This window comes from Marinobacter sp. EVN1 (genome assembly GCF_000475375.1).
GTDB classification, from domain to species: Bacteria; Pseudomonadota; Gammaproteobacteria; order Pseudomonadales; family Oleiphilaceae; genus Marinobacter; species Marinobacter nauticus.
Window position 1 is genome coordinate 1 of sequence record NZ_AXCB01000002.1, and the last position, 57,671, is coordinate 57,671.

A 57,671-nucleotide genomic window follows, 5' to 3' on the forward strand; every position below is an offset into this window, starting at 1 on the left:
CCTATGAGAAATCCGGGCTAGCAAAAAGCGGATATCATCCCGCCCGATACTTTATCGTCGGTTGGGTCCCCTATCTTGTTGCGGTCATCCTGACAGGCGTCGAATACGCGTCTATTATCGAACCGACCAATTGGGTGTCCTACTTCGTACCCGTTGCATTAGCATGGGAAATGGCACTCTTCTCCCTAGCCCTCGCATCCCGCATAAAGATCCTCCGCGACGAACGGGACACCCTTCAGGCCCAGCAGATCGAAGTCAGCGAAAAGGCTCGTAAGGCTCTTGAGCGCAGCAACCGCATCAAGGATGACTTCCTGAATGCGGTCAGCCATGAACTGCGCACGCCCCTGCATACCATCCAGGGCCAGCTGGATCTTCTCAGGGAGGCACCACTGAATCGGGAGCAGAACGATGCGTTCCATCTCATCGAGCACGCCAATCTGCGAATGACGCGGCAGGTGGGCGGCATTCTGGACTTCGTTGATGCCCAGGAAGAGAACCTGCTCAGCTCACCTCAGGTATTCGAGCCCCAATCCCTGTTTGACCTCCTCGAATACGAGTTCCGGGAAGCCACGAGAGCGAAACCGATTTCCCTCGCCTTCGGGATGGATGACTCCGTGCCCGGCAAGATCTTCATGGATGGGCTAATGCTCGAGAAGGTGCTCTACCAGCTCATCGATAATGCAGTTAAGTTCACACCTGCCGGAGGCGAGGTACTGGTCCGGGCCAGCCGACTCGCAGACGATTCCGTTCTGCGTATTCTGGTATCAGACACGGGGCCGGGCATTCCGGATTCCCAGAGAGAAAAAGTGTTCCAGGCGTTCAAACAGGGTGAGGCAGGTCTTACCCGACGTTATGGCGGTGTGGGGCTGGGGTTACCGCTTGCCAGTTCGCTGGCAAATGCCCTTGGCGGCCAGATGATAGTTCTTGAGACATCGGATCACGGCACAACGCTGGAAGTCACAGTGCCCTACGGCGATGTTCACCAGTCAGAGCACTACGACCCAGACCATCTCAATCTTGGGGACGTGGTCCAGGTACCCAGGGTTCTTGTGGTGGAAGACGACGCCGGTAACCGGATGATTCTTCGCAAACAGCTCGAAAAAATAGGGGTGATTTCAGAGGGGGTCCAGAACGGTCTGGAAGCCATCCAAGCGGCCATCAATGAACCCTGGGACATGATCATCATGGATTGCCAGATGCCGTTGATGGACGGTATTGCAGCAACACGTGAGATTCGATTGAAAGCCGCAAGTAACCTGGATACGCCCATCATCGCGGTTACTGCCAACGCTAGTGAAAGCTTCCGTATCAAGTGCCTTGAAGCCGGCATGGATGATTACTGTACCAAGCCCCTTCGGATGGACGCGTTGAAACAGCTTGTCTCCCTTTACGCGGAAAAACGCAATACAGAGCGTTTGCAGGAGCAGCGAGGCGTGCGGGATGCCGTGGCGGATTCCTGATGGCCAAAGTTCACTTTTCGTCCCCTGAATTTCGGTCTCTTCCACAAGTCTGCTAATGTTCGGCAGTAAGACTGTCGCGGAGGGATACATTGAACAAGGCAACGGAATTCAAGTCCGGCAACTTTTCGTTTTTGTCAGAGCACGATTCCTTGTTCGTGGAACTGGCCGAATCCGCCGAACGTGCCTTCGCCAGTGACCCCAACACCACCCTGATCAAACTCCGCCAGCTCGGCGAAGCCCTGGCCCAGCATCTGGCCGCGCTCTCCGGTATCGAGTTTGACGAACAAACCAGCCAATCCGAGCTTCTGTACCGCCTGAATCGGGAATTGCGCCTGGAACCGCAGATCAATGAGCTGTTCCATATCCTGCGCATTGAAGGCAACAAAGCCACCCACCAGTTCCGTACCCAGCACAAAGAAGCCATGGATGGCCTGAAAGTAGCGCGCGCGCTGGCCATCTGGTTTCACCGCTCCTTCGGCAAGGCCGGTGCCAGCTTCAAACCCGGCCCCTTTATACCGCCTGCCGACCCCAGCGCCCAGTTACGCCAGCTCCAGAGTGACATCGAAAAGCTCCGGCACGACCTGCAACACGCCAACATGGCACTGGACAGCAGCCAGCAGCTCAGCCAGCTGATCGAGCAAGAAAAAGCCGAATACGAAGCGCTGGCCGTGGCCATGGATGAAGAATCCCGCGCCCTGGCCGAGCAGGCCCGCCAGCACGAACAGGCCCTGAGCCAGCAGCAACAGGCCTACGAGCAGAAGATCAGAGCCCTGCAGCAACAGCTCACAGAGCAGGGCGAGCAAACCGTTAACCAGCAACGCCAACAGGTGGCCAAGAAAACCAAAGCCGCCACCGATACCCTGGTACTTAACGAAGAACTCACCCGCATTCTCATCGACCAGCAATTGCAAGACGCCGGCTGGGAAGCAGACAGCCAGGACATCACCTTCCAAAAAGGCGCCCGCCCGGAGAAAGGCCACTACCGCGCCATTGCCGAGTGGCCCACCAACCACAACGGCGAGAAGGGTCGGGCCGATTACGTGCTGTTTGTCGGGCTTACGCCTATCGCCGTGGTGGAAGCCAAGAAAGAAAACACCAACGTGGCCGGTAAAATTCGCCAGGCCGAGCGCTACAGCAAGGGCTTCAAAGTGGAATCTCCGTTAGTCGGCGCCTGGGAGTTGATGGGCCGCACCATCACATGGCCCGCAGACGAAAGCGGCCATTACCACGTGCCCTTCGTGTATTCCTGCAACGGTCGGCCCTATGTACCGCAACTGGCGGAGCAGTCCGGCACCTGGTTCCGGGATGTGCGCGAGCCCAGCAACCTGCGCCGGGCACTGCCGCAGTTCCACACGCCGGGCGGCCTGCTGGATTTGCTGGAACGGGACAAAGAAAACGCCGAGGAACTGTTAAAAGACGAGCCCTTCGGCTACCTGAAACTACGGGATTATCAACAGAACGCCATTGTCGCCACTGAACACGCTCTGGCCCGAGGTGTGCGTACCGCACTGCTGGCCATGGCCACCGGCACCGGTAAAACCCGCACCATCATCGGGCTGATGTACCGGTTCCTGAAAGCCGAACGCTTTCACCGCATCCTGTTTCTGGTAGACCGCACCGCACTGGGCCAGCAAGCCATCGACGCCTTCAACGAAGCGCCACTGGAACAGAACCACACCCTCAGCAAGATCTACAACGTGGCCGAACTGGGCGATATGGCCGCCGAAGCGGAAACCCGTATTCAGGTGGCCACAGTCCAAGCCATGGTCAAACGCATCTTTATGAGCGACAACCCGCCGCCCATCGACCAATTTGACTGCATCATCATCGACGAAGCCCACAGGGGCTACACCCTGGACCAGGAAATGACCGAGGGCGAACTGGCCCTGCGGGACACCGGCCAGTACCTATCCAGCTACCGCCGGGTTCTGGACTACTTCGACGCCGTAAAAATCGGCCTCACCGCCACCCCCGCCAAGCACACCAGCGAAATCTTCGGCAAACCGGTGTACACCTACTCCTACCGGGAAGCCGTGGCCGACGACTGGCTGATCGACCACGAACCGCCTATCCGTTACGAAACCCTGCTCAGCCAGAACGGCATTACCTTCGAGAAGGGTAAGCCCGTCGAAGTCATCAACACCCAGACCGGCGAAGTAGACACCACCGAGCTGGAAGACGAACTGACCTTCGAAGTGGACACCTTCAACCGCCGGGTGATCAACGAGAACTTCAACCGGGTCATCTGCGAACAACTGGTGCAGGAACTGGACCCGTTCGGCGACGAGAAAACCATGATCTTCTGCGCCACCGACCTGCACGCAGATATGGTGAAAAGCCAGCTCGATAAGGCCTTCAAGGACTTGTACAACGGCCAGTACAACGAAGCCGCAGTGGCCAAAATCACCGGCCAGAGCGACAAGGTGGACCAGCTCATTCGCCGCTACAAGAACGAGCGCTACCCCAACATCGCCATCACCGTAGACCTGCTCACCACTGGCATCGACGTGCCGCGCATCTGCAACCTGGTGTTCATGCGCCGGGTGCGCTCACGCATCCTGTACGAACAGATGATCGGCCGCGCCACCCGCCGCTGCGACGAGATCGGTAAGACCGTATTCCGCATCTACGACCCGGTAGACATCTATGCCGCGCTGCAAGATGTGAACACCATGAAACCCCTGGTGAAAGACCCCAACATCACCCTGGAACAACTGGTAAGCGAACTCACCGACGACGAGCAGCTGGAAAAGGCCCTCAACAGCCCCGGCGACGCTCCCGACGAAAACCAAGCCGACGTGGTGCTCAGCCAGCTCAGCCAGAAACTTATGCGAGTGCTGCGCAAGGCCGACAAAAAAGCCGAAAGCCGCCCGGAACTGAAACAGAAATTGGACGAACTGCACCAGAGCTGGGGTGTGGAACCCAAATCTCTGCATACCCACCTGCATAAACTCGGCCCACGGCAGGCCTCGGAGTTCATCAAACAACACAGCGGCCTGCTGAACCAGCTGGCCGAAGTGAAATCCCTGGTGGGCAGCGAATACATGCCGCTGATTTCCGACCACGAAGACGAAATCCGTGAACGTATCCAGAGCTACGGTGCACACGACAAGCCGGAAGACTACCTGGGCAGCTTCAACGAATTCATCAAACAACAGCTCAACCAGTCCGCCGCGCTGGCCGTCGTCGTCAACAAACCCCGTGACCTCAGCCGGGAACAGCTACGGGAAGTAAAACTGCTGCTGGACAACCACGGCTACTCCGAAGCCCGCCTGCAAAGCGCCGTGCGCAACCAGACCAACAAAGACATCGCCGCCAGCATCATCGGCTACATCCGCCGCGCCGCCCTGGGCGAGCCGCTGATTCCGTTCGAACAGCGGGTAGCGGAAGCCATGGACCGAATCTACACCCAGCACAGCTGGACCCCAAACCAGCGCAAATGGCTGGAGCGCCTGGCCAAGCAGCTGGTGCACGAAGTCATCATCGACCGGGAGTTTGTGAACCACCGCTTTGCCGATGATGGCGGAGCCAAGCAGATGGACAAGGTCCTGGGGGCGCAGCTGGATACGGTGCTGGAGGAGTTGAATGAGGCGATGTGGCCGGAGCGGAGTGCATGATTCAAGCATGTTTACGGCATCGACATTGACCTGTTTTGTATCCGATATTTTTTAACACAACGTACACAAGAGTTTTTGTGTACGGTCGCTGATACAGTAACAAGCTTGCGTATGGCATTTTCCTGCTCTTAATACACAAAGGGTTTCTTGTATGGTAGATTCGACACAAATAGATTTGTGTATTGGATGACGATCAATTTCATACAAAAGGATATTTTTCACGTGCAACCCTACGTCCCTGACACCCTGCCACTCAAAGACCTGGACTACGTCCAGCTCATCACATTGGTCGGGGAAGCCAATTCGAAGTTGGCTGAGTACAGTGGGCTCCTGCAAGGCATTGTAAATCCAGGAGTCATGCTCTCCCCCCTGACCCAACAGGAGGCGGTGCTTTCCTCCAAAATAGAGGGTACTCAGGCAACCGTTGAAGAAGTTCTGGAACGAGAAGCCGGCCAGAAGTTTGATGACCAGAAGAACGAAGACATCAACGAAATACTCAATTATCGCAAAGCGTTACGTCTGTCTCAGGATCACCTGAAAGACGGCCGGCCGATAACACTAAGCCTGTTGCTGCAACTGCATGGCATCCTGCTGGACAGTGTTCGTGGGCAACATAAATCCCCTGGCCAGTTCCGAAAAGAACAAAACTGGATTGGACGTGCCGGCTGCACCATTGAGCAGGCGACCTTTGTGCCGCCCAACCCGTTGCAGCTACCAAATTATCTGGAGCATTGGGAACACTACCTGCAAGTGGATGATTTTGACGTGCTGGCACAGACGGCTATCGTCCATGCCCAGTTCGAATTACTGCATCCATTCAAGGACGGCAATGGTCGTATTGGCAGACTCCTGATTCCGCTTTTCCTGTATTCGAAAAAACGGCTCTCAAGCCCGATGTTCTACCTCTCTGACTACCTGGAATCTCACAGAGAAGAATACTACCAGCGACTGTCGGCTATTTCTCAACACGGAGACTGGACCGGGTGGATCAAGTTCTTCCTGGGTGCGATCGTCCAGCAGGCAGAGGTTAACCTCCGTCGGGTTCGGCAAATCATGGCCCTCTATGAAGACACAAAGACCTGGATCCGAGAAACAACACATTCCCAGCATACACCGCTACTTCTGGACGGGATTTTTGACCGCCCCATTTTCAGTACCAGTGATTTTGCTAAATGGACAGGTATCCACCGGCAAACACTGCACGGTTTGCTACGCCAACTGGTAAAAGAGGATGGCCCGTTGATTATCCTGCAAGAGGGGCAAGGCCGCAGACCCTCCATTTACGCATTCCCGCAACTTCTTAATATCTGTGAGGGGAGAGACATCTTCCCCACCACCAACAACGGCTGAACGCACCCATGACCAACAACGACATCGTCCAGAAACTCTGGAACCTCTGCGACGTTCTGCGGGACGACGGCATCAACTACTCGGACTACGTCACCGAACTGGTGTTGCTGCTGTTCATCAAAATGGTGCACGAGAACACCGAAGCCGGCACCCTGAAAAAGCACCCGCTGCCAGAAGGCTGCCGCTGGAGCGACCTGAACGGTAAATCCGGCATCAACCTGCTGAACGACTACAAACGCATCCTGCTCAGCCTGTCTACCGGCCGCGACGCCGACGGCACTCTGGTACACGATGACCCGCTGATTAGCGCCATCTACGCCGATGCCCAGACCCGCCTGCGGGAGCCGCGCCACCTGGAACAGATGATCAAAACCCTGGACCAGATCGACTGGTTCAGCGCCCAGAAAGACGGCCTGGGCGACCTGTACGAAGGCCTGCTGGAGAAGAACGCCAACGAAACCAAATCCGGTGCTGGCCAGTATTTCACCCCCCGCGCCCTGATCAACACCATGGTGCGCTGCCTGAAACCTCAGCCCGGCGAACGCATCCAGGACCCGGCGGCGGGTACAGCGGGCTTTCTGATTGCCGCCCACGAATACATCAAAAGCCAGACCGACGACCTGTACGAACTGAGCGACAGGGACAAAACCTTCCAGACCACCCAGGCCTATGTGGGCATCGAACTGGTGCCCGGCACCCGCCGGCTGGCGCTGATGAACTGCCTGCTGCACGGCATGGAAGGGGACGCCGAGGGCGTGGTGCACCTGGGGAACGCCCTGGGCCAGACCGGCGCCGGGCTGGAAAAGGCCGACGTGATCCTGGCCAACCCGCCCTTCGGCACCAGCAAGGGCGGCGACGCCAGCATCACCCGGGACGACCTGACCTACAAAACCAGCAACAAACAGCTGGCCTTCCTGCAGCACATCCACCGCAACCTCAAACCCGGTGGCCGCGCCGCCGTGGTACTGCCGGACAACGTGCTGTTCGAAGCCGGCGTGGGCACCGACGTGCGCCGGGATTTGATGAACAAGTGCAACCTGCACACCCTCCTGCGCCTGCCCACCGGCATCTTCTACGCCCAGGGCGTGAAAACCAACGTGCTGTTCTTTACCAAGGGCAGCGCGGCGGACAAATACCAGGAAGAGAACTGCACCGAGAATGTCTGGGTCTACGACCTGCGAACCAACATGCCCAGCTTCGGCAAACGCACACCGTTTGGCGATCAACACTTGAAGCCCTTTGAGACTGTTTATGGCGAAAACCCCAACGGCGACAGCGAGCGCCAAGAGGGCGAATACAGCTTCCATTCCGACGCCATCGAACTGCCCGAACACAGCGACGAGAACAAAGGCATCGACCCACGCCTGGCCCACAGCCGCTGGCGCCGCTTCAGCCGCCAGTGGATTGCCGAACACAAGGGCGACTCGCTGGATATTGCCTGGCTGAAGGACAGTGACAGCGTGGATGCGGCCAACCTGCCGGAACCGAGTGTGTTGGCGGGTGAGGCGATGGGGGAAATGGTGCAGGCATTGGGAGAGCTGGATGCGTTGATGCGGGAGTTGGGGGCTGAGGAGGAGGCTAATGGGGCGAAAGTGCTTTTGGGGGATGTATTCAGTGGGGACAAGTCATGAGCACTTCTGCCGTTCCCAGCGATTGGCAAATTGCGAACCTTGAAGTCTGCGTTGATATTCTGGACTCCCAACGCGTTCCAGTGAACAACAAAGAACGCCAAGCCCGTATTCAGAACAAGGCTCCAGATGAACTCTATCCGTATTTCGGAGCGACTGGCGAAGTTGGGAAAATAGACGGGTACTTGTTTGATGAAGAGCTAGTTGCTCTTGGCGAGGACGGAGTCCCTTTTTTAGACCCAAGAAAGCCGAAAGCCTACAAATTGTCCGGCAAGACCTGGGTCAACAATCATGCCCATGTACTGAAAGCCGTTGAGGGACTGACGACCAACCAGTTCCTGCTACATTACCTCAATCAATTCGACTATCAGGAATATGTGAATGGTGGGACCCGCCTGAAACTGACCCAGGCAAACATGAGGCGTATGCCGTTTCCAGTGCCACCCCTCGCCGAACAAAAAGTCATCGCCGACAAACTCGACACCCTGCTGGCCCAGGTGGAAAACACCAAAGCCCGCCTCGAACGCATCCCACAAATCCTCAAACGCTTCCGTCAGTCCGTGCTGGCTGCGGCGGTGAGTGGGCGGTTGACGGAGGAGTGGCGGGAGCACAACAGCTCCCAGTTCCCATACGAAAACCACGAACTTTCAGAAATCATTCACGAGATGCGCAACGGGCTGTCGCCAAAACCAAATGAAGATGGGCGGGGCCATCCTATTCTGCGAATCAGTTCTGTCAGGCCGTTTTCACTGGATCAAATTGATATCCGGCATTTGGAGGTGTCGGAAAAAGATAAGGAACGTTATTCGCTCCAACCTGATGATTTACTGTTCACTCGGTATAACGGCAGTATCGAGTTTGTCGGCGTCTGCGCACGAGTTTCGCAACTCAACCACGACACTCTTCTCTATCCAGACAAGCTGATTCGTGTACGGGTGGACAAAGCGCAAGTAATTCCAGAATTTCTCGAAATATTCGCCGCAAGCTTTGAGGCTCGCCAGTATATTTACTCTCTCGTGAAATCAACGTCCGGACAAAAGGGCATCTCTGGCAAAGATTTGAAATTAATGAAGGTGGCGCTTCCAACAATTTCCGAACAAACCGAGATCGTCCGGCAGGTAGCCCAACTCTTCGCCCACGCCGACCGCATCGAACAACAGGTCAACAACGCCCTGGCCCGCGTCAACAACCTCACCCAGTCCATCCTGGCCAAGGCCTTCCGGGGCGAACTCACCGAGCAATGGCGCAAGGACAACCCGGAACTGATCAGCGGGGAGAACAGCGCGAAGGCGTTGCTGGAGCGGATCAAGGCGAAGCGGGCGGCTGCCGCAAAACCCAAACGCCGTAAAACCAAAGCGTAAATGACCTGGTCATCTACAAGGCCATCGCGGCCTGTGAGGGGACAGATGTAGCCGTTGACGACCATTTTCGTGACGTCACGAAAATGGTCTCGCTAGCAGCAATTACAAGCGCCCGGGGAAGGTCAGAGACACAGAATATAGGTGAGCAAGCCGGCAATCAGCTGTCATCATCAGGTGGAAACATCTGGCTCTGAACTGCTGGCGGCTCAATATCCGCCAGCGATTTGACCGTTAAGCCTCTTGAGCTGGCAATCTTGCGAAGTGAATCATCGTGCGACCAGACCTCATCCGCCATGGCAGCGAGTGCAATGGCGACAATCTGGCGGTCGTATTTAAGCTTGCTGGCAACCTGCCCGGGTGAGATCTGGGCCAACTCATTCCGGTTTGGAAGCTGAGCGCATTCGATCGCCGCGGCGGTATCGAAATCCACAACTTCAAAGCAGGCACTGCCGTTGAGAACATCCAGGTACTCCTGATATTTAGATTCTTCCACGCCAATCAGGAATTCCGATAAAACGGGGGTCGGTATGAGAATCAGGGCGTTCCTTCTCTCTACATCAGCGACAAATGCCTGTGCGCGTTCATCGACGCGCTCCAGTGCAGCCTTCGTTTCTGGATGTGTCAGGCCCGTTTTATTCGGAGCAAGAATCTGGATCAGGATGTTGTTGTCGACTAATAATCTCAAATCAGCCTCTCAGGTCCCTGGCTACTCCATGCGGGTCTTCCATGTCCGCCCATCTCAAACCACCAATCGTCTGAAGCCTGGAAACCACATCACCTACTTTGGCCGTATCCAGCTCCTGGTACGATTCAATTTTTAGCTTTTTGAGCTTCCACGTTCCTTCAGGCGAACGCTCCCAGATACCGGGACCGCTCACTCTCACCTGTTTGAACAACAGAGCGGAGAGCTGCTGAGCCATCTCGGTGCTGGCTTCGCAATAGAGAGTCTCACCACTGGCTCCCTCAAGTCGAACCGGGACCGTTTCGTCTTTACCACCAACCAGATACAGGCGGCCCTGGACGGAGCCAGACTTGTTAACCACCAGTGGCTTTTCATCATCTGGCCGCTTTCGAAACGACAATACCGGCGCTTCCATGTTGTCCAAAATCGCTCCCCCTGTGCCATCTTCATCCATGAGTTGTTGAAGTGCTCGGTAGGCAGATAGGTGTTTTTTCGCACCCATGCCATTTGGCACTTCCCGCACGTGGGTGAGAACCTTTTGATAGTGGAGGTCCTCGATATTCACATTCAGCATGGCGCTGCCCTTGCTAACCGCAGAAAAATGCACGTGCTCTACCGCCCCAAGCATGTCGGAGAGATGAGCCAGATACTGCCCTAGCCGTTTCATAGGAAGCGTCTCCGGGCTGCAGTCATTTAACTTCAGGATTAGCTTTTTCATACTGGTGATTATAGAAGGCTGGCAGCCCACTTGCTACCGAACGTATTATGGAACGAGTAAGTAGGTATTCGCTGACCTTAAGGACAACTACCGCTTTGCCAACAGCCTATGCACAGGAACTGGAAATGACTAGGTTTGCCTGTAACTTCGCCATTGTGCGATTCATGCCATACGTCGAAACCGGCGAGTTCGCCAATGTCGGCGTTTTGCTGTGGATACCCAAGCAGAAAACCCTGTTGTTCAAACTTCTACGACGTAAGTACGGACGAATTACTCAATTCTTCGAAGAGCTGGATAAACAGGTCTACCTGAAGGCCATGGCTGATCTGGATGCCGAGCTTCATCGAATCCAGGTGTTGCTTCAGGAAGATACTGTAGTCATGGCTAATTCAAACCTCGAATACGGCTTCCACAAAGGCATCTTTGAGGAAGTTATCCGTCCCCGAGAAACCATCGTTCGGTTCAGCGAACAAAGGGCCATTCTAAGCGAAAACCCGAAAGCAACCGTTGCTGCATTGTTCAACTACTATGTTGATCGCCTCACTGCTCCACCACAATCAACTCCCCAAGCTCAAACCCCTCCGCCTCGGCCCGGGCCTTGAACGCCTCCAGCACCTCCTCACTCACCTCCGGAGTGCGCGACATCAGCCACAGGTAATCCCGGTTGTAGCTGGTCAGGTAAGCCGTGGTGTAGTCGTCATCCAGCCCGAACACCACATAGGAGCCATAGAAGGGCCCGAAGAAGGACACCTTCAGGTGGCCCACATCACTGTCACCGACAAACTTTGCCCGGCCTTCGGCCTCTTCCCATTCGCCTTTTTCTTCGTTATAGCCCCTGTTGATAACTTTGACGCTACCGTCCTCGTTCAAGGTGTATTCGGCGGTCACCTGGCTCAGGCCGCGCTCGAAGAAATGGTCCAGGCGGGCAATTTCATACCAGGTGCCCAGGTAGCGCTGCTGGTCAAAGCCGGTCACGGGTTCAATGCCCTTGGGCACACCAGTACAGCCGGCGATCAGAAACAGTAACGCGATTACAGCCAATCCAGTCTTCATGACAAACTCCCAAAGAACAGTCGTGAACCAACCATAGCAAAGCCGCAGGCAAAGATCGTCAAACAGGTGTTAAGCTCTAAAACACCCTGGCGCTCGTATACCCAGCGCTAACCAACCAAGGAGTCGAATATGATCGGATACGTCACACTCGGAGTCAGCGATATGGGCCGGGCCAAGCAGTTCTACACGGAGTTGCTGGCAGATCTGGGCGCCAAGGTGCTGATGGACATGGAGCGAATTGCGTTTATTGGCAAAAGCATGGGAGCCCCCATGCTGGCCGTCTGCACCCCGTTCAACGGTGAACCCAACCATCCCGGCAATGGCAACATGGTGGCCATTCCGGCGGGCTCCAAAGAAGCCGTGGATAAGTTTTACCACAAGGCCATTGAACTGGGCGCCACCTGCGATGGCGAACCGGGGCAGCGCATTCCGGACATGTTCTACGGCGCCTATGTGCGCGACCCGGATGGCAACAAGCTGGCGTTCTTCGAATTCGGCTAAGCGTCGACCGCCACCACCCCGGTTGGGTGGTGGCTTACTGACTTACACCGAGAGATGGCGACGGAAGAGCAACAACGCCGCCGTGAAGAACACCCCGCCAATGGCCATCAGAGCCAGCATCTGTGGCCACACCACCTCCAGCCCCGCACCCCTGTACAGAATCGCCTGGGCCATGCTGACAAAGTAGGTGGTGGGCGCCGCCAGCATCAGATCCTGCACCAGCTGGGGCATGCTTTCCCGGGGCGTGATACCGCCCGACAGCAGCTGCAAAGGCAGGATGGTGAGAATCAGCAGCAGGCCAAACTGGGGCATGGTTCGGGCCACGGTGCCGATCAGAATGCCGATCGCGGTGGTGGAAAACAGGTGAATCAGGGCGCCGAGCAGAAACAGCAACACCGACCCTGCCACCGGTACCTGTAGCCAGCCCTGGATCACCAGCGTTACCGACAGCGCCGCTGCCAGTAACACTACCAGACCATTGGCCCACACCTTGGACGCCATGATTTCGAAAGGCCGCAATGGCATCACCATCAGATGCTCCACGGTGCCGTGCTCCCGCTCCCGGATCAGTGCTGCCCCGGTAAGAATGATGCTGATCAGGGTCACCTGGGTGATGAGCTCCATGACACCGCCAAACCAGGTTCCGTCCAGGTTGGGGTTGTAACTCACCCGGGTGACCAGCTCGATCGGTAGACCGGTGCTGGCAGAGCTACCCGGTTGCAGGAACTCCGCCACTTCCGCCATCGCAAAGCGCTGAATGTAATTGGTGCCAATAAAGGCCTGACTCATGCGGGTGGCGTCGATGTTCAGCTGCAACGCCACCGGGTTGCCCTGCCGGACATCCCGCTCAAAGCCTTCGGGGATCACCAGGGCAAAGGTATGGCTGCCCTTGTCCAGCAGGTCGTCGATGTCGCCGTAGGCCACCAGATCCGGCGTCAGGAACCATGGCTGCTGGAGCGAATTGATGATGCGGCCAGACAACACCGTCTGATCTTCGTCCACCACGGCGATCGGAGCGTTGTGAAGCTCCATGGAGCCCGCGGAACCTGCGGTGTAGATCATCACCGTAAATGCCACCAGCACAAACACCATCAATGCCTTGTCCTGCCACAGACTGCGCAGTTCCTTGATGCCGAGGTGCCAGATGTTGCGTAAGGAATTCATGTCAGCGCCCCTGTTTTCTGAGCAACGCCACCGCCATTACGGTCAGTACCGGAACGAACGCCGCCAGGGCCAGGAACGCGCCCTGCATATCCGCCAGCGACAGGCCTTTGGTAAAGACGCCACGGCTGATCTGCAGGAACCAGGTCGCTGGCCAGACCGGACCGATCAATGCGCCGGCGCCGCTCAGGGACGACACCGGTTCGGTCAGGCCGGAAAACTGTACAGTGGGCAGTATGGTGAGAATTGCAGTGGCCGCCAGGGCGGCAATCTGGGTCGAGGCAAAGGTCGACATCACCTGACCCAGGGCCGTGGTGGCGGTCACAAAGAGCAGGGCGCCGAAGGTGAGCGTCAGAAGGCTGCCTTTGATCTCGACATCAAACACGTACACCGCCAGCAAGACCAGGCTCACGTAGCTGATCATGCTGAACGCGATGTAGGGCAGCTGTTTGCCCAGCAAGAACTCCACCCGGGTGACCGGAGTGACGTACAGGTTGGTGATGGAGCCCAGTTCCTTTTCCCGAACGATGCCCAGGGCCATCAGAATGGCCGGAATAAAGATCAGCAGAATGGGGATAACCGCTGGCACCATCGCATCCAGGCTCCGGAAGTCCTGGTTGTAGCGATACCGGTCCTCCAGCGTGACCAGTGTCAGCGTGGGTACCACGCCCAGAGTGCGCTGGGCCAGCTCCGTCAGGTAACTGATGTGCATGCCTTCAACGTAACCCAGGATGGTCTCGCCCCGGAAAGGCATGGCACCATCCACCCAAACCGCCATTTCGGTCGGTCGCCCCCGTTTCAGGTCTTTGCCGAAGCCCGGCGGAATCTCAATAGCCAGACTCAGCTCGCCGGAGCGCATGCGTTGTTCCAGCTCCTGGATATTCTGCAATTCCGGTTGTTGCAGGAAATACCGGGAGCCGGACACCGCCGCAATGTAATCCCGGCTCTGGGGTGTCTGGTCCCGATCCAGCACGGCGAACGACAGGTCTTCTACATCCAGGGTAATGCCGTAACCCAGGATCAGCATCAACAACGCGGAACCGATAAAGGCGAAGGCCATTCGAATGGGGTCCCGCAACAGTTCCCTCGCTTCCCGGGTGGCGTACGCCAGCAAGCGCCGGGGACTGAACACGGCCGGCCGGTCACCATGACTGGCGGGCTCCAGAGCCAGTTGGTCGGCGCCGGTCTCCGGCTCTTTATCCACCGCTTCCAGGGTTTTCATGAACGCGCCTTCCAGGCTGTCGGTGCCGGAGGCTTCAACCAGTCGATCGGGCGTATCGCAAGCCAATACTTCGCCCGCGTGCATGAGCGAAATCCGGTCGCAGCGCTCACCCTCGTTCATGAAATGGGTGGAGATAAAAATGGTCACGCCATCTTCCCGCGACAGGCGCATCAACAATTGCCAGAACCGGTTGCGGGCCCCCGGGTCGACGCCTGAGGTAGGTTCATCCAGGATCAGCAATTCGGGCTCGTGCACCACGGCCACGGCCAGTGACAGCCGCTGGCGAACCCCAAGTGGCAGGGCGCCTGCTCGCTGGTCCAGTACATCTTCAAGACCGAACTCCCGAACCAGCACCGAAATACGCTCCGGGATTCTGGTGTCCGGCAGGTGAAACAGCCGGGCATGCAGATCCAGATTCTGGCGCACGGTGAGCTCGCCATAGAGCGAGAAGGCCTGGGACATGTAGCCCACCTTCTGCCGGGTGGCCAGGTCTTTGGCATCCAGTGGTTCACCGAACAGCCGGACTTCGCCTTCTGTTGGGGTCAGCAATCCGGTGAGCATTTTCATGGTGGTGGTCTTGCCACAACCGTTGGATCCCAGAAAACCGAAGATCTCGCCTTTCGGGATGGAAAAGCTGACGTTACGAACCGCCGTAAAGCTGCCAAACCGCAGGGTCAGATGCTCAGCCTCAATGGCCGGCGTCTGGTTTTCCCCGGTTGGCTCTCGCTGCGCAGCATTAGCCGTATCGCCGCTTTCCTGCACCTGCCGGTTTTCGGGTAACAGCGCGATGAAGGCATCGTCCAGCGTCTCGGTATTGGTCTGCTCACGGAGTTCGGCCGGTGAGCCTGTAGCCAGTACCTTGCCCTCGTCCATGGCCACCAGCCAGTCGTAACGTTCGGCTTCTTCCATGTAGGCCGTGGCCACCAACACGCTCATACCGCTGCGTTGCCGGCGAATGGTATCGATCAGATCCCAGAAACGCTTGCGGGACAGCGGGTCCACGCCGGTGGTGGGTTCATCCAGAATCAGCAGATCGGGGCTGTGGATAAGGGCACAGCACAGCCCCAGCTTCTGTTTCATACCGCCGGACAGCTTGCCGGCGGGACGGTCCCGGAAAGACAACAACCCAGTAGCTTCAAGCAACCGGTCAATCTGATCCTTCCTGGAGGGGCCTCGCAAACCAAACAGATCGGCGAAGAAGGCGATGTTCTCGTCCACCGTCAGCGTATGGTAGAGATTACCGCCCAGTCCCTGGGGCATATAGGCAATGCGGGGGGCGGACCGGTTACGAAACCGCTGGCTGCGCATATCGCCGCCAAGCACCTGCAACTCGCCGGTCTGCAACTCACGGGCACCGGCAAGCAGGCCCAACAGTGTGGATTTGCCCACCCCGTCCGGGCCGATCAGCCCAACCATGCAGCCAGACGGAAACGTCAGGGAAATATCAGACAGCGCATCGGTTTCCCCGTAGCGATGGCTGACTCCTTCCAGCCGGGCCACGGTCTCAGTCATTGGGCAAAGCCACTTTCAGGCTCTCGGGCCAGGGCTGGCCCTCATCCAGTCTTACGTAGGCTTCGCCGGGTACACCGGTTTTCACCCGGTCCCGATAGGCTTTGAGCAACTCCGGATCAATCCGGATACGAACCCGGAACATCAGCTTCTCCCGCTCGCTGCGGGTTTCCACAGACTTCGGCGTGAACTGGGCTTCGGCGGCGACGAAGCTGACTTCCGCTGGCACCACATAGTCCGGCAGGGCATCAAGAACGATCCGGGCTTCGGAGCCAACCCGGACTTTGCCTGCCTGGGCTGTGGGCAGGAAGATGGTCATGTACACATCGGTGACATCCAGTACCGTGGCTACTTTGCCACCGGCGGCCAGCACCTCGCCCGGCTCCGCCAGCCGATACAGAACCCGGCCACCCACCGGCGTGGTCAACTGGCTGTCATCAATATTGGTCTGGATACGGCGGGCACTGGCTTTGGCAGCTTCGATACTGGCATCGGCAGACGCCACTTGTACTCTGGCGGCCTGCAATGCCGCCTCGGCGGTTTCCGCCGCGGTACGGGCGCGGTCCAACTGCTCCTGAGAGGCATGGCCCCGATCGGCCAGCGATTCAATACGGGCCAGTTCGGCTTGGGCATACCGACGCTCACTTTCCCGTTGGGCCACCACGGCCTCGGCCAGTCGCCGGCTCTGCTCGGCCTGGTGCAAACTGGCTTGCGCCGCTGCCAGGCTGGCCTCAAGTTCGTCGGTATCCATCACAGCCAGCAACATGCCGGCTTCAACCATGTCGCCCTCGCGGACTTCGAAAGATTCCAGGCGCCCGGGTATTCGGGTGGCAATATCGACTTCGGTGGCTTCAATACGACCGTTACCAGAGCCAATATGCTCCGGCACCTGATCGCCTTTCGGCATCAGGTACCAGGCTGCAACGGCAATCAGGGCCACGATCAGCACAACGAGAAAAAGTTTGGGAGCGGTGTTGGTGCTTTTCTGGGCCATGTGTCGTCCTTGAGGGGAAGAATAGGTATGACAGGGTAAGTATAGAGCAGAAGTGTGACGTTCAGGCTGACGGGAATCAAGATAGCTTCCAATCTATCCCGCCCGTCAGCTTGCCACGAACTCAGTACGCGCCGCGGATCAGGTCGATACCGGGCTTGAGCACGCTACGCCACGCCTCTCGGAGTTCGGGCGTGTATTCCGGATCGTGAGCGCGAACTGTTTTCAGCAATGCCTCCTGCCAGAGGTCGTACCACTCAGGCTGAATATTGTAATTGTGGCGATTATGGCTTTCTCCCAGATCCCGCAATTTGCGGTCGGACATACCCCGGGCAACCAGAATGATCTGCATCACACCGTTACGCAGCAGATGGCGCTGAGCAGACATATCCGTGTTCAGAAACCGATTGCGGATGGCATCGGAGCTGGACATAAAGAAGTCGTAGAAATCCACAAAGAATTCATCCTTGCGGCAGCAGCGACCATAGCTCTGGAAAACAAGATCGGTCGGGTTCATTTGCAATCAGTGTCCTTGATCATCGGAGGGGTTGTCATTAAGGGCCACGAATTCTAAGCAAGCGAACAGGTTTTTCCATAGTGATATGTAACAACTGACGTCGATCGCGACAATTTGACGCTCTCTGAATCAGGTGTTGGTGAACCACCAGGTCGGCAACAGGCCCCGCACCGGTCGTTTCAGAAAACGGTCATCAATCAGCCAGATTACCCCCCGGTCTTCCGGAGTGCGGATCACCCGGCCAGCGGCCTGGGCCACTTTCTGCAGGCCGGGGATCAGGTAGGTGTAGTTATAGCCTTCGCCAAATCGTTGTTGCAGACGGTCTTTGATGATTTCATGCCAGGCATCAAACGGTGGCAGGCCAAGGGTGGCCACAAAGGCGCCAATCAGCTGGTCACCAGGCAGGTCGATGCCTTCGCTGAACACGCCGCCGAGCACCGCGAAGGCGATGCTGCCTTCAGCCTTCCGAAAGTCCGCCAGGAATTGCCGACGCTGCTCCGCGCTCATCCCCGGTTGTTGTGAACGCTGGGGAATATCAGGTGCCTGTTTTGCCAACGCATCACTCACCTCTTTGGCGTATTTAAAGCTGCTGAAGAACGCCAGGTAGTGGCCCGGCCGTGCCCGGTACTGTTTGGCGATCAGTTCGGCGATGGGCTGCAGGCTGGCTTCACGATGCACCTGCCGGGTGCTGATGCCGGGCGTGAACTCAACCTTCAGTTGTCCGGCGCTGAACGGGCTGGGCAGGGACGTGAAGCGGGCGTCTTCCGGCAAACCAAGCAAGTCCCGGTAATACACGCCGGGGCTGAGGGTTGCGGAGAACAGCAGCACCGAGTGAGCGGCTTTGAAGCGCTCAATGAGGAAATCCGCCGGGATCAGGTTCTGGATGGTCAGGCTGGCCTGGCCACGGCCGCTGCGCTGGAATTCGCACAGGGAATGATCACCAAAGCTGTCCGCCAGTTTCATGAAGGCCACACTTTCGAACATCACTTCCTGCAGGGCCAGGTCCGGGGGGTTGTCAGCCAGGTAATCGGTGATCACCGAGACCATCGCCTGCAGGGCACTCAGCAATTGCGACGGCAAGATCGCCAGGAACAGCGGTTGCGCTGGCTCGCCGTGATCGCGAATCAGCGCCTGCCAGGCCCGGGCAGTTCGATCCAGCGCCGCTTTGACCGGTTTGGGAGCGGTCTTTTTCAGCTTCAGCAAGCGCTGTTGTTCCAACTGCACCGAATACATGCCCCGGGCCCGATCCACCAGATTGTGGGCTTCGTCCACCAGCACGCTGGCCTGCCAGTGGTTCTGGCGAATCAGGCCGTGCAGCAGGGCCGACTGATCGAACAGCCGGTTCACATCGCCAATCACCAGGTCGCTCCAGCGGGCCATTTCCTGGGCCAGGAAGTAGGGGCAAATATCATGACCGGCGGCGATGTTCGCCAATGTCTCTTGAGTTAACGGCTCCTTGCTCTGTACCGCCTCGGCCCGGGCATCGGGCAGGCGGTCAAAAAAGCCCTTGGCCAGCGGGCAGGAATCGCCATGGCAGGCTTTTTCCGGGTGTTCGCAGGCGTCGTCCTTCGATACCAGTTCCAGGATTCGCAGAGGCCAGGACTGCAACTCATCCCGGGCATGCTGCAACTTATCCACAGCATCCAGCGACAGCTGCCGGGCGGTGTTGCGGCAGGTGAGGTAGAACAGCCGGTCCTGCTTGGCGGCAGGCATTGCCATCAGGGCCGGAAACAGGGTACCCAGAGTCTTGCCCAGGCCGGTAGGCGCTTCCAGCAGCAGGGTGCCGGCTCTGACCGAGTTCTTGTACACGGTTTCCGCCAGCTGCCGTTGCCGGGGGCGAAAGTCCGGGAAGGGAAAACGCAGGTTGGCCAGCAGGGCGTCTCGTTGTTCCCGATGGTGTTCTTCCTGCTCGGCCCAGGCTTTGTACAGACCACACAGGGTTTCCAGTTCCTGCCAGAGCTCGTCGGCTTTGGCGGTTTCGGTGAGCAACGTTTCCTTGTCCCGGCCGATGTCGTAGTAGACCAGCGCCAGTTCCACGCTCTTGCGGTTTTCCTGCCGGCACAGCAAAGCGCCATAGGCCCGTAACTGGGCCCGGTGCAAAGCCCGCTGGTGAGGGCGGATGCGGGACACATCGCCCCGGTGAGTCTTGATTTCTTCCAGCCGGTTCTTGTGCGGATGGTAACCATCAGCCCGGCCGGACAGCTCCATTCCGAGAACGAGACCGGTCACTGAAAACTCGCTTTTGTAGCCGTAACCGCGTTTTGACTGGATGGCCTGATGTCCGGCTATGCCCTCTTCGCTGGTGGGTGCAGGGTTGTAGCGAAAATCCAGGTCGCCGTGGCGGGCGGCGAACTCACACAGGGTGCGGACAGCAACTTTCACACAATGGCCTCATCATCCTGCCAGCGCACATAGCACACGCTGGCCGGGATGCCTTGCCGGGCGAAGAACTGCAACCAGCGCACCTGATGATCCTGCAGGCGGTCGCCAGGGCCTTTCACCTCAATCATTTCATAGCGTTGTTCCGGGTGGTCTGCTTCTGGCACCAGACGGATCAGGTCCGGGAAGCCGCTACGGTGTTCCTTGATGTTGTTGAGCAGGCGTCGGAACAGGGCCTCCAGGTGACCAGAGGGAATGCAGTGCAGGGCCAGCTCCAAAAGAGCTTCATCCAAAACCGGCCAGAACACGAAGGGATTGGCGATGCCCTGTTTGTTCTTATAGGTGTCGAGGATTTCCCGGCGATAGGCGCCGGTGCCCAGCAAACGGAACCTTTGCTCGAACGCCTGCTGGCGACGGGCAACGAAGTCTTCCCGGGTCAGGTCTGCCGGACCAATGTGAAAAGGATGGAAAAAGGCGCCGGGCAGCGGCAGGAAGACCACCGGCCAGCACAGCAGCCCGAACAGGGCGTTGATCAGGGTGTTTTCCACATAGAACACCGGGGCGTCATCCGTGGCCAGATGCTGCAGCGCTGCCCACTCCACCGTACCCGTGTCCGGCTTCGGCAATGTGAGGGTGAATTCCTGCAGTGGGGGGTTATCCACAGGCTTGGGCTGGTCGGCCCCGACCCTGGGCGCCAGCCGCTTCAGCAACCGGGCCAGGCCCTGGGCTTCGGCGTCGCTCAGCGCACTGGTTCGCCACTGACAGGCTATGACCCAGGCCTCCTCAAAACGCTTCATCCGTTCCAGTAACCGAAGCTGTTTCAGCCGCGCTTCCCGGTGTCCGCTGTTTTCCAGGACCTCAAGTGCCAGTTCCCGTTCACCCTGGCGCTCAGCCTGCCGGCCCAGTTCCAGCAATAAACGGTCCCGTCGGCTGGTAAGCCAGGGATTATCCACAGGGCCCGGGACATCGAGCCAGACGTCGACCGCCGGTTCGCCGTTGTCGAGCCGTTCCCGGCATCGGTGCATCTGCAGGTAGCAATCCACCTCTGCCCGCTGCTGGAAGGCCCGGGATGCCGGGGTAAATGGCACAGACTCGAACTGCTGTACGCCCAGTTCCACCAGTACAAAGTCGGTCCAGCTCTGGCGCAGGTTGCCGAAGAACATCAGGCGGATGCGGTCGAACAGGGCCATGTCCTGCAACCGGACCACAGTCGAAGCCTCACCGCCACCAGGCAGCCAAGCCCCCAGGGCTCTTGGTGCATTGAACGGTTCCGCCAGCAGCGCCCGCATCCGGGCCTTGCCCAGAGTTTTCGGGTGACCCTGCTGTTGCAACCAATCGGCGAACACCGGCCGTAATTCGGCCAGGGTAAACAACCGGAACAGGTCGTCCAGGCTTAGCTCCGGCGCAGGATCCAGCCAGCCCGCCTGCACCAGTGTCCTGAGTGCTTCCGATTCCGGCACCGGCAGTTCGGGATAACGCAGCTTGTCGGCCCGGAACAGCTCTCCGGTACGCATTACCATTCGGGTCAGCAGCGCACGGGGCCCGGTGGCCAGGCCGCTGAAGGCCGCCAGCCGGTTTCGCTCCTGTTCCGTTAACAGGTCCGCGTGGTGGTTCGCGACCCAGGCCACCAGAATATCCATGTTCTCCAGATAATAGAGCGGATCATCCAGGCTGGCGGGAACCGGTCGGTGCTTGATCATAGGAATGCAGACGTTGGATTGGCAGAGAGGCACAAACTTTACGCCGGAAGGCGGGCAGGCTCAAACCTGTTCCATGCACAAAAATTAATCATCACGAGCCTTGCCAATTCATTTAATGATAACTATTATCATTTGCATCAAGACAAGGAGGACGCCATGAAATTTCTCTGCCCACGCCACCGCCGGATGTTTGCCAGTCTTTCCCTGAACGAGAAAAATGATCTATGGCTGCTCTGGATGGAATATGCCTTTACCTTCAGCGAAAACCACGATTCCGACAAGCTGGTGGCCGCCACCGGCAGTGCTTTCGATCTGGCGTGCCTGGCCCGCAAACATCACCCGGACTGCATGCAGGTAGAGCTGACCCTGGCGGCGATACTGGTATGCCGGGCGCTGCGCGACCGTGGCGACATCAGCGCCGCCGAGCATGTGCTTTTCCGGGCTCTCGACAGCCTGCAATCCAGCGAGCCCTGCCCGGGTATAACCGGTCGATGCAGCACCGATGAGTGTCTGGAGGTATTGCTGGATCATCGTCGTCATTCGGAATTCTTTGCCGAGTACCTGAACTGGCCCTCGTTCCCGTTCACAACGCCGACAACACGCCCGGCGATGGCCATGCACTGACAGGTTTACGGAGGAGCTATGGGTATGCCCTTCACACGCCCGAACCCGGTTCAGGCGCACAAGATTGAAGATCTGAGCTGGCTGGAGAGCCGGCATCATGATCGGGTTTGCATCAGCATTGATACCAAAAGTCTGGCCAGGCTAATGCAAAACAGGCAGTTGCACGCCGAGGATTTCTCTTGTCTGGATGCGTCCTCCCAGAGCCTGGTTCGTCATCTGTTTCTGGCTTGTCTGCGGCATTCCTGAGCCCGCCGACATCCGGATTCGCAACGTCTGTCTGTCTTTTGAACAATTACGACTGCCCGCGTCGCTCCGTCAGGTTACGATGGAGTGCGCCTGACGGTCCGTATTCTCGGCCAACTGCGGTAAGCTGTGGCCCGAGGATTGAATTGTTCATCAGACAAGGAAAACCATGGCCGACTCCACAGCCATTGAACCCGGCTTTCACGCCATCCATGCCAACCATCTGGAAGACCTGCGCCGCGCCGTGGTCTATATCTGCCGGCAGAACCCCATGCCGCCGCTACAGAGCGAGACCTTTCTGGTGCAGAGTAACGGCATTGCCCAGTGGCTGAAGCTGGCGCTGGCGGAGAAGCGCACCGAGGATGGCGTGGAAGGCGGCCTGGGCATTGCCGCCGGCATGGATTTCCTGTTTCCGGCACGGTTCATCTGGCAGGCCTACCGGGCGGTGTTGCCCGACGGCGAAGTACCGGAGCAGTCCCCCTTCGACAAGCGCCGTCTGGTCTGGCGGCTGTACCGATTGTTGCCGGAGCTGGTGGGGCAGGATGAGGCGTTCACACCACTGGCGCGATTCCTGGACGGCCGCGATACCGATCTGCGCAATTTCCAGCTGGCGGAGAAAGTGGCGGATCTGTTCGACCAGTACCAGGTGTTCCGGGCCGACTGGCTCGCGGCCTGGGAACAGGGCAAGGACGTGGTGATCACGGCCCGGGGCGAGGAGAAAGCTCTGGATACGGAAGCCTGCTGGCAGCCCCTGCTCTGGCGCAAGCTGGTCGAGGACGTGGGCAGCGAGGCCCACACCAGCCGTTCGCAAATCCACACCCGCTTTATGGCCCAGGGCCAGCGCATCAGCGAACCGGCCAATGCCAGTCGCTTGCCCAAGCGCATCGTGGTGTTCGGAGTATCGTCGCTGCCCCGGCAGGCGCTGGAAGCCCTGTATGTACTGAGCCGGTTCAGCCAGGTGGTTCTGTGCGTCCACAACCCCTGCCAGTTCTACTGGGCCGACATCATCAGCGACCGGGAACTGTTAAAAGCCGAACGCAAGCGGGGCCCAGCACACCCGGTGTTGTCGCAAATTGACGACCCGGACCAGTTGCACCAGCACGCCAACCCGTTGCTGGCGGCCTGGGGAAAACAGGGCCGGGACTACATCCGCCTGCTGGATGAGTTCGACAACCCGGACGACTACCGCGCCAGTTTCCAGACGCCGGGCCAGAAGATCGACATCTTCACCGACCATGGCGATGTGGATAACCCCTGCCTGCTGCACCAGTTGCAGAACGATATCCACAACCTGACGCCGCTGCAGGAAATCCGCCAGCAGCAGCGCACGGTGGATCTGACCCGCGACCATTCCGTGGTGTTCCACGACGCCCACGGCCCCCAGCGGGAAGTGGAAATTCTGCACGACCAGCTGCTGGCTGCGTTCAATGCCGATCCGACACTGCGGCCCCGGGATGTGATCGTGATGGTGCCTGACATCAACGTGTACGCGCCTCATATTCAGGCGGTGTTCGGTCGCTACTCGCCGGGCCGCAAGCGCCACATTCCGTTCACCATTTCCGACCAGGGACAGCGCCACCACGAACCAGTGCTGATTGCCCTGGAAACCCTGATGTCATTGCCCCGCAGCCGCTTCGGTGTGAGCGAAATCATCAGCTTGCTGGAAGTAGCCGGCATCCGCGACCGCTTTGACATCAGCGAAGACGACATCCCTCTGGCCCGGCGCTGGGTGGAAGGCGCCAACATTCGCTGGGGCCTGCATGGCAAGCACCGGGAAAGCCTGGACCTGCCGGCAGAGCTGGAACGCAACACCTGGCAAGCCGGGCTCCGCGCCATGTTGCTGGGTTATGGCATGGGCGATGACCAGCCCTGGGGCGGGGTAGAGCCCTATGGTGAAATCGGCGGCCTGCAAGCCAGCCTGGCCGGTCGCCTGGGCGAATTCGTGCACCAGCTGGAAGCCCTGTGGCAGGCACTGCAGGCCACCCGCACGCCCGGGGAATGGGAAGCCCTGTTCTCCGCCATGCTGGAGCAATTTTTCCACAAGGTGGAAGGCCAGGACCTGCTGTTGCTGAACCGCTTCCGCCGTCAGTTGGAGCAGTGGCTGGACGATGCCCTGGCCGCCGGACTGGAACAGCAACCGCTGCCCCTGACTATCGTCAAGGATGTGCTGCTGCAGGGCCTGGATGAGGGCGGCCTGAACCAGCGTTTCCTCGCCGGCAAGGTCAACTTCGCCACCCTGATGCCGATGCGGGCCATTCCGTTCCGCAAGGTATGCCTGCTGGGCATGAACGACGGCGACTATCCTCGCTCCCGGCCGCCGGTGGATTTCGACCTGATGGCCCAGGATTACCGGCCGGGGGACCGCTCCCGCCGGGAAGACGACCGCTACCTGTTTCTGGAAGCCTTGTTGTCCGCCCGGGAACAGCTGTACATCAGTTGGGTGGGGCGCAGTATCAGGGACGACTCTGAACGGCCACCCTCGGTGCTCATCGGCCAGTTACAGGACCATCTGAACAGTCTGTGGACAGTAGCGGGGCAACCGGATGGTTCTGTTACCAAGGCTCTGACCACCCAGCATCCGCTGCAGCCTTTCAGCCGGGACTATTTCCCCAGAACCAACGGCGTGGGCGACGGTGAAGAGACCCAACCCAAACCCCTGGCCGATGTGCTGCGGGCCCGGGGACTGTTCACCTATGAACGGGAATGGCGCAGCGCTCATGCAGTGGATAACCCGGAGCAGAGCCGGGAAGCGCTGCCGTACATGGCGCCCGAAGAGCCCATCAGCCTGACCGAGCTGGCGAATTTCCTGAAAAAGCCCATCGACACCTTCTACCAGCGCCGGCTGCAGGTGCGCTTTGAAACGGTGGAAGAAGACGACACCGATAACGAAAACTTCGACCTGAACGGCCTGGACCGCTGGCGCCTGGACAACGAGCTGATCCAGGAGGGTGTCGTCAAAGCGGCCAGTGAAGAGGAGTTGCACGAACGCCTGGAAGCCACTCTGGACCGTATGGCCCGGCGGGGCGATTTGGGTATGGGGGTGACCGAACATCGCCTGCGCACCGAGCTGGCCGGCCGCCTGCCAGACCTGTTTCAACGCTACCGCGGCGCGCTGGCCGAGTGGCCGGAAGCAGTGGCCGAGCCCTTACCGTTCGAGTTTCGGTACTCGGATAGCACAGGCGCAGTGGAGGTGGTCGATTTAATCGACAATCTGCGCTGCAACCCTTCAGGACAACTGTGCCGACTGGTGATCGCCAACTCCGGTCTGCTGACCGGCTCCGGTTACTCGAAAAAAGTCCGCTACGCCAATCTGCTGCGGGACTGGTTGGTTCACCTGGCCGGGCAACTCAGTGGCCAGCCCTTTGAAACCGTGATCCTGGGCAAGGAAGAAGGCCGTAAATTCCACTTCCCGGTCATGGCCCCGGAGCAGGCACAAAAGCACTTCGAAGCCATTCTGGGCCGCTGGATGGAAGCCACCACCCGGACCCTGCCCATTCACTGCGAAGCCGGCTTTGCCTGGATCACCAGTTTCTATGGCGGCAAGAAATCTGTCGGCGACCACGAACGGGCCATTAGCGAAGCAGAACAGGCCTATTCCACCGCCCTGGACCGGGACACCGGCTACCTGCTGGGTGCCTTCGAAAGTCCCGAGGCACTGATGGCGAGCGGCGAGTTTGAAGCCCTGCTGCACCAGCTTTATGTGCCTCTGTGGGAGGCCGAACAGGGCAAGTCGGCGGCGGAGCAAATCGGGAGCATGGAATGACGGAACAGAGAACCAACCGAAACCCGAACCTGGACCCGCTGGCCCTGCCCCTGAATGGCAGCGCGCTGATCGAGGCCAGCGCCGGCACCGGCAAAACCTTCACCATCGCCATCCTGTATGTGCGCCTGGTGCTGGGCCATGGCCAGGCAGAAGACAGCCCGCTGCAGAACCTGTTGCCACCAAACCTGCTGGTGGTCACCTTTACCGACGCCGCCACCAAGGAGCTGCGGGACCGCATCCGCACCCGGCTGACCCAGGCCGCCGAGGTGTTTTCCGACGCCGCTGACCACCTCGAACCCACCCCGGAAACCGCGCTTATCCACAAGCTGCGGGATGACAGTTATCCGGACCCGGCCGGGTGGCCTGACTGCCGCAAGAAACTGCTGCTGGCCGCTGAATGGATGGACGAAGCGGCGGTATCCACCATTCACGGTTTCTGCAACCGCATGCTCAGCGAACACGCCTTCGACAGCGGCAGCCTGTTCAAGCTCACCCTGGAAACGGATCAGAGCGAACTGCTGGACGAGGTGGCAAGGGATTACTGGCGTACCTTCGTTTACCCGTTACCACCGGCCCTTATGGACGAAGCCCTGAGCCACTGGAAAACCCCCACCGATCTGCGCAAGGCGGTACGTAATCTGATCGACGACCCGGATGCTCTGGGTACACCGCCCCAGAGCGTGCACGAAGCCATTGACCAGGTGGTCAGCGAACGGCTCGCGCGGGCCGGAGAACTGAAAGCCCACCCCTGGGCCCAGTGGCAACAGGAAGTCACTGACCTGCTGAACGATCTGAACAAAGGCAAGCGGCTGCACGGGGGCAGCAAGAACGCCATGCTCAAGGTGTGGGAGTTTCTGGTCGCCTGGGCCGAATCCGACGAGCTATTGCCGGAGAAGCTGGACAGCGCTGCCGGTTACAAGAACCAGACCCCCGAGGGTCTGGACAACATCCTGAAAGGCGACGACCCGGCACCCCATCACCCGGCGTTTGACGCCATCGACGCCTTGCTGGCCTTCGGCCAGAACCCGCCCAGTGCCAAGTCCGACATCCTGCGCCACGCCAGCCACTGGATTGCCGGGCGACTGGAAGCGGAAAAGCAGCAGCGCTCGGAAATGGGTTTTGATGACCTGCTCACCCGCCTGGATGACGCGCTGCACGGCCCCCGGGGGGACCAACTGGCCGCCACCATCCGCCGCCAGTTTCCGGTGGCGCTGATTGACGAGTTTCAGGATACCGACCCGGTGCAGTACCGCATCTTCAACCGGATCTATAACGTCGAAGCCAACCAACCGGACACCTGCCTGCTGATGATCGGCGATCCGAAACAGGCCATCTACGGTTTCCGGGGCGCCGATATCCACACTTACCTGCAGGCCCGCCTGGGCGTGCAGGCACGCACTTACACCCTGGGCAAGAACTTCCGCTCCGCCGAAACCATGGTGAGCGCCGTCAACCGGGTGTTTGAGCACAGCGACCAATTCAGCGCCAGGGGCGCCTTCCTGTTCGGCAAGGGCGACAGCACGCCGCTGCCGTTCCAGGGCGTCGATGCCAACGGCACCAGGCGGCTGTGGTCGGTGCAGGGTGAAGTCCAGCCCAGCCTGGTGTTCTGGACCCACGAATCCGGTGAAACCGACAAAGAGGGTAACCCCAAGGGCCTCGCCAAGGGCACCGCCACGGCTGAAATGGCCGAAACCTGCGCCAGTGAAATCGCCCGATTGTTGACCCTGGGGCAGGGAAGGCAGGCCGGCTTTGCCTTGCCAGACAGCCCGGACGACCTCGAACCCGTTGAAGCCAGAGACATTGCCGTACTGGTGAATAACCGCAACGAGGCCGCTGCGGTGCGGGACGCCCTCGGCCGGCGGCGCATCAAGAGTGTGTACCTGTCGGACCGGGATTCAGTATTGACCTCCCGGGAGGCGAACGAGGTACTGTGCTGGCTGCGCGCCTTTGCCGAACCCCGGCAGTTGGCGTTCATCCGCGCCGCGCTGGCCACACCGACCCTGGGCCAGAGCTGGCACGCACTGGATCGGCTGCTCACCGATGAGCTGATACTGGAACGGGAAATCGAGCGCTTCCAGCGCTACCAGCAACAGTGGCAGAGCCAGGGCGTATTGCCCATGCTGCGTAGTTTTCTGATGGACTTCGAGGTTCCCGGCCGCCTGCTGCAACGCCCTGACGGTGAGCGAAGACTGACTGACATCCTGCACATTGCCGAACTGCTGCAGCAGGACAGCCTGCAACTGGACGGCGAACATGCCCTGGTGCACCACTTCACCCAGATCCTGCGGGCGGCAGACGAAGAAGACGAACACCGCACCCTGCGCCTGGAAAGCGACGCCGGTCTGGTAAAGGTAATCACCGTGCACAAATCCAAGGGCCTGGAATACCCACTGGTATTCCTGCCCTTCGGCACCGCCTTCCGGGCAGAGAACCCGAAGCAGGCGTATGTTCGCTACCATGACGACACCGGCAAGCTGGTGACCGTGTTCGATCCGACTCCGGAAGACATTGAAAGGGCCGACCAGGAACGCCTGGGCGAGGACATCCGTAAACTCTATGTGGCCCTGACCCGGGCCCGGTTTGCCACCTGGGTGGGCGCGGCGGCTGTGGATAACTGGTATCAGAGCGGCCTGGGCTATGCGATTGCCGGAACACCGGAGCGGTCCATTAGCCAGGCTCTGGCCTCACTGGCCCAGGACCGCCCGGAAATCCGGATTTCCCCGCTGCCGGAAGCCGGAAACACAATATTCACCGAAACCGCCCCGGAAGCCCTGGGCCCGGCGCTGATCTCCAACCGCGAAGCGAAGGAAGACTGGTGGATAGCCAGTTACTCCACCATCGAATACACCGGCATAGCCGGCACCGGCATTACCTTCACCGGCGAGGTGGAAGACGCCCAGACCCAGAACCTGCTGGAAGAGAGTGCCCAGGACGACACTGATGAAGCGCCCCCCGTGCCCGCGGTGCGCAACCATCACCATTTCCCCAAGGGCGCCGGCCCCGGCACCTTCCTGCACGAATTACTGGAATGGTGCACGGCGCAGGGCTTCCAGCGGGTTGTGGATAACCCCGAGCTGCTGCACGAACAGCTGAGCCGCCGCTGCGGCACCCGGGGCTGGAGCGACTGGGTGGACCCCCTGCAACACTGGCTGCTGGAACTGATCCGCAAACCACTGCGACTGGATCGCAATGGCCAGGATACCGCCAGCCTGGCGCAGTTGGGCAGTCTGCGCCCGGAGCTGGAGTTCTGGTTTGAAAGCCGTAACGTCAGCATCCATACACTGGACAAACTGGTCACCCGTTACACCCTGAACGGCGCGGACCGGCCCCGGGCCGAGGCCAACCGCTTCAATGGCATGCTCAAGGGCTTTATCGACCTGGTGTTTGAACACAAGGGGCAGTATTACGTGCTGGACTACAAATCCAATGCTCTGGGCGAGGACGACGACGCCTACACCGACCAGGCCATGGGCCAGGCGATTCTGGACAAACGCTACGACCTGCAATACATCCTCTACCTGCTGGCCCTGCACCGGTTGCTGAAGGCCCGTTTACCGGGATACGACTACGACCAGCACATTGGCGGCGCGGTGTACCTGTTCCTGCGAGGGGTGAACTCCGCCAGCGGCGGCGCCTTTACCGACAAGCCCCCCAGGGTGCTGATCGAACAACTGGATGCCCTGTTCGATGGCGAGCCGGTGTCCGGGGAGGTGGCTGCATGAGCCGTACCCGCCATACCGAAAACCAGTTTGCCCTGGACCTGGGTGACGACACGCCAGTGAACCGGGCGGCCACAGAATCACCGGAGACTGTGGATAACTCCCAGCTGCTGGCCCATCCTGACGACACCGAGGCGCTGTTAGGGCAATGGCAACAGGCCGGCTGGATTCGCCCGCTGGATACCGGCTTTGCCCGGCTGATCAGGGAACTCAGCGAAGAGCAGGGCGAAGGCCCGCAACCACTGGTGCTGCTGTTGGCGGCACTGACCTCGCACCAGGTGGGCCGGGGGCATGTGTGCATTGACCTGGCCACGCTACTCGACGATGCCGGCCAGACCCTGGCGCTGCCGCCGGAAGAACCGGCCAATACCGGCCTGTCTGAGAGCGAGGTGGCCAACCTGCAAGGGCGTTATCCACAGGAACTGCTGTCACGGGTACAGCTAACCGATTGCCTCGCAGCCCTGCAGGGTTCTCTGGCCGTGAGCGATGGCTCCGTGCCGGCACCGCTGGTACTGAACGGCACCCGACTGTACCTGCGCCGGTTCTGGCGTTACGAACAACGCATTGCTGAGGGCATACAGCAACGACTGGCCCTGCCATCGCCGCTGGCCGACCCGCAATCGGCGGCCTCGCAAACCTTATCCACAGCGCTCAGCAAACTGTTCCGGTCCACAGCGCCGGTGGATTACCAGAAACTGGCCTGCGCCCTGGCCGCCCGTAACCGCTTTGCCGTGATCACCGGTGGTCCGGGTACCGGCAAGACCACCACCGTGGTGAATCTTCTTGCAGCCCTGCAGGCCGTGGCCGGGGAAAGCCCGGAGCGGGCAGGGCGCAAGTACCGTATCCGCCTGGCCGCACCCACCGGCAAGGCCGCCGCCCGGCTGAACGAATCCATTGGCGGTGCGGTCAGCAAGCTGCCACTGGCCGACCTACCCGGCTCCGTGAAACTGGAGGACATTCCCACCAAGGTCACCACCCTGCACCGGCTACTCGGGAGCCGGCCAGACACCCGCCAGTTCCGACATCACCGAGACAATCCGTTGCTGGTGGATATCCTGGTCATCGATGAGGCATCCATGGTGGATGTCGACCTGATGGCCTCGGTATTCGATGCCCTGCCCGCCAGCGCTCAGCTGATCCTGCTTGGTGACAAGGACCAGTTGGCCTCAGTGGACGCCGGTGCGGTGCTGGGGGAACTTTGCCAACGGGCCCTGGACGCCCACTACACGCCGGATACTGCCCGTTGGCTGGCCGCCATCACCGGCGCGCAGGTACCGGATAGCCTTGTGGATAACTCCGGCCAGCCACTCGACCAGGCGGTGGCGATGTTGCGCAAGAGCTACCGCTTCGGACAGGACAGTGGTATCCGTCAACTGGCAGAATCCGTAAACTCCAGCGAGCTCACCAGCCAGGTACTGGGTCAGATCCGGGACGCCGGGTTTGATGATGTAATCTGGCTGAACGGCCAAACACCAAAACCCGATCCGGATCAAACACTTGAGCTGATCTGCCACCACGCCATCACCGGCTCACCGGAGGCTTTCCGCAACGCCGGCCAGGGCCGGGTGGTGAATGGCCAGGCGCTGCCAACACCGGTAGGCTATCGCCATTATCTGGAAGTTATCCACAGCTGTGATTTGACCGCCGGCAGTCCCCGGGAAGCCTGGGATGCCCACGCCGCTGAGGTGTTGGAAGCCTTCAACGATTTCCAGGTGCTGTGTGCGTTACGCAAAGGCCCCTGGGGCGTGGAGGGCTTGAACCAGCGTATCGCCCAGAAGCTGCTGGCTGAAAAACTGATCGACAAAACCGACGGCTGGTACGCCGGCCGGCCGGTGCTGGTCACCGGCAACGACTACAACCTCGGCCTGATGAACGGGGATATCGGCCTCACCTTCAGTGTACCCTGGGATAAGACCGAAACCGGCGAGCCAAAAGCGACCCTTCGGGTAGCCTTCCCGAGCGGTGACAGCACCAGCGGCATTCGCTGGATTTCCCCCAGCCGTTTGCAACAGCTGGAAACGGTATACGCCATGACGGTGCATAAGTCCCAGGGCTCGGAGTTCAACCACACCTGCCTGGTGCTGCCGGATCGCCTCAGCCCGGTACTGACCAAGGAACTGGTGTACACGGGCATCACCCGGGCCAAGAACTGGTTCAGCCTGATTACCGGCGATGCGCAGGTGTTCAAAGACAGCGTAAGCCAACAGGTGGTGCGGGCTTCAGGACTGGCGCTTCGGCTCGGGGAGCAATAGCCCCGGGCATTAGTTATCCTCACTCCGATGTTGCTGTTCCCAAAGACGGGCGTAATGACCATCGCGGGCCAGCAACTCGTGATGACTGCCACTTTCGACAATCCGGCCCCCGTCCATCACCAGAATGCTATTGGCATCGCGAACTGTGGATAACCTGTGGGCAATCACCAGGGTAGTACGCTGGTGGCTGACCTCTTTCAGGGCACCGAGGATGGCCTGTTCGGACAAGGAGTCCAGGGAGGAGGTTGCCTCGTCCAGAATCAGTATTGGCGGGTTCTTCAGGATAACCCGGGCAATGGCCACCCGCTGTTTTTCGCCGCCAGACAACTTAAGGCCGCGCTCGCCGACTTTCGTTTCGTAGCCTTCTGGAAGGCTGTGGATAAAATCTTCCAGGTGGGCCATGCGCGCGGCCCGGTAGACTTCTTCCTCGGTCGCTTCGGGGCGGCCATACGCCAGGTTACGGTAAAGCGTATCGTTGAACAGTACGGTGTCCTGCGGTACCACCCCGATGGCAGAACGCAGACTGTCTTGGGTGACCGATCGAATATCTTGGCCATCAATCCGGATAGCGCCGTTATCGACCTCGTAGAAGCGGAACAGCAGCCGGGCGAGGGTAGACTTGCCGGCACCGCTGGCGCCCACCACCGCCACGGTATGGCCGGCAGGGATAGTGAAGCTAACGTCTTGCAGGATCAACCGGTCCGGGCGGTAGGCAAAGTGGATATGTTCGAAGCGTACCTCTCCGTTATCCACAACCAGGGGCCTGGCATCCGACGCGTCCTGGATTGCCGGTTGGTCACCCAGCAGTTTGAACAGACGCTCCACATTCACCAGGGCCTGGCGAATTTCCCGGTAGACAAAGCCCAGGGCATTCAGAGGAATGAACAGCTGGATCAGGTAGGCGTTGATCATGGTGAAATCACCCAGAGTGATTTCGCCGCTGGCCACTTCGCGTACCGCCATGGCCATAATGACGATCAGCGCCACGCCGATGATCAATGCCTGGCCAGCGTTCAGGGTGGCCAGCGATAGACGGTTCTTCAACCGAGCCTTTTCCCACTCATCCAGGTCCTGATCGTAAAGCTCGGCTTCGTAGCGTTCGTTGTTGAAGTATTTGACGGTTTCGTAGTTGAGCAGGCTGTCGATGGCCCGGGAGTTGGACTGGTTATCCCGGGCGTTGGCCTCCCGAACAAATTTCGTCCGCCATTCGGTGATCTTGATGGAGAACACCACATACACAACCACCGCCACCAGAATGGCGACGACATACCCGACGTTGAACACCACCAGCAGGATGCCCGCCACCAGCAGGATTTCCAGGATGGTAGGCACGATGTTGAACAGGGTGAAGCGCAGCAGAAAGCTGATGCCGTTGGTGCCGCGTTCAATATCCCGGGCCAGGCCACCGGTTTTACGGTCCAGATGAAATCCCAGTTCCCTCTGGTGCAGGTGTTCAAACACCCGCAGAGAGACCCGCCGCATAGCCCGCTCCGCGACCCGCGCAAACACGGCATCCCGCAGTTCGCTGAACAGGGTGGCACCAAAACGCAGGCTACCGTAGGCCACCACCAGCACAACTGGAATCCACAGCAGCATGTCGGCACCGTGGTTCTGGTCCAGGTAGTCGACAATGTATTTCAGTGCCACCGGGGTGGCGACGGTGGCCAGCTTTGCCAAAACCAGCATCGCCATAGCCAACGCGACCCGCCCCCTGAATTCCAGAAGATACGGCCACAGCCCGGAAATAATCGACCAGTCTGGCTTATGATCGGCGGGGTAGTCGTTGTCGGCGTAGGCTCTCAATGCAATATCCTTGAACTTTTGGAGATGTCGAGCGCCCGAGATGGGGAGCCTTTCCGGGACACGCTGTAAATACATCCCTGTACGCTCGACAAAAGCCATCCCTGGCTTTTGACGGTCCCGGAAAGGCTCCCCATCCCGTGCACTCTTGCTAACAGCTATGATACGTCTTCATTGGAGAACAAATCGTAAAACAAACGGCTTAATTAAACTTTGATCGATCAGGAGAGTGACCATCAGCCCGAACCATCGTAAAGCTCTAAGACTTGTCATAGAGTTTATCAGCCCCTACCGACGAGCCGTGATCGGTGCGCTGATTGCCCTGGTTATTACCGCCGGCATCACCCTTGGTCTGGGCCAGGGCCTGCGCATTCTGGTCGATCAGGGCCTGGCCACGCAGTCTCCGGACAACCTCGCCAAAGCCATCGGCCTGTTTTTCGTGCTGGTACTTGGCCTGGCCTTTGGTTCGTTTGCCCGATTCTACCTGGTGTCCTGGATTGGCGAACGGGTGGTGGCAGACATTCGCAAACGGGTATTCAATCACCTGATCGATCTCACGCCCAGCTTCTTTGAACAGAACCGGGCCCTGGAGATTCAGTCCCGGTTTACGGCTGACACCACCGTACTGCAATCGGTGATTGGCTCCACCGTCTCCATCGCCCTGCGCAACACGCTGATGCTTATCGGCGGGCTGATTCTTCTGTTTGTCACCAACGCCAAGCTGGCCAGCATCATCCTGCTGGGGTTTCCGCTGGTGATTGCGCCGATCCTGTTTTACGGCCGCCGGGTGCGGGCGCTGTCCCGACTGAGTCAGGACCGGGTGGCGGATGTTGGCAGTTATGTCGGGGAGAATCTCAGTCAGATCAAAACCGTACAGGCCTTCAATCATCAGCCTCACGACCGCCGCTACTTCGCCGTGGTTTCTGAAAAAGCCTTCGATATTGCCCGGCAACGGATTCGGCAGCGCGCCTGGCTGACCACATTGGCGATTTCCCTGGTGATGGGCGCCGTCGGTATTGTCATCTGGATTGGCGGGCTGGATGTAATTCATGGCCGAATCTCACCGGGTGAGCTGGCAGCCTTTGTGTTCTACAGCCTGCTGGTGGGGGTCGCGGCTGGAGCCATCAGTGAGGTGATTGGCGAATTACAGCGCGCCGCCGGTTCCGCAGCTCGCCTGTTTGAGCTGCTGCAGACCGAGCCGGAGCGGCGTCCCGAGACGGGAACGGACAGGCTCCCGGGCACAGTGACCGGCGCAATTACTCTGGATAACCTGAGCTTCAGCTATAGCGGGCGCACGGAACGGCCAGCGCTTGCCAGGGTCTCTCTGGAGATCCAGCCGGGTGAAACCCTTGCCCTGGTCGGTCCGTCCGGTGCCGGTAAATCCACGTTGTTTGATCTGCTACTGGGTTTCTATCCGCTACAGGACGGTTCTATCCGGTTGGAGGGCATAGACACCGCCAAGGTTCCACTGGCTGACCTGCGACGGTGTTTCGCTCTGGTGCCGCAGAATCCCGCCCTGTTTCATGGCACTGTCGCCGATAATCTGCGCTACGCCCGGCCCGAGGCCAATCAGGCTGAGATCGAGCAGGCCGCCCGTATTGCCCACGCCCACGAATTTATTCAGGCCCTGCCACAGGGTTACGACACGCCCCTGGGTGATGCCGGCCAGGGCCTTTCCGGTGGCCAGAAACAACGACTGGCGATTGCCCGTGCGCTGTTGGCCGACGCTCCGATTCTGCTGCTTGATGAAGCCACCAGCGCCCTGGATGCGGAAAGCGAGCACCTGATTCAGCGGGCCATGCCGGCGCTCACGGAGGGCCGGACTACCCTGGTGATTGCTCACCGGCTGGCAACGGTGCGGGATGCCGACAGGATCGCGGTATTTGACGAAGGCCGACTGCTGGCAGTGGGCAGTCACGACCAGTTGATCCGCGATAACGCGCTGTACCGGCGCCTGGCCAGCCTGCAATTCCGGGACACGGGGAGCCAGACAGAACACTGAGTGCCCCGTTGGTCGGTTTGTGTGTTGGGTGCGTACTCCCTACACTGGTACTAGAAATTCCTAATCCTGACACAGGGAGACACGCAAAGTGAGCAACAAAGAATTGCAGGCACTCAAAGAGCGATACGTCGCCGCGGGCGCAGCAAGCCCCAATGATCAATTTGCAGATCACGCCCTGAACGCAGAGGTCTGGGACGCAGATGGCAAACGCATGATCGATTTCGCCGGCGGTATCGGCGTATTGAACATCGGCCATCGACATCCTAAGGTGGTTGAGGCCGTCAAGGCGCAGCTCGACAAACTGATGCACACCTGCCAGACGGTGATGCCCTACGAGGGCTACGTGAAGCTGGCCCAGAAACTGAGCGAAGTGGTGCCGGTAAAAGGCCACGGCAAGGTCATGCTGGCCAACTCCGGCGCCGAGGCATTGGAAAACGCGGTCAAGATTGCCCGCGCAGCCACCGGCAAAAACAACGTTATCTGTTTTGACGGCGGTTACCACGGCCGCACCTTCTTCACCATGGCCATGAACGGCAAGGCCGCCCCTTACCAGACCTCCTTCGGGCCCATGCCCGGCCTGGTCTACCGCGCGCCTTACCCGGTGCCTTACCATGGCATTTCCGAAGAAGAGTCCCTGCGTGGCCTGGCGATGGCCATGAAGGCCGACTCCCCGGCCCATGAGACCGCCGCCATCGTATTGGAACCGGTTCTGGGTGAGGGTGGTTTCTACCCGGCACCGCCAAGTTTCCTGAAAGCCATCCGCAAGATCTGCGATGAAAACGACATCATGATGATCGTGGATGAAGTGCAAAGTGGCTTTGGCCGCACCGGCAAGCTGTTCGCCATCGAACACAGTGGTATTGAGCCGGACATTATGACCATGGCCAAATCCATGGCCGATGGCATGCCCATCTCGGCCATCGTCGGCACGGACAAGGTGATGGACTCCTCCGGCCCGAACTCCCTGGGCGGTACCTACACCGGCAGCCCCACCGCGTGCGCCGCCGCCCTGGCGGTGTTCGATGTCATCAAGGAAGAAGATATCCTTGGCAGGAGCCAGCGCCTGGGCGAGAAACTCAGAACCCGGTTCGACCAATGGCAGGAGCAGTTCACCCATGTGGACAACGCTCGCAATCTGGGCCCCATGGCGGCCTTTGAGCTGGTGGAAAGCAAGGATAATCACAAGCCCATGCCAGAACTGGCCGGGGCCATTACCAAGAAGGCAAAGGAGAAAGGACTGATCCTGCTGAGTTGCGGTATGCACGGCAACACACTGCGGTTCCTGATGCCGGTGACCATCGAAGACGAAGTGCTGGAAGAAGGGCTGAATATTGTTGAGGAATGCCTGAAGGAAGTGGGCGCCTGAACCAGGCGGTTACGTCTGACTTCCTATTCGTCGTATACTGCCGGAAGCTCTTTCCGGCAGTGCCCCCTCGGGTTCTGCCGTTGATTCACCGATCAGGCGGTAACCATGACGTCCCAGAGTAATTCTCCCACTCCCGACCACCAACCCAGACCCTGGATCGACCTGCTGGTCAGTATCATCATTCCCTCGGTGATTCTGATGAAGTTCAGTGGTGACGAGCACCTCGGCAGCGTCAATGCGCTGATCATCGGCCTGGCGTTTCCCCTGGGCTGGGGCCTGTTCGAGCTGGTGCGCTACCACAAGAAAAACTTCATCGCCTTGCTGGGCCTGATCAGTGTCGGCCTCACCGGCGGCATTGGCTTGCTGGAACTGGATGCCGGCTGGCTCGCCATCAAGGAAGCGGCCGTGCCCGCCGTCATTGGTCTGGCGGTACTGGTGTCTACGCGCACCAGGTACCCCCTGGTCCGTACTCTGCTTTATAACCCGAATGTGCTGGACGTGGACAAGATTCAGGCCTCACTGGAAGAAAAGAACTGCGTGGAGGAGTTTGAAGGGCGCCTACTTAAGGCCAGCTATTTCTTTGCCGGCACCTTCCTGTTCTCGTCCATCATGAATTATGTGCTGGCAAAATGGATTGTGGTGAGCCCTTCGGGCACCCAGGCCTTCAATGAGGAACTGGGCCGCATGACCCTGGTGAGCTATCCGATGATTGCCATCCCCTCCATGGTGATGATGATGCTGATTTTCTATTATCTCTGGCGCACCATCCGGCGCCTGACGGGGTATACCCTGGAAGAGGTGATGGCGCCACATCTGATTGAAAAGGAAAAAGAAAAGGAACGGAAGAGGGCAGAGTCCGGGTCCTCGAAATAGGTTATTACAACACCGGTTTCCGGGTTCCCCGGACACCCATAAAAAAACGGTGGCATCCACAAGGAGCCACCGTTTTTTATTGCCAACAAGGTTTGTCTGATCAGATATCCAGGTTGGTCACTTCCAGCGCGTTGCTCTGGATGAAGTCCCGCCGTGGCTCCACATCATCCCCCATCAGTGTGGTGAAGATCTGGTCAGCGGCAATCGCATCCTCAATGGTAACCTTCATCATCCGGCGGGTTTCCGGATCCATGGTGGTTTCCCACAGCTGGTCCGGGTTCATTTCGCCCAGCCCCTTGTAGCGCTGAATGCCCAAGCCACGCTGGGCTTCCTTCATCAGCCACTCCAGGGCGCCCTCAAAGGACAGCACAGACTGCTTGCGCTCGCCCCTCTGGATGTAGGCGCCATCCTCGATCAGCCCCTCCAGGGTCTCGCCCAGGCGCGCAATGGCACCGTAGGAAGAAGACTCAAAGAAGTCATGACTGAATACATGCTCATGGGGAATACCATGCACAAAGATCGTGACCTTGGGCAGGTACAGGCCCCGTTCCTCATCGCGAGTCACGGAGAAGGTGTACTTGGTACCGGTTCGGGTATCCAGATCAAGACCTTCACCCAGGCGCGCCACCCAGCGGGCCACTTCGGTCTCATCCCTCAGGTGTTCCGGCTTGAGTGTGCTGTTATAGACCATTTGTTGCAGCACCTTGGCCGGGTAGGCCCGGGACAGGCGATCAATCATCGCCATCACTGCCTGATAGTCCTTCACCATGGTTTCCAGGGCTGAATCCTTGATGGCCGGTGCTTCCGGGTTCACATACAGCTGGGCGCCTTCCAGGGCCGTCTGGGTCAGATAGGCTTCTTTCGCCTTCTCGTCCTTCAGGTATTGCTCCTGTTTGCCACGTTTGACCTTGTACAGCGGTGGCATGGCAATGAATACATGGCCACGCTCGATGATTTCCCGCATCTGGCGGAACAGGAAGGTCAGCAGAAGAGTACGGATGTGAGAACCATCCACATCGGCATCGGTCATGATGATGATGGAGTGATAGCGGAGTTTGTCCGGATTGAATTCTTCCCGGCCGATGCCACAACCCAGCGCGGTGATCAGGGTACCGACCTCGGCAGAGGACAGCATCTTGTCAAAGCGGGCTTTCTCGACGTTCAGGATCTTACCTTTCAGGGGCAGGATGGCCTGGGTCTTACGATCACGGCCCTGCTTGGCACTACCACCCGCAGAATCACCCTCCACAATGAACAGTTCGGAGAGGGCAGGGTCTTTTTCCTGGCAGTCCGCCAGCTTGCCGGGCAGGCCGGCGATGTCCAGGGCACCCTTGCGGCGGGTCATATCCCGAGCTTTGCGGGCTGCTTCCCGGGCACGGGCCGCTTCGATCATCTTGTTGACGATCTGCTTGGCTTCGTTGGGTTGCTCCTGCAGGTACTCCGCAAAGCTCTGATACAGTTCCTGCTCCACCGCCGTCTTCACTTCCGAGGACACCAGCTTGTCCTTGGTCTGGGAGGAGAACTTGGGATCGGGCACTTTCACACTGATGATAGCGGTCAGGCCTTCCCGGGCATCATCACCGGAGGTCGCTACCTTGGCTTTCTTGCCCAGGCCTTCATGATCAATGTAGTTGTTCAGAGAGCGGGTCAGTGCTGCCCGGAAACCGGCCAGATGAGTACCACCATCACGCTGGGGAATATTGTTGGTGAAGCAGTAGATGTTTTCCTGGAAGGCATCGTTCCACTGCATGGCCACTTCTACCGCAATGCCATCTTCCCGCTCACGGTTGAAATGGAAGACACGGTTGATGGCCGTCTTGTTGGTATTCAGGTGCTCAACAAAGGCCCGCAGACCACCTTCATACTCAAAGATCTCCTCCTTGCCTGAACGCTCATCCGTCAGGCGGATACGCACACCACTGTTCAGGAACGCAAGTTCCCGCAGGCGCTTGGCCAGGATGTCGTAATGGAACTGGATATGAGTGAAGGTTTCCGGCGAGGGAATAAAGTGAACCTTGGTACCGGAGGCATCGGTTTCACCGACTTCGCCCAGGGGCGCATTGGGCACGCCGTGGGTGTAGCTCTGCTCGTAGACCTTGCCATCCCGGCGGATGGTGAGGGTCAGCGAGGAAGACAGGGCGTTGACCACAGACACACCTACGCCGTGCAGACCGCCGGAGACCTTGTAGGAGTTGTCGTCGAACTTACCACCGGCGTGCAACACAGTCATGATGACCTCGGCGGCCGAAACACCTTCCTCTTCATGTAGATCGACTGGGATACCGCGACCGTTGTCTTTGACGGTAATGGATTCGTCCGGGTGGATGATGATGCCGATTTCAGAACAGTAACCAGCCAGAGCCTCATCGATGGAGTTATCCACCAACTCAAAGACCATGTGATGCAGCCCGGTGCCATCGTCGGTATCACCGATGTACATGCCGGGCCGTTTACGCACCGCGTCGAGTCCTTTGAGGACTTTGATACTGGAGGAATTGTAGTTCGATTCACTCATTAAAAGAGACTCCTGGAGGTGAGCCCAGCCCTGGCGACACGATCATTCGCGAACCCGCCTGGCTCAGCTATTCTTCCGTCAATTGTCCATGTTCCACGTGGAACATTCTGTATTCAGGTGTATCCCCATCGTGCCACAACGTGTCCGGTTCCGGATGCTCGATGGAGGTGATAAACACCTGACAACGCAGTTCCTGTAAGTTGCGAGCCAGCATAACGCGATGACGAACATCCAATTCGGCGTTGATATCGTCCAACAGAAACGTCACCTGTTTGCCAAGATCACTCAACACCTTGCCCTGAGCAATCTTCATCAAGATCACCAGTGTCTTTTGCTGACCCCGCGAGAAGGTTTCCGCCACCGGACGACCACCAAACTTCAGGCGGATATCCGCCCGGTTCGGGCCGTACAACGTATGGCCCATCCGACGTTCCTGTTCGCGATGGTTAACCAGTACTTCGGTCAACGCTGTGCTTCGATCCCAGCCCGGATAAAAGTCCATCTTCAGACCTTCCACCCAGGGCGCATCCAGCTCCGCCAACACCGATTCAAAAGCGATCTTGAAGCGGTGGAAAACGGTTTCCCGGATGACACTCAACGACTCCGCCAAGGCGCCGTACTGGGAATCCCAGACCCGCATCAACGATTCATCCAGTCTACCATTTCTTAGCATTTGATTCCGCTGTGACGTGACTCTCTGAACCTGTTGCCACAGGGAAGAAAAGGAAGGTTCCACGTGGAACACTAACCAATCCAGAAACTGCCGACGCTTACCCGGGCCACCAGCAACAATGTCGAATACGCCGGGATCAATGACCGAGACCGGCAGATGCATCGCCAGAAACGAAAGACTGCGAACCGCCTCACCATCTACCCGCAACTGGGTTTCTTTCAGGCTGACGTCCCGGGAAATGCCGATCCTGTGCACAACGTTATCCGCAGATTCGCACGTCATTAGACCCGAATCCAACGCCCCGAAGACAGTCAGCTTCGGCTGCCCGTGGGCCACCACTGCCTGATGCCGGCTGACCCGAAACGACCGGCCAAGGCCAAGATAGCCAATTGCCTCCAGCACACTGGTTTTACCACTGCCATTGGCGCCATAAAGAAGATTGAAGGACGGTGAAAATTCTACAGGCGCAGATAACAGGTTTCGGAAATGCTGTGTCTGGAGTTTGACTAGCGCCATGGGTAACTGAGTGCTCAGGCTGAGAATTCGGACGACCAAAACGAGAAAGGGCGATACCGTTTCCGATATCGCCCTAGTGTACTAGAAACCCCGGTAGACCGGTTAATGAAGCATGGTTAGCCGTTCGTCCATGAACACATCCATTTCTGGCGCCAGGATGTGAACATAGCGGTCGAAATACAAGAACTGCTTGAGCAGCAAGGCGAATTCACGGGGGAAATGCAAACCGTGACTTTCGCCAACCTTTACCATGTCCATCAGGATATTATTCACGTCGTCCTCGGCCTGTTCCACTTCATAGGGCACATCATCCGGCACCATGCGATCCATCTGACGATACAGACGCTGAAGATCAGCAGACAGATCGTCCACCCGCACGGTATGCCGGGTGACGCCAATCCGGATCATGGCGTCGGCCATACCGTCAAAATTGCCCACCATAATCGCGGAAATGAAATCACTCACGGCCTGCCAGGTATCCGGCCTGATACGACCGACAATCCCGAAATCGATAAAACCAACCCGGCCATCCTCAAGCACCATCAGGTTACCGGCATGAACGTCTGCGTGAAAAAACTCGCACTGGGTCAGGCTGGCGAACCAGGTATTCATGGCGGTAATCAATGTCCGCTCCGGATCCCGGGAAAAGCCTCGAATACTTTCCAGATCCGTCAATGGAACCCCATGGAACCGCTCCATGGTCAGAATCCGGCGAGTACTGCAATGCTCGTACACCCGCGGCACGGTCGCGTCTTCATTGTGGGTGTTCTGCAGAAATTCCCGGAACACTTTCAGGTTGTTGGCCTCTTTGATGAAATCGCACTCTTCCATCATGGTTTTCTGAATTTCATCCACAATGCCGGACATGGAGGTCCAGGAAAGTTTCGGGGCCAGCGTCTCGAGCATTCGGGCAGACAGGTAAAGAAAGTTGAGGTCCGTCAGCAGAATGTTTTCCACACCCGGCTTCTGAACCTTAATCACCACTTCTTCACCCGTTACCAGGCGAGCAGCATGAACCTGGGCAATGGATGCCGAAGCCAGTGCAACCGGATCAATTTCCGAATACACCTGATCAATAGGGCGACCAAGCTCGTCCCGGATGATCTTCTTGATTACGCTGAAAGGAAGGCTCGGGGTTTTGTCGAGGCAGAACTGGAACTCCTCAACATATTCCTTGGGGAAAAAGGTCGGTGAGCTGGCAATAAACTGTCCCAGCTTGATGTAGGTTGCGCCCAGACTTTCGAAGGTCTGCCTTAACAGTTTCGGGGCAGGGGGCCGATCGCCCCGAACCCAGTTTACCCCGGTGCGGCCAAGCACAGACAGGGTCTGACCGATCCTGAACGCGCCTTTGATTCCATTCGTTACGGCACCCATAGAGCCCTCCAAACCTGATTACAGTCGCATCGGCATGACAACATACAGGCAGCGGTTGTCGTTCTGAGCCTCAATCAGCGCACTGCTGTTGGGATTCGACAACGTAATCTTCACCTGGTCATCATCCAGTGCATTCATGACATCCACCAGATAGCCTACATTAAACCCGATCTGCAGTGATTCGCCCTGATACTCCACCGGCAACGCATCTTCGGCCTGTTCCTGATCAGGGTTATTGGCGAACACCTGCAACTGGTTGGGAGAAAGGTTCAGGCGCACACCACGGATGTTCTCGTGGGACAGAATGCCCGCCCGCTGCAGGGTACTTTTCAGCGTTGAACGATCAGCCAGTACGGTCTTGTCACCGCCCCGCGGGATCACCCGGTTGTAATCCGGGAACTTGCCTTCAATCAACTTGGAGGTAAAGGTATAGCTGCCCACCGTCGCCCGCAGATGATTGTCACCGATGACCAGCGTAACCGGCGATTCTTCATCATCCAGAAGCCGGGCCAGCTCCAGTACACCTTTACGAGGCACAATAACCTGCCGCAACTCCGGACACCCGGTATCCAGATCGAACTGGGCCATGGCCAGACGATGACCATCGGTAGCCACAACCCGGGCATGGTTAACATCCACTTCCAGCAGCAGTCCGTTCAGGTAATAACGCACATCCTGCTGGGCCATGGCGAACGCGGTGGCATCCAGCATGCGGCCAAGCTCTTTCTGTGGCAATGCCAGGCGGAAGCTTTCCGGCTCATCTTCGACATTGGGAAAGTGCTCCGCCGGCAGCGTCGACAGGGTAAAGTGGGAATTTCCGGCGCGCAGATGCAGACGATCGCCTTCCAGTGCCAGATCGATAGGCGCCTCATCCCCCAGGGCCCGGCAGATATCCGCCAACTTCCGCGCCGGAACCGTGATACGACCAGGCTGATCCACATGGACTGGTGCTACCCGAGCCACCAGCTCCACTTCCATATTGGTACCGGTCAGTGTCAGCGTATTGTCTTCCGCTTCCAGCAGGACGTTGGACAACACCGGCATGGTCTGTTTCTTTTCCACAACGCCCGCGATGCTTTGCAGCGGGGTGATCAGTGATTCACGGCTGATGGTCAGTTTCATGGCACTCGGCTTCAGTTATCGGAAGTGAATGTATGTGTTGTTCGTACAGGCCACCTTCAATCAGGTGGTCAGCAATCTCATAAAATTCTGATAATCCTCACGGATACCGGGATCGGTTTCCTGCAATTCAACAATCTTTTTACAGGCATGCAGAACGGTGGTGTGGTCACGCCCACCGAACGCGTCGCCAATCTCCGGCAGGCTATGATTGGTCAGTTCCTTGGCCAGGGACATAGCCACCTGGCGCGGCCGGGTGACTGTGCGAGTGCGGCGTTTGGACAGCAGATCCGCCACCTTGATCTTGTAGTACTCAGCCACCGTTCGCTGGATATTATCGATGCTCACCTGCTTTTCATGCAGGGCCAGGAGATCCTTGAGGCTCTCACGGATAAACGGCGGGGTAATCTCCGAGCCAGTGAAGTGAGCATTCGCTATCACCAGACGCAGCGCGCCTTCAAGCTCACGAACGTTCGACCGGATTTTCTGTGCAATAAAGAACGCGGCCTCACTGCTGAGTTTCACATTGGCCTGTTCCGCCTTCTTCATCAGGATCGCCACCCGTGTTTCCAGTTCCGGAGGCTCGACCATCACCGTCAGGCCCCAGCCAAAGCGGGATTTCAGCCGCTCCTCCATATCAGAGATTTCTTTCGGGAAACGGTCACAGGTCACAATCACCTGCTGACCACCTTCAAGCAGCGCGTTAAAGGTGTGGAAAAACTCCTCCTGAGAGCGTTCCTTGCGGGCGAAAAACTGGATATCGTCAATCAGTAGGGCGTCCACCGACCGGTAATAGCGTTTGAACTCATTGATGGCGTTCAGCTGCAGTGCCTTGACCATGTCGGCCACAAACCGTTCCGAACGCAGATAGGCTACCTTCGCGCGCGGGTTGCGACGCACAATCTCATTGCCAATGGCATGCATCAGGTGGGTTTTACCCAGGCCCACACCGCCATAGAGAAACAGCGGGTTGTAGGCACCACCGGGGTTTTCTGCCACCTGCATGGAGGCAGCCCGGGCCAGCTGGTTCGATTTACCCTCGACAAAGGTATCGAAGGTAAAGGTTTCGTTAAGAAAACTCTGGTGTTTGATATCACCTTCTACCTGCACCGGACGGCGCTCGGCCTGGGCCTTGGGTGCCGGCGCAGACATCGCTCTTGGTGCTGAGTCCGCAACAGTAGCCGCAACACTTCTTTCTTCTTCCGTAACGGTCTGCTCGGTTTCTTCCGAGACCCGGACCGGCGGCGCCACTTCGGAGCGAACCACCGGATCTGTGGGCTTGGGCGCAGAGCCCACTTTCATCATGACTCGTGGCGCCTGACCACCATTCAGATCCTTCAATACTTCTTCTATACGGCGGAGGTATTTTTCGTTGACCCAGTCCATCACAAACCGGTTCGGGGCAAACAGCATGAGCTGCCCTTCCCGGTGATCAGACTGAAGGGGCCTCAACCAGGTATTGAACTGCTGTGCGGGAAACTCATCCCGGAGTACTTCAAGACATTGATGCCACATACTGTTCGGCACGACCGCCTGCTCCCGAAAACCTGACTGATAAGGCACCGTTAAACCAACGCCAACCGGTGCCTGAAGTGACCGGAGATTCTAACCTGCACGAGCCTTCAGTAAAAGGCCGGAAACCTTTGTCATAAACACCCTGTGGAAACTTTTCTTCATATTTTTCAAATTGTTTCAGACATATCTACAGCCTTGTGTACAGAAAATGCCTGAAAAAAAGTTATTCACAGGAGCTTGTGCAAAGCCGGGGTTCAGTCCTGTGGGAAAGATCTTGACGGATACTTGCATAACTCGGTTCACCATCACCTATCCCACTTGTGCACAATCCGTGATGACGAAATCCACAGGGCTCACGGGTATCTGTCACAAGCTTTGTCATGGCGTTAATCTCATGATTATTCAGATTAAATTTTTCTTATCCACAGAAATCAAGGTGCCTAATAACAGTAATAAATATCTTTGAAAGAATTTTAAAAAGACCTTACAGATTCTATTACTCGCCATGTCGGTTAGTACCCATGCCAGAATCTTGCCTGACCAAACTATAACCATTGAACTTGCACCGGTATTTGACTAGAATGCCGCTCCTGTTTTGGCTGTCTATTTTCCAGCCAGTGATCAATGTCCATCGACGATTTGTGAGAACATCACCATGAAAAGAACATTCCAACCGAGCGTCCTGAAGCGCAAGCGCGTTCACGGTTTCCGTGCCCGTATGGCGACAGCCAATGGTCGCAAGGTACTGTCTCGTCGCCGTGCCAAGGGCCGTGCACGCCTGTCTGCGTAATCTGAAGCCTGCCTCATGAAGGCCTTGACGTTTCCGAAGTCTCACAGACTGTTGAAACCTTCGGATTACAGCAGGGTCTTCAATGACGTAACGCTGAAAGTTCCGCACAGGAATTTTCTGATCCTGGCCTCTGCCAACACATTGGGACACGCCAGGGTCGGATTGATCTTCTCCAAGAAGAATCTTCGGCTCGCCGTTCAGAGAAACCGGATCAAGCGTCAGGTCAGGGAAACCTTCCGGCTTCAACCCGATCTGCCAGGCCTTGATATCATTGTGCTCGGCCGCCAGGGTCTGGATCAGCTGGATAACGATACGGTCCGATCTTCGCTGAATGATCTGTGGCACCGGGTGAAGAAAAAGTACCGTCAGTCCGCGCCTGATCAATCCGTCGGCAATCCCAGAGGTACGGAGTAATGCGTCAACTCCTGCTCTTGCCCATCCGGTTCTACCAGTATGCCATCAGCCCGATGATGGCCAGCCATTGCCGTCATTACCCTACCTGTTCACAATACGCCCTCGAGGCCATCCAACATCACGGACCTCTCAAAGGCAGTTACCTGGCAACAGCCCGGTTACTCAGGTGTCATCCCTGGGCCGAAGGCGGTTATGATCCGGTACCGGGAACGGAACTGAACACGGCGCCAAGCTCCGGTCAGGCCTGCAATCCGACAGAAAGCACTCATTCCACTACTCAGACCAGACACTAAGTTTATGGATATTCAACGCATTGTTTTGTTTGCCGGCCTCGCCATTGTCAGTTACCTGATGGTACTTGCCTGGAACGAGGATTATCACCAGCCTCAAACAGAACAGGTTGCCGAGGCGCAATCTCCCTCAGACAGCAGCGCTACCAGCACCGATGACATGATCCTGCCTGAGGATAACAACGCCGGCAGCGAAGAATTTGCAACGCCGGAGACCGCCTCACTGGCATCAACCTCCGCCAACGGCAATCAGGATCTGGCAGATCGCTTCATTACCGTGACCACGGATGTATACGAACTGAAGATCGACCGAGTAGGCGGTAATGTGGTTGACAGTTCCCTGTTGCAATACGACGAATCTCTCGACAGTGAACAGCCTCTGAAGTTGCTGACCAACACCCGTACCCGCACCTATCTTCTGGAAAGTGGCCTGATCGGTCGCGATGGCCCGGATGGCAGCCAGGCCGGCGACGCTCCGGTATTTCAGGCAGAAACCGGCAGTTACCAGTTGGAGGAAGGGGAAGATGAACTGACCATCGATCTGGTGTACACCGCTGCCAACGGGGTAGCCATCACCAAGCGCTATCATCTGGCCCGCAACAGCTATCAGATTGATGTCAGCTACCTGATTGACAACCGCTCTGATAGCCCATGGCAAGGTAATTTCACTGGCAAGATTGTGCGCGATCAGGCTCCTGATCCCACATCCCAGGCCAGCATGGGTATCCGGGCCTATCTGGGCATGGTTATCAGCACTCCTGAAGATCCGTATGAGAAGTACGATTTCGAGGATCTGTCCGAAAACCGCGTCAATCAGTCGGTCACCAACGGCTGGCTGGCCTTCCTGCAGCATTACTTCCTGACTGCCTGGGTTCCTGAGCGCGACCAGAAAGCCCAGTTCCAGACCACCCGACGGGGCGACCTGCATGTCATGGGCTTTGTCTATCCTGCGACGACGGTAGCACCGGGTGAGACCGCTGAAGTCGGTGCCACAGCTTATGTGGGCCCCAAGATTATTGATCGGCTGGAAGCACTGGCACCAAACCTGGATCGCACCGTCGATTTTGGCTGGCTGTTCTTTATTTCCTTGCCGTTGTTCTACATTCTTGAGTGGTTCTATGGCCTCGTCGGTAACTGGGGTGTCGCCATCATCCTGCTGACGGTGTTGGTAAAAGCGGTCTTCTTCCACCTCTCCGCCACCAGTTATCGTTCCATGGCAAAAATGCGCGCGGTCGCTCCGCAGCTGACCCGCCTGAAAGAGCTCTATGGCGACGATCGCCAGCGCATGTCCCAGGAAATGATGGCGCTGTATAAGCGCGAGAAGATCAATCCGCTGGGTGGCTGTTTGCCGATCCTGGTGCAGATGCCGGTGTTCATCTCGCTGTATTGGGTACTGTTTGAAAGTGTCCAGCTGCGCCACGCACCGTTTATGCTGTGGATTCAGGATCTGTCCCAGATGGACCCGTATTTCATCCTGCCGATCCTGATGGGTGCCAGCATGTTCATCCAGATGAGCCTGAACCCGACGCCGCCGGACCCAATGCAGGCCAAGATCATGAAGCTGATGCCGCTGATCTTCACCGTGTTCTTCCTGTGGTTCCCGGCCGGTCTGGTTCTGTACTGGCTGGTCAACAACATTCTTTCGATCTCGCAGCAGTGGTACATTACCCGCAAGATCGAAGCGGAAACGGCAGGCAAGAAGTACTGATTCAACAGTGCTTCTGACCTGACAAAGGCTCCCTTGTGGAGCCTTTGTTATTTCTATTTCAGGAAAACCAAGATGCAGCCAGCTACTGACACCATTGCCGCCATCGCCACCGCCCCGGGCCAGGCTGGCGTGGGGATTGTCCGGGTGTCCGGCCCCAGGGCAACGGATATTGCCCGCTCCATGCTGGGCTTTGAGCCAAAACCCCGGTATGCCCACTACGGCCCGTTCCGGGATCGGCAGGGAGAGCTCATTGATGAAGGCATCGGCCTGTACTTCCCCAATCCGAACTCCTTTACCGGCGAGGATGTATTCGAACTACAGGGCCACGGCGGTACCGTGATCCTGGATATCCTGTTGCGGGAAGTCTGCAGCCTGGGCGCCCGGCTGGCCCGGCCCGGTGAATTTTCCGAAAGAGCGTTTCTCAATGACAAGCTGGACCTGGCTCAGGCTGAGGCCATTGCAGATCTGATTGAAAGCAGCTCGGAACAGGCGGCCCGCTGCGCCGTGCGTTCCATGCAGGGGGTGTTCTCCAAACGTGTGGATAACCTGGTGGAGGCCATCACCCATCTGCGCATCTACGTGGAAGCGGCCATCGATTTTCCGGAGGAAGAGATCGATTTCCTGGCCGATGGCAAGGTTGCTTCTGACTTGCAGGGGCTGCTGGAGCAGGTGCAGCAGATTCTCGGTGAAGCCCAGCAAGGCACCATTCTGCGGGACGGCATGAAAGTGGTTATTGCTGGCCGGCCCAATGCCGGCAAATCCAGCCTGCTGAACGCCCTCGCGGGTCGGGAGGCTGCGATTGTCACCGCCATCGAGGGCACGACCCGGGATGTGTTGCGGGAACATATCCACATCGATGGTATGCCGCTGCACGTTATTGATACTGCCGGCCTGCGGGACAGCCCTGACGAAGTGGAACAGATTGGTATCGCCCGGGCCTGGGAAGAAATCCGCCAGGCCGATCGGATTTTGCTGATGGTGGATGCCACCACCACCGACAAAACCGAACCCCATGAAATCTGGCCCGACTTTATTGATCAACTGCCTAAGAGCGCGCCGGTGACGGTGATCCGGAACAAGGTGGATCTGTCTGGCGAACCGGTTGGCATCAGCGCCGAGCCCCATCAGACCGCCCCGGTCATCCGCCTGGCGGCAAAAGCTGCCGATGGCCTGGAAGTTCTGCGTGAGCACCTGAAAGAATGCATCGGCTTTGCCAGCACCACCGAAGGTGGCTTCCTGGCCCGGCGTCGGCACCTGGATGCTCTGGAACGTGCCCGGGATTCCCTGCTGCAAGGCCAGACCCAGCTGGAAGGTTACGGCGCCGGTGAATTGCTGGCCGAAGATCTGCGGGCCGCTCAGGATGCCCTCGGGGAAATCACCGGGCATCTGACCCCGGATGAGCTTCTGGGTAAGATATTCAGCAGTTTTTGCATCGGGAAGTGAAGTGGTAAAAAAAAGGGTTATCCACAGCAACCAAAAGCAAATCAAGTAACTGTTTATAAAGGGTTTTATTCTTTCTCGCTGTTTTTGTCTTTCCATTTTTCTCGATGATTTACCCCGAGAGTACCCCGAAGTATGGTCTTGGGGGACTCTTGGGGTACAAATGGAGGAAAAGGTGAAAATCAGCATCGAGATTCGGAAACCAGATACAGAAGGAAAGCGGGCAATCCGCCTGATTTACTATGGCGGTTCCTACACAGATCCGGAGACGGGCAAGCGTCGGCATAAGCGATCTCGGGAATCCTTGGATTTGTTCCTGTATGACAAACCCAGAACGCCTGCGCAGCGTCATCACAACAAGGAAGCCGAAAGGGCAGCTGAAGCCATTCGCGCCAAAAGGCTTTACGAGTACGAAACCGGGAAGCACGGGCTCGGAGGCAGCAATCAACTAAAGGCGAGCTTCTTCGATTATTTCCAGTCCATCACGGATGAGAAGGCCGAAGGAAGCCAGAGTAATCATTCAGTTTGGGTATCCACACTCAAGCACCTGAAAGTTTTCCACAAGCTGCCAGACCTGACGTTTGAGGAGGTCGATCAAACCTTTCTTGAAAGATTTCGCCATTATCTTATCCACACGGCTAGAACCAAAAGCTCTTCGCCCCTGAGTTCCAATACCCAAAGCGCTTATTTCAACAAAGTTCGTGCGGCCTTAAATCAGGCGGAACAACAAGGTCTGATTCATGACAACCCGGTCCGTAGGGTAAAAGCTATCAAGCCAGAGAATAACAAAAGGGTCTATCTGACCGAGGAAGAGCTCCGAGCATTAGCCAAGGCAGAATGCAGGTATGAAGTGTTGAAACGAGCTTTTCTGTTTTCCGCTTGCACGGGCTTACGCTGGTCCGATGTTCAAAAACTGACCTGGAGGGAAGTCGAGCGGTTCTATGATGGCTATCGAGTTGTGTTCAGGCAGAAAAAGACCAAAGGGCTTCAATATTTAGATGTGAATAAAACGGCCGTGTCTCTGATGGGCCATCCTTCGGATCCACAGGAACGCGTGTTTAAAGGCTTAAAATATAGCAGTTGGCACAACATGGAACTGATGAGATGGGCTATGGCGGCCGGAATCACGAAAAAAATCACTTTCCACAGTGCGAGGCATACGTTCGCTGTTATACAGCTTTCCAGGGGGGTGGATATATACTCTGTATCACGTCTTCTAGGCCATTCGGAACTTCGGACTACCGAAATATATGCAGATATCATCGAAACTAAGCAGCGCGAGGCGATGATCCAGTTCCCTGACGTATTATCAGAACCGCTACCTTCCAGTGGATATTGAAATGGCAAGGGCTGGCTCCGGGAGGAGCGAGCCCACGCATGTAGATTATTTAGATAATCTTAGATCGAAATCTGAAATACTCTGGAGCCCTTGGTATGAAAGGCGTTCATTAAACCTGGGTGGGACCAATATCGTGATATCGCGGGACAGATATCATGATAGTTTGGGACCAATATCGTGATAGTGATTAGGGGCGCATTACGGCGAACTTCTGCTTGGCGTACTCTTTTGCCTGCCAGCCGATTTCGTTGAGTTCCAATAACGCTTTTCGTGATCGTGTGAGTCTTTTTCGGTGTGTTTCAGGGCCACAGGGATCTGGATAGAGAACACTGCTTACCCTCGCTAACGAGACTTGGCGGCATTTACCGCTATCAACCCAAGCACATAGCCATTGATGGACTAAGCGGGTTCGGTCGTCTCTAATTTTCCGGATTTCTCCCATCGGGATCCGAACGTGTCGACCGTTACCGAGTACCGCGTTTGTTAGAAAGGGGTTTAAAGCGACAAACAGGCTTCCATCTCGGCTATTGCTTGAATAATTTGCCAGTAGTCGAAAACCTGCTCGTCGGCCATTTATCTGAGCGATAACGGACACTTTCCACAGGCGTTCGATGGCAGCTCGGATTGTATTCGTATCTCTCGTATTTGATAGCCCGATTTCATAGGCAAGTTTACGTAGACTGCTTTTGACAGCAATCGCCGATTGGTTAGAAGCATACCCTTTTAACTCCAACATCGATCGAAGCGACATACCCAGTGGTGATGGAGATTCTACCGGCAGTTCAAGTGACGTTTCTGCGGGACCAGCCATTGCAACCAATCCTTGGAGTACCCGAAGCTCGGTAACCCCCAAGGGCTCAGGACCAGAGAATTCAATGCGATTACCACCGCTGAATTCATATACCACATCCAGTTTTCCTGACTTTTCGCGCCTCGTTACGAGCTGTGCTAAAAAGCCCGGGGGCCAGACAGTGATAATGATCATGGCGCACATGAGTGAGGTCAAATTGAGGCACGGCGTGGACTCCTCATTGGCACTGTGTTTCGGTGTAACGCAGTTGGTAGAAGAACGCCTCCTTCTGATCGAATTAGCCAGTTCTCGCTTGGAAGGCCTGCAGAATAATTACACTTGCTCAAACCGAACCGAACGTATTTGGTCCGGTTTTGCTCGTTGATTCGAAAGCTTTCCGCTTCCTTTCCAGTCATTGGGGCCAAGTACGCCTGCCACCTCACGTTATCTGACAGAACTGAAGACCCCCGTATTGCCTGTTGTTGATCGGTTCCGAAAGTTTGAGTGGATCCTTTATTTACATGGTGTATAAACAGTACAGAGCAGCCCGTTCGAGCAGTTATGGCTTCCAATCTTGAGATGATTTCCGACATTTCCGAGCTGGAATTTTCATCAGCATCATGAAAACGACGCAGGGTATCTAAAATTAACAAGTCAGATTCCCCGGCCAGACTTTCCAGCGCACTGAGCCAGCTATTACAACGAATATTTGGGCGAAATCCCTCCAGTGGCATCAAAAAGAGGTTTTCGGCTAATAACTCCCGTTGCCTTGTGGATAACTGCTGACCGAGAGCATGTAATCGATGCGCTAGTACGAGCAGTGGATCTTCGGCAGTCAAATAGGCGACAGCAGCATTAGTCACTGTGACTGGTCCAAGCCCTAAGGTATCTGCGCCAGTAACGAGCCAGGTGGCCATCTGCAATGCCAGCATCGACTTTCCAGCCCCACCAGGGGCTACAAGAGCCCCTACTGAGCCAGATATCATCCCTGGCAGGAGAAACTTTAGCGCAGGCGGTTTCTCATCAAAGGACCCATGAATACTCATTGGCCAGTGAGCAAAGGCCCCTTCTCTTAGATTAGGGTCTAGCCGGTTTATAAATTGAATAAAATCTTTTCCCGCGATCATGCCTGCCACCGCTTATCTACGCCGGGCTTTGTGTGCATGAGAGCGAATTGTGTCCCGTAGCTCTCCATCTGGTGTTATCCGCTCAGATAAAGCCCAGCCGAGAATTTCGTCTCTATGAAAAAAAATTCTTTTACCATTCGGTTTATAGAATGGGATGCGCTTTTCCGAAGTCAGGCGGTAGAGGTAGCTGGTTGAAAGCCCCAGAAGTTCCGCGCATTCTTCAACGCTAAGAACTGGTTTGTTCAACTGTCCTTGTCGTTCAACCAACGTCCTCAGTTGATGTAGTTCCTGCAAGATCATGCTGTTGGTGGTATCACTAGCTTTCGTTGGTACTAGCTGCTCTTTCATTCTTTTGATCCTCGTGTGTGAAACAACGAGGAATAAGATAAATCAGGGGATCAAAAACCATGGCCTCTGGAATTGCCCAAAAAAGGCGGAAAGAGCCCGTTCCGTATAAAAATAAAATTCTTTTAAAAACAATATCTTGATAATTTTCTGGTCAACCCCTGACAACCACCGTCAACATCTGTCATCCCAAAACTTTCACATGTGAAAGTTTTCACGACCCGCACAGCCAGATTTCTTTCACATGTGAAAGAAAAAAGAACTCCCGGAAATTTCACACCAGCTTGTTAGGCGACTCGATTTGTCGCACTACCGAAGTACTGTCAATACGAAGCCACTTTTCCGGCCACTTCCGCTCTATGCCTGACAATACGGTTGCTAGGTGTAATCACACGCTATACATTGGTCCCTACCCATATGGGCACCGCCAGGGAGGCCATAGCGTGTGAAAGCTCAAACTAAAAGCGGGGAGTGAGCAAATGACGGAACTGGACGACCGATGGTTGTCAGTGAGTGAAATCGCGAAATACCTTGGCGTAAGTGGCGATACGATTTACCGGTGGATTGATAGGCAAGCAATGCCCGCTCATCGTGTCGGTCGCGCCTGGAAATTCAAAAAGGACGAAGTAGATGCCTGGGTACGCAGTGGCGGTGCCAGCGACGGGAATAACGCCAATGCCTGAGGAGAAACAACTTGCCCGCTTCGGGTTCCGGTTTGAGCGTGGCGGCACTCACAGCTCCCGCACAATGATGCTGGACGAGCTCACGGCTCTGCTCGATTACGTAAACAGTGCGGACGCTACAAAGGCCGATTACCTACGTGCGATTGAGGAAGAAAACTGTCTGGGCAAACGCTCTGGTAGAACCCGACTTCTGACCTACAAGCACCTGGCTGAGCTTTATTCTCTGGACACAGCCCATGTGCTATTCCGTGCTCTGCTTTATTTCTGGCAGCGAGATGAAGCAGGTCGGCCAATGCTGGCGCTGCTGGCTACCTACGCCAGGGACTCTATTTTCCGTGCCAGCGCACCAATGATTCTCAAGGCTCCCGAAGGCTCAGTCATTACCCGTGAGTCGCTAGAGGAACTGATCGATAGCCTGGAGCCGGGTCGGTTCAGCAAAGCTACTTTGAAATCCACAGCGCAGAACATCAACTCCAGCTGGACCAAATCCGGGCATCTCACCGGGCGAAACAAGAAAGTTCGCAACCAAGCGGCACCCACGGCAGGTAGCGCGGCCTACGCACTGCTGCTGGGCTACCTGGCCGGTGCGCGCGGACAAGGCCTGTTCAGAACGGAATACACCAAGCTGCTGGACTGCTCTCGGGAAAAGACCATCGAATTGGCCGAGCAGGCGTCACGCAGAGGCTGGATAACCTACAAGCGGGTGGGGGATGTGATCGAAGTGCTTTTCCCCAACCTGATCAATCAGCAGGAACAGGAGTGGTTGCGTGAGCAGGGTTAAGCGCCTGATTCAATCGTACGGAAGGCACATTGCTATCCCCTGGAGGGATGATGCCGCTGCAGCCCAGCGGGTGGTTTTCTGCGTTTACAACGAAAACGAAGAGCGCTGGCTCAGAGCCCGGGTAGACGAATTCGAAATTGTTACCCGGCAGGCGGGTCACGAATGGGTTCTGTTTGATTTGACCCACACCTTTGCAGGCTGGCTGGCTACCCAGCGGTACGCAAAGAGCTATTTCCAGAAGCCGCACCTGTTGGCCACGGTCTTGCCCAAGTATCTGGACTATATCGTGAGTGAGTTCGAGCGGGTTCTGAAAGAAACAAATGCCAACGACAACACCGTAGTGGCTGTTCAGGGTGTTGGCTCGCTCTTCGGTTTTCTCAAGGTCAAAGACGTTGTGGATAAGTTGGCTCCCCTGGTTGAGGGGCGGCTGCTGGTTCTGTTTCCCGGCAGCTATGAAAACAACAATTACCGGTTATTGGACGGTTACGACGGGTGGAACTATCTCGCAGTACCGATAACCGCAGACAAGGATTAAGGAAAGAGGTTGTTCATGAAGAATCGCGAGATTTATCAGAAAGATCCGACCACCCGCAAACTGGTCAACGAAGGTGTGGCCAGTGTTAACGACGAAACCACAAGCCATGCCCTGGCGGTACTCCGTTACGAACTGGAAACCTTCGTATGTGACGGCCAGTACGAAAAAGGCATGTCCCACATTTTGGAAACCTACCTGAAGAACATCGACCAGGCTCAACAGCCGGCGGTGTGGGTCAGCGGGTTCTACGGTTCTGGTAAATCGCACCTGGTGAAGATGCTGAGGGCGCTGTGGGTAGATGCAGAGTTTGAAGACGGCGCTACTGCCCGGGGCATCGCCAAACTGCCGCAAGGCGTGAGTGAACACCTAAAAGAGCTGAGCGTTCAGGCGAAGCGTCACGGTGGCTTGCATGCGGCATCCGGAACCCTGGGCTCCGGCGCGAGCGGTAGTGTACGGCTTGCGCTACTGCGTATTCTGTTCAAATCGGCAGGGCTGCCGGAACAGTACCCGGTCGCCCGGTTTGTGATGTGGTTGAAGCACGAAGGCATTTACGACCAGGTACGCCAAAGTGTCGAATCCAACGGCTACAACTGGCAGGAAGAGCTGGATAACTTCTACGTGGCCGAAGGCCTGCACGAAGCTCTGGTACAGGCAAAGCCGGCACTGTTTACATCGCCGGCGTCCTGCGTGGAAACCCTGAACAACCTGTATCCGTTCGTTCAGGACATTTCCAGCGACGACATGCTCAAGGCCATTCGCCAGGCATTGACCACAGACGGCAAATTCCCGCTTACCCTGATCGTACTGGACGAAGTTCAGCAGTTCATTGGGGAAGACAGCCAGCGCTCCATTGCGGTACAGGAAGCGGTCGAGGCCTGCTGTAAAAACTTCGGTGGCAAGCTGCTCTTCATTGGCACTGGCCAGACAGCGGTAACCGGCACCAGCAACCTGAAGAAACTCGAAGGGCGCTTCACTATCCGTGTTGAGCTGTCTGATGCCGATGTCGATGCTGTTATCCGGCAAGTCATTCTCGCCAAAAAGCCTGAAGCCAAAGGGCCGATTGATCAGGTTCTGCAAACCAACCTGGGCGAAATTTCCCGGCACCTGGCGGGCACCACCATTGGCCACCGGCAGGATGACCTGCCTTACTTCCCCCAGGACTACCCGATCTTGCCGGTGCGTCGTCGCTTCTGGGAAAACACCCTGAGAATACTGGACCAGACCGG

At 57.4% G+C, this 57,671-nt stretch carries 44 protein-coding genes (1 of these 44 running past the window's edge); 25 read left to right on the top strand and 19 right to left on the bottom strand.

Going from position 1 to position 57,671, the window contains the following annotated elements:
- The 5 genes from Q674_RS21640 to Q674_RS21660 form a co-directional block, all read left to right on the top strand.
- On the top strand, positions 1 to 1,460 hold a 1,460-nt coding region (locus tag Q674_RS21640; RefSeq protein WP_023007644.1), incomplete at its 5' end, for a response regulator.
- 89 nt (positions 1,461 to 1,549) lie between these two features.
- A complete protein-coding gene (gene hsdR / locus Q674_RS21645; protein WP_023007645.1) occupies positions 1,550 to 5,077 on the top strand; it encodes a type I restriction-modification system endonuclease in 3,528 nt (1,175 codons plus the stop codon).
- A gap of 222 nt (positions 5,078 to 5,299) precedes the next feature.
- A complete protein-coding gene (locus Q674_RS21650; RefSeq protein ID WP_023007646.1) occupies positions 5,300 to 6,427 on the top strand; it encodes a Fic family protein in 1,128 nt (375 codons plus the stop codon).
- An 8-nt stretch (positions 6,428 to 6,435) separates the two neighbouring features.
- Positions 6,436 to 8,058 (top strand): N-6 DNA methylase, encoded by a 1,623-nt coding sequence (locus Q674_RS21655; RefSeq protein WP_023007647.1) that lies wholly within the window; start codon positions 6,436 to 6,438, stop codon positions 8,056 to 8,058.
- A complete protein-coding gene (locus Q674_RS21660; protein ID WP_023007648.1) occupies positions 8,055 to 9,416 on the top strand; it encodes a restriction endonuclease subunit S in 1,362 nt (453 codons plus the stop codon). Before Q674_RS21655 ends, Q674_RS21660 begins: the two co-directional genes overlap by 4 nt.
- 157 nt (positions 9,417 to 9,573) lie before the next feature.
- Here the strand turns inward: Q674_RS21660 and Q674_RS21665 are convergent, their stop codons facing one another.
- Both Q674_RS21665 and Q674_RS21670 read right to left on the bottom strand, forming a co-directional pair.
- Complete coding sequence (locus Q674_RS21665) at positions 9,574 to 10,101, bottom strand: type II toxin-antitoxin system VapC family toxin (RefSeq protein ID WP_023007649.1); 528 nt, start codon at positions 10,099 to 10,101, stop codon at positions 9,574 to 9,576.
- Between the two features lies 1 nt (position 10,102).
- Positions 10,103 to 10,765, bottom strand: coding sequence for a hypothetical protein (locus Q674_RS21670; RefSeq protein ID WP_023007650.1), 663 nt, complete (start codon positions 10,763 to 10,765; stop codon positions 10,103 to 10,105).
- Positions 10,766 to 10,911: 146 nt separating this feature from the next.
- Here Q674_RS21670 and Q674_RS0120435 point away from each other — a divergent pair, with 146 nt between their 5' ends.
- A complete protein-coding gene (locus Q674_RS0120435) occupies positions 10,912 to 11,418 on the top strand; it encodes a DUF3037 domain-containing protein (RefSeq protein ID WP_227501157.1) in 507 nt (168 codons plus the stop codon).
- On the opposite strand, the gene Q674_RS21675 is transcribed toward Q674_RS0120435, so the two are convergent.
- Positions 11,357 to 11,869 carry a lipocalin family protein gene (locus tag Q674_RS21675; RefSeq protein ID WP_031209534.1) on the bottom strand — a complete coding sequence of 171 codons (513 nt, stop codon included), beginning with the start codon at positions 11,867 to 11,869 and terminating at the stop codon, positions 11,357 to 11,359. The genes Q674_RS0120435 and Q674_RS21675 overlap by 62 nt on opposite strands.
- A 129-nt stretch (positions 11,870 to 11,998) precedes the next feature.
- On the opposite strand from Q674_RS21675, the gene Q674_RS21680 reads away from it, so the two are divergent.
- Positions 11,999 to 12,370 (top strand): VOC family protein, encoded by a 372-nt coding sequence (locus Q674_RS21680; RefSeq protein WP_014420015.1) that lies wholly within the window; start codon positions 11,999 to 12,001, stop codon positions 12,368 to 12,370.
- A gap of 42 nt (positions 12,371 to 12,412) precedes the next feature.
- On the opposite strand, the gene Q674_RS21685 is transcribed toward Q674_RS21680, so the two are convergent.
- The 6 genes from Q674_RS21685 to Q674_RS21710 form a co-directional block, all read right to left on the bottom strand.
- On the bottom strand, positions 12,413 to 13,534 hold the full coding sequence (locus Q674_RS21685) for an ABC transporter permease (protein ID WP_023007652.1): 1,122 nt from the start codon (positions 13,532 to 13,534) through the stop codon (positions 12,413 to 12,415).
- Between the two features lies 1 nt (position 13,535).
- Positions 13,536 to 16,265: a ribosome-associated ATPase/putative transporter RbbA gene (gene rbbA / locus Q674_RS21690; RefSeq protein ID WP_023007653.1), complete on the bottom strand. Its 2,730-nt coding sequence runs from the start codon at positions 16,263 to 16,265 to the stop codon at positions 13,536 to 13,538.
- Complete coding sequence (locus Q674_RS21695) at positions 16,258 to 17,256, bottom strand: HlyD family secretion protein (RefSeq protein ID WP_022992636.1); 999 nt, start codon at positions 17,254 to 17,256, stop codon at positions 16,258 to 16,260. Before Q674_RS21695 ends, rbbA begins: the two co-directional genes overlap by 8 nt.
- A gap of 121 nt (positions 17,257 to 17,377) precedes the next feature.
- Entirely contained in the window at positions 17,378 to 17,770 is a 393-nt protein-coding gene (locus Q674_RS21700; protein WP_011783597.1) for a globin domain-containing protein, read from the bottom strand.
- 129 nt (positions 17,771 to 17,899) lie between these two features.
- Entirely contained in the window at positions 17,900 to 20,152 is a 2,253-nt protein-coding gene (locus Q674_RS21705) for an ATP-dependent DNA helicase (protein ID WP_023007654.1), read from the bottom strand.
- Entirely contained in the window at positions 20,149 to 21,849 is a 1,701-nt protein-coding gene (locus Q674_RS21710) for a VRR-NUC domain-containing protein (protein ID WP_023007655.1), read from the bottom strand. Before Q674_RS21710 ends, Q674_RS21705 begins: the two co-directional genes overlap by 4 nt.
- A gap of 156 nt (positions 21,850 to 22,005) precedes the next feature.
- On the opposite strand from Q674_RS21710, the gene Q674_RS21715 reads away from it, so the two are divergent.
- The 5 genes from Q674_RS21715 (at position 22,006) to recD (ending at position 32,450) form a co-directional block, all read left to right on the top strand.
- On the top strand, positions 22,006 to 22,473 hold the full coding sequence (locus tag Q674_RS21715) for a hypothetical protein (protein ID WP_022992633.1): 468 nt from the start codon (positions 22,006 to 22,008) through the stop codon (positions 22,471 to 22,473).
- A gap of 24 nt (positions 22,474 to 22,497) precedes the next feature.
- A complete protein-coding gene (locus Q674_RS21720) occupies positions 22,498 to 22,719 on the top strand; it encodes a hypothetical protein (protein ID WP_152526037.1) in 222 nt (73 codons plus the stop codon).
- A gap of 166 nt (positions 22,720 to 22,885) precedes the next feature.
- Entirely contained in the window at positions 22,886 to 26,479 is a 3,594-nt protein-coding gene (gene recC, locus Q674_RS21725; RefSeq protein WP_023007657.1) for an exodeoxyribonuclease V subunit gamma, read from the top strand.
- Positions 26,476 to 30,201, top strand: a complete 3,726-nt coding sequence (gene recB / locus Q674_RS21730; protein WP_023007658.1) for an exodeoxyribonuclease V subunit beta — start codon at positions 26,476 to 26,478, stop codon at positions 30,199 to 30,201. Before recC ends, recB begins: the two co-directional genes overlap by 4 nt.
- Complete coding sequence (gene recD, locus Q674_RS21735; protein ID WP_023007659.1) at positions 30,198 to 32,450, top strand: exodeoxyribonuclease V subunit alpha; 2,253 nt, start codon at positions 30,198 to 30,200, stop codon at positions 32,448 to 32,450. Before recB ends, recD begins: the two co-directional genes overlap by 4 nt.
- A 9-nt stretch (positions 32,451 to 32,459) precedes the next feature.
- On the opposite strand, the gene Q674_RS21740 is transcribed toward recD, so the two are convergent.
- Entirely contained in the window at positions 32,460 to 34,253 is a 1,794-nt protein-coding gene (locus tag Q674_RS21740) for an ABCB family ABC transporter ATP-binding protein/permease (protein WP_023007660.1), read from the bottom strand.
- A 226-nt stretch (positions 34,254 to 34,479) separates the two neighbouring features.
- Here Q674_RS21740 and Q674_RS21745 point away from each other — a divergent pair, with 226 nt between their 5' ends.
- From Q674_RS21745 to Q674_RS21755, 3 genes are all read left to right on the top strand, one after another.
- Positions 34,480 to 36,252, top strand: a complete 1,773-nt coding sequence (locus Q674_RS21745; RefSeq protein WP_023007661.1) for an ABC transporter transmembrane domain-containing protein — start codon at positions 34,480 to 34,482, stop codon at positions 36,250 to 36,252.
- An 88-nt stretch (positions 36,253 to 36,340) separates the two neighbouring features.
- Positions 36,341 to 37,618 carry an aspartate aminotransferase family protein gene (locus Q674_RS21750; protein ID WP_023007662.1) on the top strand — a complete coding sequence of 426 codons (1,278 nt, stop codon included), beginning with the start codon at positions 36,341 to 36,343 and terminating at the stop codon, positions 37,616 to 37,618.
- A gap of 105 nt (positions 37,619 to 37,723) precedes the next feature.
- On the top strand, positions 37,724 to 38,491 hold the full coding sequence (locus Q674_RS21755; protein ID WP_011783587.1) for a VC0807 family protein: 768 nt from the start codon (positions 37,724 to 37,726) through the stop codon (positions 38,489 to 38,491).
- 100 nt (positions 38,492 to 38,591) lie between these two features.
- Here the strand turns inward: Q674_RS21755 and gyrB are convergent, their stop codons facing one another.
- The 5 genes from gyrB to dnaA all read right to left on the bottom strand — a co-directional run bounded on the left by gyrB (position 38,592) and on the right by dnaA (position 46,215).
- Positions 38,592 to 41,006: a DNA topoisomerase (ATP-hydrolyzing) subunit B gene (gene gyrB / locus Q674_RS21760; RefSeq protein ID WP_023007663.1), complete on the bottom strand. Its 2,415-nt coding sequence runs from the start codon at positions 41,004 to 41,006 to the stop codon at positions 38,592 to 38,594.
- Between the two features lie 67 nt (positions 41,007 to 41,073).
- Complete coding sequence (gene recF, locus Q674_RS21765) at positions 41,074 to 42,195, bottom strand: DNA replication/repair protein RecF (protein WP_023007664.1); 1,122 nt, start codon at positions 42,193 to 42,195, stop codon at positions 41,074 to 41,076.
- Positions 42,196 to 42,297: 102 nt separating this feature from the next.
- On the bottom strand, positions 42,298 to 43,569 hold the full coding sequence (locus Q674_RS21770; RefSeq protein WP_023007665.1) for an ABC1 kinase family protein: 1,272 nt from the start codon (positions 43,567 to 43,569) through the stop codon (positions 42,298 to 42,300).
- 18 nt (positions 43,570 to 43,587) lie between these two features.
- Positions 43,588 to 44,691: a DNA polymerase III subunit beta gene (gene dnaN / locus Q674_RS21775; protein ID WP_014419997.1), complete on the bottom strand. Its 1,104-nt coding sequence runs from the start codon at positions 44,689 to 44,691 to the stop codon at positions 43,588 to 43,590.
- 60 nt (positions 44,692 to 44,751) lie between these two features.
- The gene (gene dnaA, locus Q674_RS21780; protein WP_011783582.1) at positions 44,752 to 46,215 is read right to left on the bottom strand and encodes a chromosomal replication initiator protein DnaA; all 1,464 of its coding nucleotides are present in this window, start codon (positions 46,213 to 46,215) and stop codon (positions 44,752 to 44,754) included.
- A gap of 643 nt (positions 46,216 to 46,858) precedes the next feature.
- Here dnaA and rpmH point away from each other — a divergent pair.
- The 6 genes from rpmH (at position 46,859) to Q674_RS21800 (ending at position 52,184) form a co-directional block, all read left to right on the top strand.
- Positions 46,859 to 46,993: a 50S ribosomal protein L34 gene (gene rpmH / locus Q674_RS40740; RefSeq protein WP_008940054.1), complete on the top strand. Its 135-nt coding sequence runs from the start codon at positions 46,859 to 46,861 to the stop codon at positions 46,991 to 46,993.
- 15 nt (positions 46,994 to 47,008) lie between these two features.
- Positions 47,009 to 47,407 (top strand): ribonuclease P protein component, encoded by a 399-nt coding sequence (gene rnpA / locus Q674_RS21785; RefSeq protein ID WP_023007667.1) that lies wholly within the window; start codon positions 47,009 to 47,011, stop codon positions 47,405 to 47,407.
- Entirely contained in the window at positions 47,407 to 47,700 is a 294-nt protein-coding gene (gene yidD / locus Q674_RS40745) for a membrane protein insertion efficiency factor YidD (RefSeq protein ID WP_081698900.1), read from the top strand. Before rnpA ends, yidD begins: the two co-directional genes overlap by 1 nt.
- Before the next feature lie 4 nt (positions 47,701 to 47,704).
- Positions 47,705 to 49,405, top strand: coding sequence for a membrane protein insertase YidC (gene yidC / locus Q674_RS21790; protein WP_023007668.1), 1,701 nt, complete (start codon positions 47,705 to 47,707; stop codon positions 49,403 to 49,405).
- A gap of 72 nt (positions 49,406 to 49,477) precedes the next feature.
- Positions 49,478 to 50,848 carry a tRNA uridine-5-carboxymethylaminomethyl(34) synthesis GTPase MnmE gene (gene mnmE / locus Q674_RS21795; protein WP_023007669.1) on the top strand — a complete coding sequence of 457 codons (1,371 nt, stop codon included), beginning with the start codon at positions 49,478 to 49,480 and terminating at the stop codon, positions 50,846 to 50,848.
- 172 nt (positions 50,849 to 51,020) lie between these two features.
- A complete protein-coding gene (locus Q674_RS21800) occupies positions 51,021 to 52,184 on the top strand; it encodes a site-specific integrase (protein WP_031209541.1) in 1,164 nt (387 codons plus the stop codon).
- A 187-nt stretch (positions 52,185 to 52,371) separates the two neighbouring features.
- On the opposite strand, the gene repC (Q674_RS40750) is transcribed toward Q674_RS21800, so the two are convergent.
- From repC (Q674_RS40750) to Q674_RS21805, 4 genes are read right to left on the bottom strand one after another with little or no spacing between them, the layout of a single operon-like run.
- Positions 52,372 to 53,091 (bottom strand): replication protein C, IncQ-type, encoded by a 720-nt coding sequence (gene repC / locus Q674_RS40750; protein ID WP_413540189.1) that lies wholly within the window; start codon positions 53,089 to 53,091, stop codon positions 52,372 to 52,374.
- The gene (repC, locus tag Q674_RS41625) at positions 53,081 to 53,200 is read right to left on the bottom strand and encodes a replication protein C, IncQ-type (RefSeq protein ID WP_413540190.1); all 120 of its coding nucleotides are present in this window, start codon (positions 53,198 to 53,200) and stop codon (positions 53,081 to 53,083) included. Before repC (Q674_RS41625) ends, repC (Q674_RS40750) begins: the two co-directional genes overlap by 11 nt.
- Positions 53,187 to 54,101, bottom strand: a complete 915-nt coding sequence (locus tag Q674_RS40755) for a helicase RepA family protein (protein WP_081698901.1) — start codon at positions 54,099 to 54,101, stop codon at positions 53,187 to 53,189. The genes repC (Q674_RS41625) and Q674_RS40755 overlap by 14 nt, the downstream gene beginning before the upstream one ends.
- A gap of 12 nt (positions 54,102 to 54,113) precedes the next feature.
- A complete protein-coding gene (locus tag Q674_RS21805) occupies positions 54,114 to 54,449 on the bottom strand; it encodes an excisionase family DNA-binding protein (protein WP_023007671.1) in 336 nt (111 codons plus the stop codon).
- A 476-nt stretch (positions 54,450 to 54,925) separates the two neighbouring features.
- Here Q674_RS21805 and Q674_RS21810 point away from each other — a divergent pair, with 476 nt between their 5' ends.
- The 4 genes in view from Q674_RS21810 to brxC are tightly spaced (at most 15 nt apart) and all read left to right on the top strand, a layout consistent with a single transcriptional unit that may run on beyond the window.
- Positions 54,926 to 55,129 carry a helix-turn-helix domain-containing protein gene (locus Q674_RS21810; protein ID WP_023007672.1) on the top strand — a complete coding sequence of 68 codons (204 nt, stop codon included), beginning with the start codon at positions 54,926 to 54,928 and terminating at the stop codon, positions 55,127 to 55,129.
- A complete protein-coding gene (locus Q674_RS21815) occupies positions 55,122 to 55,910 on the top strand; it encodes a hypothetical protein (RefSeq protein ID WP_023007673.1) in 789 nt (262 codons plus the stop codon). The genes Q674_RS21810 and Q674_RS21815 overlap by 8 nt, the downstream gene beginning before the upstream one ends.
- Positions 55,897 to 56,445, top strand: coding sequence for a BREX protein BrxB domain-containing protein (locus Q674_RS21820; RefSeq protein ID WP_023007674.1), 549 nt, complete (start codon positions 55,897 to 55,899; stop codon positions 56,443 to 56,445). Before Q674_RS21815 ends, Q674_RS21820 begins: the two co-directional genes overlap by 14 nt.
- 15 nt (positions 56,446 to 56,460) lie before the next feature.
- Positions 56,461 to 57,671, top strand: the start of a protein-coding gene (gene brxC / locus Q674_RS21825) for a BREX system P-loop protein BrxC (protein ID WP_023007675.1). Its footprint extends 2,227 nt past the window's final position; 1,211 of the gene's 3,438 nt are visible here — the first part of the coding sequence; it begins with the start codon at positions 56,461 to 56,463; its stop codon lies off the right edge, out of view.

What these genes read in the sequence shown, in the direction of transcription:
- Q674_RS21655 (WP_023007647.1), top strand. Translation starts at nt 6,436, where the DNA reads ATGACCAACAACGACATCGTCCAGAAACTCTGGAACCTCTGCGACGTT.
- Q674_RS21660 (WP_023007648.1), top strand. Translation starts at nt 8,055, where the DNA reads ATGAGCACTTCTGCCGTTCCCAGCGATTGGCAAATTGCGAACCTTGAA.
- Q674_RS21670 (WP_023007650.1), bottom strand. Translation starts at nt 10,765, where the DNA reads ATGAAACGGCTAGGGCAGTATCTGGCTCATCTCTCCGACATGCTTGGG.
- Q674_RS21675 (WP_031209534.1), bottom strand. Translation starts at nt 11,869, where the DNA reads ATGAAGACTGGATTGGCTGTAATCGCGTTACTGTTTCTGATCGCCGGC.
- Q674_RS21680 (WP_014420015.1), top strand. Translation starts at nt 11,999, where the DNA reads ATGATCGGATACGTCACACTCGGAGTCAGCGATATGGGCCGGGCCAAG.
- Q674_RS21685 (WP_023007652.1), bottom strand. Translation starts at nt 13,534, where the DNA reads ATGAATTCCTTACGCAACATCTGGCACCTCGGCATCAAGGAACTGCGC.
- rbbA (WP_023007653.1), bottom strand. Translation starts at nt 16,265, where the DNA reads ATGACTGAGACCGTGGCCCGGCTGGAAGGAGTCAGCCATCGCTACGGG.
- Q674_RS21695 (WP_022992636.1), bottom strand. Translation starts at nt 17,256, where the DNA reads ATGGCCCAGAAAAGCACCAACACCGCTCCCAAACTTTTTCTCGTTGTG.
- Q674_RS21700 (WP_011783597.1), bottom strand. Translation starts at nt 17,770, where the DNA reads ATGAACCCGACCGATCTTGTTTTCCAGAGCTATGGTCGCTGCTGCCGC.
- Q674_RS21710 (WP_023007655.1), bottom strand. Translation starts at nt 21,849, where the DNA reads ATGATCAAGCACCGACCGGTTCCCGCCAGCCTGGATGATCCGCTCTAT.
- Q674_RS21715 (WP_022992633.1), top strand. Translation starts at nt 22,006, where the DNA reads ATGAAATTTCTCTGCCCACGCCACCGCCGGATGTTTGCCAGTCTTTCC.
- Q674_RS21720 (WP_152526037.1), top strand. Translation starts at nt 22,498, where the DNA reads ATGCCCTTCACACGCCCGAACCCGGTTCAGGCGCACAAGATTGAAGAT.
- recC (WP_023007657.1), top strand. Translation starts at nt 22,886, where the DNA reads ATGGCCGACTCCACAGCCATTGAACCCGGCTTTCACGCCATCCATGCC.
- recB (WP_023007658.1), top strand. Translation starts at nt 26,476, where the DNA reads ATGACGGAACAGAGAACCAACCGAAACCCGAACCTGGACCCGCTGGCC.
- recD (WP_023007659.1), top strand. Translation starts at nt 30,198, where the DNA reads ATGAGCCGTACCCGCCATACCGAAAACCAGTTTGCCCTGGACCTGGGT.
- Q674_RS21755 (WP_011783587.1), top strand. Translation starts at nt 37,724, where the DNA reads ATGACGTCCCAGAGTAATTCTCCCACTCCCGACCACCAACCCAGACCC.
- gyrB (WP_023007663.1), bottom strand. Translation starts at nt 41,006, where the DNA reads ATGAGTGAATCGAACTACAATTCCTCCAGTATCAAAGTCCTCAAAGGA.
- recF (WP_023007664.1), bottom strand. Translation starts at nt 42,195, where the DNA reads ATGGCGCTAGTCAAACTCCAGACACAGCATTTCCGAAACCTGTTATCT.
- Q674_RS21770 (WP_023007665.1), bottom strand. Translation starts at nt 43,569, where the DNA reads ATGGGTGCCGTAACGAATGGAATCAAAGGCGCGTTCAGGATCGGTCAG.
- dnaN (WP_014419997.1), bottom strand. Translation starts at nt 44,691, where the DNA reads ATGAAACTGACCATCAGCCGTGAATCACTGATCACCCCGCTGCAAAGC.
- rpmH (WP_008940054.1), top strand. Translation starts at nt 46,859, where the DNA reads ATGAAAAGAACATTCCAACCGAGCGTCCTGAAGCGCAAGCGCGTTCAC.
- rnpA (WP_023007667.1), top strand. Translation starts at nt 47,009, where the DNA reads ATGAAGGCCTTGACGTTTCCGAAGTCTCACAGACTGTTGAAACCTTCG.
- yidD (WP_081698900.1), top strand. Translation starts at nt 47,407, where the DNA reads ATGCGTCAACTCCTGCTCTTGCCCATCCGGTTCTACCAGTATGCCATC.
- yidC (WP_023007668.1), top strand. Translation starts at nt 47,705, where the DNA reads ATGGATATTCAACGCATTGTTTTGTTTGCCGGCCTCGCCATTGTCAGT.
- mnmE (WP_023007669.1), top strand. Translation starts at nt 49,478, where the DNA reads ATGCAGCCAGCTACTGACACCATTGCCGCCATCGCCACCGCCCCGGGC.
- Q674_RS40755 (WP_081698901.1), bottom strand. Translation starts at nt 54,101, where the DNA reads ATGATCGCGGGAAAAGATTTTATTCAATTTATAAACCGGCTAGACCCT.
- Q674_RS21805 (WP_023007671.1), bottom strand. Translation starts at nt 54,449, where the DNA reads ATGAAAGAGCAGCTAGTACCAACGAAAGCTAGTGATACCACCAACAGC.
- Q674_RS21810 (WP_023007672.1), top strand. Translation starts at nt 54,926, where the DNA reads ATGACGGAACTGGACGACCGATGGTTGTCAGTGAGTGAAATCGCGAAA.
- Q674_RS21815 (WP_023007673.1), top strand. Translation starts at nt 55,122, where the DNA reads ATGCCTGAGGAGAAACAACTTGCCCGCTTCGGGTTCCGGTTTGAGCGT.